The sequence below is a fragment of the Periweissella ghanensis genome, assembly GCF_918814755.1.
Lineage (GTDB): Bacteria > Bacillota > Bacilli > Lactobacillales > Lactobacillaceae > Periweissella > Periweissella ghanensis.
On the sequence record NZ_CAKKNT010000008.1, the window covers coordinates 1 to 57,671 of the forward strand.

Annotated in this window: 49 protein-coding genes and 1 CRISPR repeat array (1 of these 50 running past the window's edge); of the genes, 11 read left to right on the forward strand and 38 right to left on the reverse strand. The window is 39.3% G+C overall.

Features of this window, described 5'->3' with window-relative positions:
- Positions 1 to 141 precede the first annotated feature (141 nt).
- The 11 genes from LQZ76_RS03925 to LQZ76_RS03975 all read right to left on the reverse strand — a co-directional run bounded on the left by LQZ76_RS03925 (position 142) and on the right by LQZ76_RS03975 (position 14,475).
- On the reverse strand, positions 142 to 1,062 hold the full coding sequence (locus LQZ76_RS03925) for a manganese-dependent inorganic pyrophosphatase (protein ID WP_230098462.1): 921 nt from the start codon (positions 1,060 to 1,062) through the stop codon (positions 142 to 144).
- A 113-nt stretch (positions 1,063 to 1,175) separates the two neighbouring features.
- Positions 1,176 to 1,502 carry an immunity protein CdiI family protein gene (locus LQZ76_RS03930; RefSeq protein WP_230098463.1) on the reverse strand — a complete coding sequence of 109 codons (327 nt, stop codon included), beginning with the start codon at positions 1,500 to 1,502 and terminating at the stop codon, positions 1,176 to 1,178.
- 69 nt (positions 1,503 to 1,571) lie between these two features.
- Positions 1,572 to 2,543 (reverse strand): LysR family transcriptional regulator, encoded by a 972-nt coding sequence (locus tag LQZ76_RS03935; protein WP_230098464.1) that lies wholly within the window; start codon positions 2,541 to 2,543, stop codon positions 1,572 to 1,574.
- 162 nt (positions 2,544 to 2,705) lie between these two features.
- On the reverse strand, positions 2,706 to 5,153 hold the full coding sequence (gene parC, locus LQZ76_RS03940) for a DNA topoisomerase IV subunit A (RefSeq protein ID WP_230098465.1): 2,448 nt from the start codon (positions 5,151 to 5,153) through the stop codon (positions 2,706 to 2,708).
- 34 nt (positions 5,154 to 5,187) lie between these two features.
- A complete protein-coding gene (gene parE / locus LQZ76_RS03945; RefSeq protein ID WP_230098466.1) occupies positions 5,188 to 7,242 on the reverse strand; it encodes a DNA topoisomerase IV subunit B in 2,055 nt (684 codons plus the stop codon).
- Between the two features lie 223 nt (positions 7,243 to 7,465).
- Positions 7,466 to 8,584: an RNA polymerase sigma factor RpoD gene (gene rpoD / locus LQZ76_RS03950; RefSeq protein WP_230098467.1), complete on the reverse strand. Its 1,119-nt coding sequence runs from the start codon at positions 8,582 to 8,584 to the stop codon at positions 7,466 to 7,468.
- 20 nt (positions 8,585 to 8,604) lie between these two features.
- Entirely contained in the window at positions 8,605 to 10,434 is a 1,830-nt protein-coding gene (dnaG, locus tag LQZ76_RS03955; protein WP_230098468.1) for a DNA primase, read from the reverse strand.
- 315 nt (positions 10,435 to 10,749) lie between these two features.
- A complete protein-coding gene (gene recO, locus LQZ76_RS03960) occupies positions 10,750 to 11,565 on the reverse strand; it encodes a DNA repair protein RecO (protein WP_230098469.1) in 816 nt (271 codons plus the stop codon).
- A 26-nt stretch (positions 11,566 to 11,591) separates the two neighbouring features.
- Complete coding sequence (locus LQZ76_RS03965) at positions 11,592 to 12,041, reverse strand: acetyl-CoA carboxylase biotin carboxyl carrier protein (RefSeq protein WP_230098470.1); 450 nt, start codon at positions 12,039 to 12,041, stop codon at positions 11,592 to 11,594.
- A 3-nt stretch (positions 12,042 to 12,044) separates the two neighbouring features.
- The gene (locus LQZ76_RS03970) at positions 12,045 to 12,512 is read right to left on the reverse strand and encodes a PTS glucose transporter subunit IIA (RefSeq protein ID WP_230098471.1); all 468 of its coding nucleotides are present in this window, start codon (positions 12,510 to 12,512) and stop codon (positions 12,045 to 12,047) included.
- 1 nt (position 12,513) lies between these two features.
- Positions 12,514 to 14,475 (reverse strand): cation:proton antiporter, encoded by a 1,962-nt coding sequence (locus tag LQZ76_RS03975; RefSeq protein WP_230098472.1) that lies wholly within the window; start codon positions 14,473 to 14,475, stop codon positions 12,514 to 12,516.
- Between the two features lie 220 nt (positions 14,476 to 14,695).
- Between LQZ76_RS03975 and LQZ76_RS03980 the strand changes: the two genes are divergently transcribed.
- Together LQZ76_RS03980 and LQZ76_RS03985 are read left to right on the forward strand one after the other, a co-directional pair.
- A complete protein-coding gene (locus LQZ76_RS03980; RefSeq protein ID WP_230098473.1) occupies positions 14,696 to 15,328 on the forward strand; it encodes a hypothetical protein in 633 nt (210 codons plus the stop codon).
- A gap of 24 nt (positions 15,329 to 15,352) precedes the next feature.
- Positions 15,353 to 15,979: a hypothetical protein gene (locus tag LQZ76_RS03985; protein ID WP_230098474.1), complete on the forward strand. Its 627-nt coding sequence runs from the start codon at positions 15,353 to 15,355 to the stop codon at positions 15,977 to 15,979.
- 93 nt (positions 15,980 to 16,072) lie between these two features.
- Here the strand turns inward: LQZ76_RS03985 and topA are convergent, their stop codons facing one another.
- The 3 genes from topA to LQZ76_RS04000 all read right to left on the reverse strand — a co-directional run bounded on the left by topA (position 16,073) and on the right by LQZ76_RS04000 (position 20,331).
- Positions 16,073 to 18,244 carry a type I DNA topoisomerase gene (gene topA, locus LQZ76_RS03990; protein WP_230098475.1) on the reverse strand — a complete coding sequence of 724 codons (2,172 nt, stop codon included), beginning with the start codon at positions 18,242 to 18,244 and terminating at the stop codon, positions 16,073 to 16,075.
- A gap of 124 nt (positions 18,245 to 18,368) precedes the next feature.
- Complete coding sequence (gene dprA, locus LQZ76_RS03995; protein WP_230098476.1) at positions 18,369 to 19,238, reverse strand: DNA-processing protein DprA; 870 nt, start codon at positions 19,236 to 19,238, stop codon at positions 18,369 to 18,371.
- A 94-nt stretch (positions 19,239 to 19,332) separates the two neighbouring features.
- Positions 19,333 to 20,331 (reverse strand): YeiH family protein, encoded by a 999-nt coding sequence (locus LQZ76_RS04000; RefSeq protein ID WP_230098477.1) that lies wholly within the window; start codon positions 20,329 to 20,331, stop codon positions 19,333 to 19,335.
- 117 nt (positions 20,332 to 20,448) lie between these two features.
- Here LQZ76_RS04000 and LQZ76_RS04005 point away from each other — a divergent pair, with 117 nt between their 5' ends.
- A complete protein-coding gene (locus LQZ76_RS04005) occupies positions 20,449 to 21,267 on the forward strand; it encodes a LysR family transcriptional regulator (protein ID WP_230098478.1) in 819 nt (272 codons plus the stop codon).
- Between the two features lie 190 nt (positions 21,268 to 21,457).
- On the opposite strand, the gene LQZ76_RS04010 is transcribed toward LQZ76_RS04005, so the two are convergent.
- From LQZ76_RS04010 to lepB, 3 genes are all read right to left on the reverse strand, one after another.
- Entirely contained in the window at positions 21,458 to 22,201 is a 744-nt protein-coding gene (locus tag LQZ76_RS04010; RefSeq protein WP_230098479.1) for a transposase, read from the reverse strand.
- 153 nt (positions 22,202 to 22,354) lie between these two features.
- Positions 22,355 to 22,687, reverse strand: coding sequence for a DMT family transporter (locus LQZ76_RS04015; protein ID WP_230098480.1), 333 nt, complete (start codon positions 22,685 to 22,687; stop codon positions 22,355 to 22,357).
- A gap of 153 nt (positions 22,688 to 22,840) precedes the next feature.
- Entirely contained in the window at positions 22,841 to 23,458 is a 618-nt protein-coding gene (lepB, locus tag LQZ76_RS04020; RefSeq protein WP_230098481.1) for a signal peptidase I, read from the reverse strand.
- A gap of 383 nt (positions 23,459 to 23,841) precedes the next feature.
- Here lepB and LQZ76_RS04025 point away from each other — a divergent pair, with 383 nt between their 5' ends.
- A complete protein-coding gene (locus LQZ76_RS04025; RefSeq protein WP_230098482.1) occupies positions 23,842 to 24,105 on the forward strand; it encodes a hypothetical protein in 264 nt (87 codons plus the stop codon).
- 1 nt (position 24,106) lies between these two features.
- Here LQZ76_RS04025 and LQZ76_RS04030 read toward each other — a convergent pair whose 3' ends face one another.
- Entirely contained in the window at positions 24,107 to 25,066 is a 960-nt protein-coding gene (locus LQZ76_RS04030) for an NAD(P)H-quinone oxidoreductase (RefSeq protein WP_230098483.1), read from the reverse strand.
- 182 nt (positions 25,067 to 25,248) lie between these two features.
- Here LQZ76_RS04030 and LQZ76_RS04035 point away from each other — a divergent pair, with 182 nt between their 5' ends.
- Positions 25,249 to 26,622 (forward strand): NAD-dependent succinate-semialdehyde dehydrogenase, encoded by a 1,374-nt coding sequence (locus tag LQZ76_RS04035; protein ID WP_230098484.1) that lies wholly within the window; start codon positions 25,249 to 25,251, stop codon positions 26,620 to 26,622.
- Positions 26,623 to 26,722: 100 nt separating this feature from the next.
- Entirely contained in the window at positions 26,723 to 27,232 is a 510-nt protein-coding gene (locus LQZ76_RS04040; RefSeq protein ID WP_230098485.1) for a methylated-DNA--[protein]-cysteine S-methyltransferase, read from the forward strand.
- On the opposite strand, the gene LQZ76_RS04045 is transcribed toward LQZ76_RS04040, so the two are convergent.
- From LQZ76_RS04045 to LQZ76_RS04055, 3 genes are all read right to left on the reverse strand, one after another.
- Entirely contained in the window at positions 27,225 to 28,286 is a 1,062-nt protein-coding gene (locus LQZ76_RS04045; RefSeq protein ID WP_230098486.1) for a hypothetical protein, read from the reverse strand. The genes LQZ76_RS04040 and LQZ76_RS04045 overlap by 8 nt on opposite strands.
- Before the next feature lie 145 nt (positions 28,287 to 28,431).
- Complete coding sequence (locus LQZ76_RS04050) at positions 28,432 to 29,940, reverse strand: SEC10/PgrA surface exclusion domain-containing protein (RefSeq protein ID WP_230098487.1); 1,509 nt, start codon at positions 29,938 to 29,940, stop codon at positions 28,432 to 28,434.
- A 186-nt stretch (positions 29,941 to 30,126) separates the two neighbouring features.
- A complete protein-coding gene (locus tag LQZ76_RS04055; RefSeq protein ID WP_230098488.1) occupies positions 30,127 to 31,356 on the reverse strand; it encodes a hypothetical protein in 1,230 nt (409 codons plus the stop codon).
- Positions 31,357 to 31,460: 104 nt separating this feature from the next.
- Here LQZ76_RS04055 and LQZ76_RS04060 point away from each other — a divergent pair, with 104 nt between their 5' ends.
- Positions 31,461 to 32,174, forward strand: a complete 714-nt coding sequence (locus tag LQZ76_RS04060) for a sulfite exporter TauE/SafE family protein (protein WP_230098489.1) — start codon at positions 31,461 to 31,463, stop codon at positions 32,172 to 32,174.
- 170 nt (positions 32,175 to 32,344) lie between these two features.
- Here the strand turns inward: LQZ76_RS04060 and LQZ76_RS04065 are convergent, their stop codons facing one another.
- The 6 genes from LQZ76_RS04065 to LQZ76_RS04090 all read right to left on the reverse strand — a co-directional run bounded on the left by LQZ76_RS04065 (position 32,345) and on the right by LQZ76_RS04090 (position 39,867).
- A complete protein-coding gene (locus LQZ76_RS04065) occupies positions 32,345 to 32,857 on the reverse strand; it encodes a cysteine hydrolase family protein (RefSeq protein ID WP_230098516.1) in 513 nt (170 codons plus the stop codon).
- Between the two features lie 227 nt (positions 32,858 to 33,084).
- Positions 33,085 to 33,357, reverse strand: coding sequence for an SWEET family sugar transporter (locus tag LQZ76_RS04070; protein ID WP_230098517.1), 273 nt, complete (start codon positions 33,355 to 33,357; stop codon positions 33,085 to 33,087).
- Positions 33,358 to 33,634: 277 nt separating this feature from the next.
- Positions 33,635 to 34,588: an alpha/beta hydrolase gene (locus tag LQZ76_RS04075; protein WP_230098490.1), complete on the reverse strand. Its 954-nt coding sequence runs from the start codon at positions 34,586 to 34,588 to the stop codon at positions 33,635 to 33,637.
- A 12-nt stretch (positions 34,589 to 34,600) separates the two neighbouring features.
- On the reverse strand, positions 34,601 to 36,277 hold the full coding sequence (locus LQZ76_RS04080; RefSeq protein WP_230098491.1) for a DUF4091 domain-containing protein: 1,677 nt from the start codon (positions 36,275 to 36,277) through the stop codon (positions 34,601 to 34,603).
- 23 nt (positions 36,278 to 36,300) lie between these two features.
- Positions 36,301 to 37,578: an MFS transporter gene (locus LQZ76_RS04085; RefSeq protein ID WP_230098492.1), complete on the reverse strand. Its 1,278-nt coding sequence runs from the start codon at positions 37,576 to 37,578 to the stop codon at positions 36,301 to 36,303.
- Positions 37,579 to 37,590: 12 nt separating this feature from the next.
- Positions 37,591 to 39,867, reverse strand: a complete 2,277-nt coding sequence (locus tag LQZ76_RS04090; RefSeq protein ID WP_230098493.1) for a beta-glucosidase — start codon at positions 39,865 to 39,867, stop codon at positions 37,591 to 37,593.
- A 235-nt stretch (positions 39,868 to 40,102) separates the two neighbouring features.
- Here LQZ76_RS04090 and LQZ76_RS04095 point away from each other — a divergent pair, with 235 nt between their 5' ends.
- Positions 40,103 to 41,065, forward strand: coding sequence for a helix-turn-helix domain-containing protein (locus LQZ76_RS04095; protein WP_230098494.1), 963 nt, complete (start codon positions 40,103 to 40,105; stop codon positions 41,063 to 41,065).
- 59 nt (positions 41,066 to 41,124) lie between these two features.
- Here the strand turns inward: LQZ76_RS04095 and LQZ76_RS04100 are convergent, their stop codons facing one another.
- Positions 41,125 to 41,295, reverse strand: a complete 171-nt coding sequence (locus LQZ76_RS04100) for a hypothetical protein (protein ID WP_168721453.1) — start codon at positions 41,293 to 41,295, stop codon at positions 41,125 to 41,127.
- Between the two features lie 207 nt (positions 41,296 to 41,502).
- Between LQZ76_RS04100 and LQZ76_RS04105 the strand changes: the two genes are divergently transcribed.
- On the forward strand, positions 41,503 to 42,522 hold the full coding sequence (locus LQZ76_RS04105) for a linear amide C-N hydrolase (RefSeq protein ID WP_230098495.1): 1,020 nt from the start codon (positions 41,503 to 41,505) through the stop codon (positions 42,520 to 42,522).
- A 36-nt stretch (positions 42,523 to 42,558) separates the two neighbouring features.
- Here the strand turns inward: LQZ76_RS04105 and LQZ76_RS04110 are convergent, their stop codons facing one another.
- The 4 genes from LQZ76_RS04110 to LQZ76_RS04125 are packed head-to-tail and all read right to left on the reverse strand — an operon-like array spanning position 42,559 to position 48,030.
- Entirely contained in the window at positions 42,559 to 43,719 is a 1,161-nt protein-coding gene (locus LQZ76_RS04110; RefSeq protein WP_230098496.1) for a mannitol-1-phosphate 5-dehydrogenase, read from the reverse strand.
- Between the two features lie 13 nt (positions 43,720 to 43,732).
- Complete coding sequence (locus LQZ76_RS04115) at positions 43,733 to 44,176, reverse strand: PTS mannitol transporter subunit IIA (RefSeq protein WP_230098497.1); 444 nt, start codon at positions 44,174 to 44,176, stop codon at positions 43,733 to 43,735.
- A gap of 28 nt (positions 44,177 to 44,204) precedes the next feature.
- On the reverse strand, positions 44,205 to 46,178 hold the full coding sequence (locus LQZ76_RS04120) for a BglG family transcription antiterminator (protein ID WP_230098518.1): 1,974 nt from the start codon (positions 46,176 to 46,178) through the stop codon (positions 44,205 to 44,207).
- A 37-nt stretch (positions 46,179 to 46,215) separates the two neighbouring features.
- The gene (locus LQZ76_RS04125; RefSeq protein WP_230098498.1) at positions 46,216 to 48,030 is read right to left on the reverse strand and encodes a PTS mannitol transporter subunit IIBC; all 1,815 of its coding nucleotides are present in this window, start codon (positions 48,028 to 48,030) and stop codon (positions 46,216 to 46,218) included.
- Positions 48,031 to 48,845: 815 nt separating this feature from the next.
- Between LQZ76_RS04125 and LQZ76_RS04130 the strand changes: the two genes are divergently transcribed.
- Positions 48,846 to 49,904 (forward strand): AraC family transcriptional regulator, encoded by a 1,059-nt coding sequence (locus tag LQZ76_RS04130; protein ID WP_230098499.1) that lies wholly within the window; start codon positions 48,846 to 48,848, stop codon positions 49,902 to 49,904.
- Positions 49,905 to 50,158: 254 nt separating this feature from the next.
- Positions 50,159 to 50,545 carry a hypothetical protein gene (locus LQZ76_RS04135; RefSeq protein ID WP_230098500.1) on the forward strand — a complete coding sequence of 129 codons (387 nt, stop codon included), beginning with the start codon at positions 50,159 to 50,161 and terminating at the stop codon, positions 50,543 to 50,545.
- 55 nt (positions 50,546 to 50,600) lie between these two features.
- Here the strand turns inward: LQZ76_RS04135 and LQZ76_RS04140 are convergent, their stop codons facing one another.
- From LQZ76_RS04140 to cas9, 6 genes are all read right to left on the reverse strand, one after another.
- A complete protein-coding gene (locus tag LQZ76_RS04140; protein WP_230098501.1) occupies positions 50,601 to 51,653 on the reverse strand; it encodes an alpha/beta hydrolase in 1,053 nt (350 codons plus the stop codon).
- A 318-nt stretch (positions 51,654 to 51,971) separates the two neighbouring features.
- Positions 51,972 to 52,130 (reverse strand): hypothetical protein, encoded by a 159-nt coding sequence (locus tag LQZ76_RS04145; protein ID WP_230098502.1) that lies wholly within the window; start codon positions 52,128 to 52,130, stop codon positions 51,972 to 51,974.
- 112 nt (positions 52,131 to 52,242) lie between these two features.
- A CRISPR array of direct repeats spans positions 52,243 to 54,324; the repeat unit is 36 nt; unit sequence GATCTCGAACTGATTAATCTGACATACATCTAAAGC.
- Between the two features lie 25 nt (positions 54,325 to 54,349).
- Positions 54,350 to 54,997 carry a type II-A CRISPR-associated protein Csn2 gene (gene csn2 / locus LQZ76_RS04150; RefSeq protein ID WP_230098503.1) on the reverse strand — a complete coding sequence of 216 codons (648 nt, stop codon included), beginning with the start codon at positions 54,995 to 54,997 and terminating at the stop codon, positions 54,350 to 54,352.
- A gap of 11 nt (positions 54,998 to 55,008) precedes the next feature.
- Positions 55,009 to 55,314, reverse strand: coding sequence for a CRISPR-associated endonuclease Cas2 (gene cas2, locus LQZ76_RS04155; protein WP_230098504.1), 306 nt, complete (start codon positions 55,312 to 55,314; stop codon positions 55,009 to 55,011).
- A gap of 11 nt (positions 55,315 to 55,325) precedes the next feature.
- Positions 55,326 to 56,255: a type II CRISPR-associated endonuclease Cas1 gene (cas1, locus tag LQZ76_RS04160; protein ID WP_230098505.1), complete on the reverse strand. Its 930-nt coding sequence runs from the start codon at positions 56,253 to 56,255 to the stop codon at positions 55,326 to 55,328.
- Positions 56,256 to 56,423: 168 nt separating this feature from the next.
- On the reverse strand, positions 56,424 to 57,671 hold the end of the coding sequence (cas9, locus tag LQZ76_RS04165) for a type II CRISPR RNA-guided endonuclease Cas9 (protein ID WP_230098506.1). It continues 2,778 nt past the right edge of the window; 1,248 of the gene's 4,026 nt are visible here — the last part of the coding sequence; the start codon falls outside the window, past its right edge — the gene reads right to left on this strand; the stop codon is at positions 56,424 to 56,426.

Here is a 57,671-nt window from a genome sequence, read left to right on the forward strand (position 1 = left end):
CGCTATGAATTACAAAAAAGCGACCAGCTCGAATTTCGAGCTAGTCGCTTAACCGAATAAACGGATTTATTCAATTTTTAGGTCCATCAGTACCATTTGACTTAGAACCTATTTTCTTAGCTTTTTTATTTTAATTTATCATTAGAACGCAGCTGTCAATGGTGGCACAACTTGCTTCTTACGTGAAACAACGCCTGGCAAGGCCAAACGGTTGTTAGCTAAAGTACCATTAAAGGCGGCTTCAACTGGTGCGGTTGGTTCACCAACTACTAATAATTCTGAATCTGAAGTTAAGATGTTAGTAACAACAAACAAGAATAAGTCGTAGCCATTTTTAGCATTTTCAGCGGTCATAACTTCTTCCAAGGCTGCTTGACGTTCAAAAACTTCAGCAATGTCAACTGTGTTAACTTGACCAATCCGAACTGTCTTACCACCCATTTCAAATGACTTAGCGTCACCTTCAAGGAGTTCAAGTTCTGTCTTAGTTGATAAGTTAGTACCAGCTTTTAACATTTCAAGACCGTATGATTCAAAATCAACGTCGGCAATTTCAGCTAAAGTCTTAACGGCAATCTTATCAAATTCAGTCGTTGTTGGTGATTTCAACAACAATGTGTCAGAGATGATAGCAGAAAGCATCAAACCAGCAATTTGGGCTGGAATTTCAACTTTGTTTTCGTTGTACATCTTCAAAAGAATTGATGACGTTGCACCAAGGGCTTCGGCACGAATAAACAATGGAGCTGCTGTTTCCAAAGCAAACTTGTGGTGATCAACGATGTTAGTAATTTCAACTTCAGCTAAATCGCTAACTGATTGTTGGCTTTCGTTGTGGTCAACTAATACAACCGCTTCGACTTCTGGTTTAGCCGCAGCAATCACACGGGGTGCTGAATAATCGAAGTGACGCAATGCAAATTGCGTTTCTTCGTTAGGTGTTCCTAAAGCCACGGCTTCAGTTTCTTCACCAAGTTGGTTCAACAAGTGTGAGTAAGCAATTGCAGCTACAATCGCATCAGTATCTGGGTTTGAGTGTCCGAAAACAAGTTTCTTGGTCATAATTGACTCCTTCAATTATTAAATTATTAATCTGTTATTACCATTATAGCCAATTTTGAGCATTACTCCAACAAAAAAACTGCTAAAATCCGACAAAATTAACTAGTTAAATCTTAGGCTTGGTACATTGTTGATGGGATGAAATTAACTTGATAAGCGGTGCCCAATTCAGCTTGGACCTTAGTAGTTAATACCCGTCCCGCTTGATTGTGCGCAACTTCCGTAAATTGTTCGCCGGGAATCAACTGTTCAGTTTCCCAATCAACCCAACTACCAAAATCATTCGCCCATGTATTTAATGCCGCCTGTAAATCAGCTGTTAGTGGGACATCATACGTATCAAGATTATCACCACAGACCGCACACCATAAGGGATCGGCTCCCATATCGGCTTCAATGTTTAAAGTTTTAATTTGTGAACAGGCACAAAGTTGTTCCATAATGCGCTCCTTTTTTACAAAAGAAAGGCCCGCACACCATGGCGGTATGTGGACCTTTCATAATAATTATTAATCGTCAACGTGTTGGAGCATTTCCAAACGTTCTTCATAACCGTGACCTGCTAAGTACTCATCAAAAGCAGTTAAGAAGTTAGCAATCCGTGGAATTTCACTCTTATCAGTCCGGTAAACGAATGATAAATCAAATTTCACACTTGGTTCAAATTGCGTTGCAAAAGTCTTACCACCCAAGTTAGCTTGGTGACTAGTAATAAATGACTTAGGTAATGCTGTGTATGAACCAGTTTGCTTAGCAAAACGTAAAATTTGGTTTGGTGTTGAAAAACGTGCTACTGATTTAGGTAAATCAAGTAAGTGGTTTTTGTAGATTTCACGAATAGTTTGATCAATGTAGTAGTTTTCAGGATAAGTTACCCAGTTTTCGCCCAAAGTTTCCTTCAAACGAATCTTATCAAGATCAGCTAATTCTGGATTACTGTGAACAAACAACAAATCTTCTGTCATGATGCTCTTAGCTTGGTATGGCTTCCAGTTTTTAATTGATTCATCTGGTAAGTACATAATTGCCAAGTCAATCCGATTGTTTTCAAGCCGTTCCCAGATTTCCTTACGGCTAAGTGTAAAGAACGTCACGCGAACATCTGGATGATCCTTATAGTAGTTCATGATGAAGTCTTCTACCACACGATCTTCAATTGATGAAAGCATCCCAATCGTAATTTCACCTTGCGTAGCAGATGTTGATTGTTGAATTTCATCAGTTGCCCGGTTAAGCAATTCGTAAATTTCTTGCGTTGCATTAAGCATTGTTAACCCAGCGTCAGTCATGCGTAATTTCTTACCGATTGAATAAAACAATGGTGCCCCCACTGTCCGTTCCAACTTTTTAATTTGTTGCGTTAAAGCTGGTTGTGTGATTCCCAAAATTTGAGAAGCTTGTGTATAGTTCATCGTTTCTGACAATTGTAAAAAGTATGACAATGTCTTTGATGAAAAAATATTTTCTTGGGTTGTCTTCATAGTCCCTTACTCCTATTTATATAGTTATTATATTATATATAATACCTATACTATAAGTTAATAGCAAGTATTTTAACTTTGAATTTATAAAAGAAGCTATAAATAACTAATAAAAAAAAGAAATTAGTTATTTTTTAAATAATTTTAGCCTTACTTAAGAACCTAATTGCTAACCATCGCTAAAATTTTACTAATCATTCGAATTGGTTGCCCTTCAACATCGATATCAATCACAAAGGTCCCATTTGAATACCCTGAACTAACCGGATAGTTAGCCGGAATAATATCATGGACTAAATTACGACTAGTAATGACTTCTAATGGTGCTAATGGATCAACAATCACGCAAGCGGCGACAATTTCATGCGGCTGTGCTTTTAGTTCACGTAAAATCATACTACCACGCCGGGCTCGACTCGTGACGGCAATATCACTAACCGGCATGCGCTTAAAGGCTCCGCGTTGAGTAACAATCCCAATCTCATCAGTGGCCTTAACAATTAACGCACTAGCAATTATTTCGTTGTCCCGTAGATCCATCGCACGGACCCCAGCGGTACGAGCGCCAGTAACAGACACTTCGGTTAAATCATATTGGACGGCGTATCCAACATTTGATAGTAAACTAACTTGTACCCCAGTTGTGCCCGTTGCAACAAAATTAACAGACACAATTTTGGCGGTGGCATCTTTAAGTTTCATCGCCACGGCGGCCCGCTTGCGATAAGTCCGACTAGGTGTCAAATCAGCAAAAGTGGTTTGCTTAATCCAACCATCCGAAGTCGTTAAGATAAAGTTACCCACCGTTTCTAATGAATCAAAAATCATCACTGATAACATTTCTTCATCCGAATCAAGCCCGTTAATGGTTTGTGAAACGTGTTCACCGGTGTCTTTCCATTTCACATCGCTAATTTCATGCACTGGGCGGTAAATCAAATTACCTTTGTTAGTGAAAATGAAGACGTGTGATAATGTATTTACTTTTTCAAGGAAAATTGGTTGATCATCTTCACGCAACCCATTTTCAGTCGCATCACTGGCATTAAATGAGCGAATTGATGAACGTTTAACATACCCTGAGCGTGATACTAATAACATGACATCTTCATCAGCAATCATGACCGTTTGATCAATTTTAAGTTCTTCAACTTGTGCTTCAATTTCTGCTTTACGATCACTACCGAATTCCTTAGCAATTGCTTTCAGTTCTTTACGGAGAACTTTGTTCAATTCCTTAGGATCAGCCAAGATTAATTCATATTCCGCAATCGTGGCTGCTAATTCACTAGCTTCAGCTTCTAATTGCGTCACGTCAGTATTGGTTAAGCGGTACAATTGCAAGGTCACAATCGCTTCGGCTTGTGCATCCGTAAAGCCAAATTTAGTCATGATGTTTTCTTTAGCATTTTTACGGTTTTCACTCTGCCGAATGGCCGTCACAACTTCATCAAGAATGGAAATCATTTTGATTAATCCCGCAACGATATGTTGACGTTTTTGGGCTTTAGCTAAATCAAAACGCGTCCGTTTCGTGATGATTTCTTTTTGGAAATCTAAATAGGCTTGTAATGCCGTCAATAACCCAACCCGTTCTGGGCGTTGGTTATTAATGGCCACCATGTTGAAGTTATACGTAATTTGTAAATCGGTCTTTTTAAATAAATATGCTAAAATCCCATCGGCATTGGCATCTTTATTTAATTCAATGACAATTGAGAGTCCTTGACGGTCAGATTCATCACGCACTTCCGAAATCCCAGCGACATCTTTGTTAAGCCGGATTTCATCCATTTTCTTAACTAATTGGGCTTTGTTAACTTCATATGGAATTTCAGTCACTTCGATTTGTTGCTTACCACCACGAATCGTGGAAATCTTCGTTCGCGAACGTAAAACAATCCGGCCTTTACCAGTTTCGTAGGCTTTTTTAATCCCATCAATCCCTTGAATAATCCCACCAGTTGGGAAATCTGGACCTTTAACAAATTCCATCATGTCATCTAGCGTTGCCTGCGGGTGGGCTAATAAGTACACCAATGCATCAATTACTTCACGTAAATTGTGTGGTGGAATATCAGTTGCATACCCCGCTGAAATCCCAGTGGCCCCATTAACTAATAAATTGGGGAAGTGAGCTGGTAACACAGTTGGTTCGTATTCGGTATCATCAAAGTTCAAAACCATTTCGACGGTTTCTTTATCCAAATCACGTAATAACTCACCCGCAATTTTACTCAAACGAGCTTCCGTATACCGCATCGCCGCCGCTGGATCAGCATCAATTGAACCATTATTCCCATGCATTTCAATTAATGGTTCCCGCAATTTCCAGTCTTGTGACATCCGGACCATTGCTTCATAAATTGATGAATCTCCATGGGGGTGATAATTACCCATTACGTTACCAACCGATTTGGCTGATTTACGGTAGGCCTTATCAAAAGTATTACCATCTTTATTCATGGCATACAAAATTCGGCGTTGCACTGGTTTTAAACCATCCCGAATATCAGGCAACGCCCGTTCTTGGATGATGTATTTAGAATACCGTGCAAACCGGTCCCCAATCACATCTTCTAAGGCTAATTCTTGAATATTGTCAGCCATTGAATTCTCCTTTTATCAGTAGTTCATTTTTGTCTTAATCTTGCCAACTAGTAATCATTGGTTCGTTATCACCTAAATCAAGCTCAACTTCGGTTGGTTCAACCTCAGTTACTGCCGTAATTGGTTCATTTTCATTTAAAGTTTGGGTTGTATCTAGAATTGAGTCTTCTTCATTTAAGTTAAAGGCGACGTTTTCTTCAATCCATTTACGACGTGGTTCAACTTTATCACCCATTAAGGTCGTAACACGCTTTTCAGCTAACATGGCATCATCAATCTTAACCCGAATCAAAGTCCGCGTTTCTGGATCCATCGTAGTTTCCCACAATTGATCCGCATTCATTTCCCCCAACCCTTTAAACCGTTGTAAGGCATAGCCGCGACCAAAATCAGCTTCTTTTTGGGCTAGTTGCTCATTGGTCCAAGCATAATCAATTTTTTGTGACTTACCAGCCCCTTTAGACAACTTGTAAAGCGGTGGCAAAGCAATGTACACTCGGCCAGCTTCAATCATTGGGCGCATGTATTTATAAAAGAATGTTAAGAGCAAGGTTTGAATGTGTGCTCCATCGTCATCGGCATCGGTCATAATAATGACTTTACTGTAATTGGCATCGTCAATATTAAAATCAGCCCCGACAGAAGCCCCAATTGTGTAAATCATCGTTGAAATTTCTTCGTTTTTCAAGATGTCAGCTAACTTAGCTTTTTCGGTATTCAAGACCTTCCCACGTAATGGTAGGATGGCTTGGAATTTACGATCACGCCCTTGTTTAGCAGAACCACCGGCAGAATCCCCTTCGACAAGGAACAATTCATTTTTGGCGGCATTTTTTGATTGGGCTGGGGTTAACTTACCAGAAAGCAACCGTTCTTGCTTACCACGTTTTTTACCACTACGACTTTCATCACGGGCTTTTCGGGCTGCTTCACGGGCTTCGCGAGCTTTTAAGGCTTTGCGAATTAATGATTGTCCAAATTCACCATTTTCCATCAAGTAGAAACTTAGTTGTTCACTAACAACCGTGTCAACAATCGAACGAGCTTCAGGGGTACCAAGTTTATCCTTGGTTTGCCCTTCAAATTGCAAAATTTCTTCCGGCACACGTAATGAGATAACCGTTGCTAAACCTTCACGGACATCGGAACCTTCTAAGTTCTTATCCTTTTCTTTCAACAAGCCAATCTTACGTGCGTAATCATTAAACGCTTTCGTCCAAGCGGAACGGAATCCCGCTTCATGCGTTCCCCCATCCGGCGTGCGCACGTTATTAACAAATGACAAGGTTGTTTCCGTGTAGCCATCGTTATATTGCGCCGCAACTTCAACTTCCACATTTTGACTAATCCCGTCAAAATACATCACATCACCAAGGACTTCTTTATCTTCATTCAAGTATGAAACAAACTCTTTAATCCCATCTTGATAGAAAAATTCTTCGTGGCGTTCTTGGTTATTGCGTTCATCAGTTAACGTAATTTTGATATTTTTCAATAAGAACGCTGATTCACGTAAACGTTCCGCTAACGTATTAAAATTGTAAACCGTCGTTGAGAAAATCTTTGGATCTGGTTTAAACGTTAACGTTGTCCCTGTATGTTCCTTAGTTTTACCTAAGTTTTCAAGGGTGCCCACGGGCGTTCCACCGTTAACGAAGTCTTCTTGAAACTTTTGCCCGTCACGGACAATTGTAACCGTTAAAGCTTCACTAAGGGCGTTAACAACTGAAGAACCCACCCCATGGAGTCCTCCCGAGGTCTTATAACCCCCTTGACCGAACTTACCACCCGCGTGGAGCACCGTCAAAATAACTTCGGGGGTTGGTTTACCAGAAGCGTGCATCCCAACAGGCATTCCACGACCATGATCGACAACCGTAATTGAGTTATCGGCATGGATCGTTACATCAATTGTGTCACCGTAGCCAGCTAGGGCTTCGTCGACTGCATTATCAACAATTTCATAGACTAAGTGGTGTAATCCACGGCCGTCTGTTGAACCAATATACATCCCAGGGCGCTTACGAACTGCTTCGAGGCCCTCAAGGACGGTAATGGAATCTTCTGAGTATTCAGGTTTTTGCGCCATTTAGATTCCCTCTTTCATTTAATTAATCTTTTTAATTTTATTTTATTTATTTGTAACAGACAAGCGAACATTCCTAATTTAATCGTCTTTTACTAAATTAGCTTACACTTTTTTTATTAGTGCGTAAATATATGCCTTCTATCATAACGCTTTTATTAACTAACCCGCAAGCAAAAACCCGGCAGACTCAGGTGAATCTACCGGATTGCTTAATTGTATTCAATTAGTCCATAAAGTCCTTCAATTGCTTTGAACGTGAAGGATGGCGTAACTTCCGAAGGGCTTTAGCTTCGATTTGACGAATCCGTTCACGCGTAACCCCAAAGACCTTACCAACTTCTTCAAGTGTCCGTGTGCGACCATCTTCAAGACCAAAACGTAACCGCAGCACGTTTTCTTCACGGTCTGTCAAAGTATCAAGGACGTTTTCAAGTTGTTCTTTCAACATTTGGTACGCGGCTGAATCAGCTGGTGAAGTCGCGTCTTGGTCTTCAATAAAGTCCCCAAGATGTGAATCATCCTCTTCCCCAATTGGTGTTTCCAATGAAACTGGTTCTTGAGCAATTTTAAGGATTTCACGCACTTTTTCAGTTGGCATATCCATTTCGGCCCCAATTTCTTCAGGCGTAGGTTCACGTCCTAAATCTTGTAGTAATTGGCGTTGAATCCGAATTAATTTGTTGATTGTTTCAACCATGTGTACAGGAATCCGAATTGTCCGGGCTTGGTCAGCAATGGCACGCGTAATCGCTTGACGAATCCACCAAGTTGCATACGTTGAGAATTTGAAACCTTTACGGTAATCAAACTTTTCAACGGCCTTCATAAGTCCCATGTTACCTTCTTGGATTAAATCAAGGAATTGCATCCCCCGACCAACATACCGTTTGGCAATTGACACAACCAAACGTAAGTTAGCTTCGGCAAGTTCTTGCTTGGCAATTTCATCCCCTTGTTCGATTCGAAGTGCCAAAGCAACTTCTTCATCCCCAGTAAGCAATGATACTCGACCGATTTCTTTCAAGTACATACGCACAGGGTCATTGATTTTAATTGAACCAGGGGCAGTATCAGCAGCGGCTAATTCTTTTTTAGTTGGCGTTGCTTTAGTCTTCTTTAAGACGTGTTCTGAAGGGTTACCCTTTTCATCGACGATTGAAATACCGGCATCTTCAACCTTTTCAATCAAAACATCAAGTTGTTCTGCATTGAGTTGGTGTTTTTTAGCAATTTCATTTTCTAAAGTATCGTAATTGATTTCTTTAGTTGCTTTGTATTCTTTAATCAAAGCTTTTACATCGCTATCAAATGCTTTTTGGTCAAACTCTTTCTTTTCAGCCATATGGGCCCCCTTATTGGTTGCTATTGTTGGGCATGGTGTTGCCGTAACAAGATGATGTATTCATTAGTTAGCGTCACTAACAATTCGTTGTTCCCAAGTTGTTGTGCTTCGCTAATTTGTTGCATTTTGTGTTTAATTTGATCAGCTAGTGGTGTCACATTCATAATCTGATCAACGAGTTGCTTAACAGCTGGTAATGACGGTTGTGAAATCATGACGTCATTTTCCAAGTCCGTTAATGCCCGTGCCAGATTGTTATCATTTAGATAATCAAGGAATAACCCTAAATCATATTGATTATGGGTACTCCAGTAACCTTGTGCGAGCAAGAATAGCGTTTCGTATTCCAACTTAGTAAAATGAAAATCACTAATTGACGTTACTTCTTGCCAGACATGCCAATCATGTAACATCCACATCAGCAATGTCCGTTCCGCTCGTTCTGTTCGACTGCGCACTTTAAGTTGTGGCTCTGGTAAAATAGCAGCCTGTTGGCGAGTACGCTTACCATCCCGTGCTTGATTATCCTGTGGTGTTTGTTTAATCAAATAGCTTAGTTGTTCGTTAAGACTGGCGGCCCCAACGTTAAACTCAGTGGCTAACTGATTAACTTGCAAATCACGTTCCAATGGATTATCGACCGTTGCTAATATCTTGAGAACTTCGTCTAAGTATGCGAGCTTTTCGGCTTCATTAGCTAGATTACGACCTTGCTTTAAATAACGCATTGCAAACGTTACCGGCGTTTCTAAGCCATGGGTTAACGCATTCGTAAATTCGGTTTCCCCAAACTTACGTAGATATTCATCCGGGTCTAAGCCATCTGGTAAATTGATAATCTGAATCTTTAAAGCTGGGGCAACTTGTGTGATTAAATCAATCGCACGTTTAGTTGCTGCTTGGCCTGCATGATCACCATCATAGGCAATCAAGACTTGGTTAGCAATCCGACTAATCTTTTGGACTTGTTCAACGGTTAGTGACGTTCCCATGGACGCCACCCCATTTTGAACGCCCGCAGAAAATGCGGCAATCACATCCATGAAACCTTCAAACAAAATAATATCTTTACTGCGTTTAACCGGATTTTTGGCTAAATCAAAATTAAACAATTCCTGACTCTTGTTAAACAAGACACTTTCAGGTGAATTAATATATTTTGCTTGCTCATCATGAGCCAGTGATCGACCCGAAAAGGCAATTACCTGACCATTACTATTGCGAATTGTAAATAATACACGATTAACAAAGCGATCTCTTAATGAGCCGTCTTCATTTTCGACAAACAATTCACTTTGACGAAGTAGCTGATAATCAATCCCTCGTTCTTGGAAGAATGGTAACAGTAATGATTCTTTAGGTGCATAGCCCAAATGGAATAAATCTAAAGTCTCATCACTCAGTCCCCGTTGGTGTAAGTAATCTAATGCCTCTTGACCAGCACTCGTATTCATCAACATGTGATGGTATAACTTAGCGGCTTCCGTATATAAATCATATAACGCGGCGTGCTCACTAACTGGCTTACTAGTATTAGCACCTTCTAGATACTGTTGATCAATATCAATATGTGCAATCTTAGCAACTTCAAGAACCGCTTCTGGGAACGAAAGATTTTTCATCTCAATTAAGAATTGAAAAACATTCCCACCGCGTCCACAAGAGAAACAGTGAAAAATCTGTTTCTGTTCATTAACTGAGAATGAAGGTGTCCGTTCATCATGCCATGGACACTTGCCAAATAAGTTGCGACCTTGTTTGTGAAGTTGGACGTATTCACTAACGACATCCGTAATATTGACGGCTGTGCGGACCTGATTAATAACTTCTTCTGGTATGCGTGTAGCCAATAACCATCACCAACTTTCTTTTTAAAGCCATTAAAAGTCGTGCCCAAAAACTGGACACGACTTAATCAATTTTCAACTTCAATCATTATTATAGCAACATCCCCAAGGTTTGTCTATTATTTTTGTCAAGGGGTTGACAATTTTCGTTTAAGTTATTCAGTCGGCATGTTGTATATAGCAATTAATCTAACATTTTATTATTATGTAAACCACACCCATTAAATAAATGCCATCCACCAGCTTTTAGTCCAGTAAAAAACACCAAATGGGCCGCCAATGCTGCAAATTGCATCGCTTCTCAGTTGGTGTTTTTACTTACGTTCCATTTGGTTCATCGCGATTAGGCGTTGTTTTAGGCTGCCGACTCGCAATCAGGGCTTGTTGCCATGTATCCATTTGCTCAATAAAGCCCCGAGCCCGTACATGAATCCCCACCGTATTATCATAGATTAAATCAATCACGCGTTGTAATTCAGTCTTCGTCTCTTCACGGACATTAATTGAATTAACTTGCGTGATATCAATAAAACTAAATAACCGTAAATAATATAATGCCTTGGGTGTCATACGGAGCCGATGACGATCAGTCTCAAAATGCCGACTACACAATAAGCCATGGTATTTATCAGAAAAATCCATTTCATCTGTAAGTTCACCACACATCACACAACCATGTAATTGCAATGGGACCCCAAAATCTGGTAATAACTTCAACGCAATAATTTGACTAATCACTTGAGGATCAAAGTGATCATTTAACTTCGCAAAGGCCGCTAAAATCTGATCAAACCACCCGGTAATAATTACACGGTCTTCAAACGCTGCATCAATCAAACTCAAAATATACGTCGCATAGGCATTCACTTCAATATCTTCGTTCAGTAAGCGAAAATGCGTTGCTTGCTTAGCTGTATTTAAAAACGAAAGACCAGTTGGATTCAACCGGCCTTCGTAAATTGCATACGTATAAGGTAATGTTTCACTTGCTAAGGCATAGCTTGGCCGTTTCCCATTTTTCAAGAAAAACATCCGCTTACCCGCTTCCCGTGTTAACACCTTGGCTAAGACATCAGCTTCACGATAATTTTTGCGATACATAACGATGCCGGTAAACGTATCATTGCCACTCATGCTTAACCTCCTAAATAGTTTAAACTTTAATCAACGGTGACCGTATATAGCACTTGCCCGTATTCAACCGTCTGCTCGGGGTTAACGTTAATACTAGTAATCGTACCCGCAACTGTGCTTTTAATATCGGTCATCATCTTCATTGCTTCAATCAAAGCAACCGTTTCGCCAACTTGGACCCGTTGGCCGACTTGTTTAAATGGTGCTTGATTAGCTGCTGGTTGTAAATAAACTGTCCCAACAATGGGCGCAATAATATCTTCGGTCCGTGTCGTAGTATTAATTTGATCACTATTCACCGTTGCTTGTGAATCAGGGACCGGAACATCCCCCACCTTATCGGCATCCGCTACAACCGGGGCTGGGGTTTCATGTTTACTAAAATATAAATGGCTTTCTGCGTCATCTAAGCGCAGCTCCGTCAAGTTACTAGCATCAAATTGTCTTAGTAATTCGCTAATTGCTTTTAAATCCATTAGTTATTCTTCGCGCACTCCTTTTAAATTCAATTTACCCATTATACCACCTGTTTGATAATTTCCAGGGGTAAATTCAATAATTGTAGCTTGTTGATCTAAATTCAAAAGGGCTACTTCCTGCACAACATCTAGGTGGGCTTTAGTTACTTGCTCCCAATCAATCTTTGCTAGGGGCGTATTTGCATCCAAAACATCCCCATCATTGAACATATATTTTACTGGCGTTTGTGTCATTCCCGCAAAATTTAAGCCGATATGGATTAACCAGCGCCCAAATGCGGTTTGAATTTGAATATTATGGTCGTTTTGTTGATAGTACGTTCCGGCAATGGGACTGACTAATTGAGCGTCCGTTGGCCAAATCACCACCCCTTGACCCAACGCATTACTGCTAAATAGACTTTCGCTTGAATCTTGACTTAATTTAATCAAGCCCCTAATTGGTGCTACAATGCTTGTTGCTTCCATCTTACGCCTCCCCATCTAATAGTCCGGCTTCAAATTGGACTAATTCAGAACTTGAAACTTGTTCTGACAGTTCCTTAGCTAAGCCTTGTGAAATCTTATTATTACTCAATTGATTTTGTAAATATTGATATTCAAATTGAAATGCTTGAACATATGCATCGTTAAGTTGTGTTTGCATATCTTCAGTAATCGTCCGTTGAGCATATTGGCTCCAACGACGAATGAAAATATGATGAACCATCGCAATTTCTTCACGATTTTGTGCTGTACGCTCTTCGTCTAAGTACGTATTTGTTGCTTCCGTTAAAATTTCCTTAACCTGATCTAACAACTCATGGTGTTGGGCTTTTATTTTAGCAACGCGCTCCGCAAAATCTGGCATACTTTGAATATGCTTAATTCTACGTTTTGTAAACCAAACCCGTTGTGCCACTGCCCATAAACCATGAAATAAATGGCCATGCTTATATTTAACTAATAAGCGTTTCGTGATTTTATTGGCCTCAGGTGGTAAAATGCCAGCTTGCACTGCCGCATCAATCGCATCAGCATTCGCTTCATTCATTCCCTCAATCAAGCGTAATAATTCCTTTTGATTACCAGTAAAGAAACCATTTTGCGAGCGTAAATTATCGCGAACCATCGTTTGAATCCGACTATCATAATTTTCATCATTTAATCGATCTAATGCGTAATTAATCATACTAGCACGCGTTTGCTTTAGTTCATCTTGTGTAAATGCGCTTGATTTAGCTGGTAACACTAAAGGAAATGCCAGTGCTGGTACTAATAAACTAATCACAATCACTGCTGCGGCAATGAAAATGATTTCGGTGCGAAATGGAAACGCCTTTTGTCCAAGAGTTAATGGTAATGAAAAAGCCATCGCTAAAGTCATTGTTCCATGTACACCGCCCAAACTAAAGAGCCATGATTCACGGCCATGCCAATTATGACCAGCAAAATTAAGTCGCACAAACATAAAGCGGACAAAGAGCATCATCGCATAAATCAAAACGGCAATAAATAAGCACAACGGCATTAATGCCACCGATGTTTGTGTCATCGAAATAACGACATTTGGTAACAATAATCCTAAAATAACAAACACGAAGCCATTTAAGGTATCACTTAAAATCGTCCACACTTCTTTGTTAACGACTTGCAAACGCGTTGATGTCAAGCGTAGACGCGCTTGTTGGTATGCATGGAGCATCCCCGTCGCCACAACCGCTAAAATACCCGATACACCCACATGTTCAGCTAATAAATACACCGCAAATGGTGTCAAAATACTCAATGGGACTAATAATGTTGCTTCGCCAAGATTATGCGTTAACAAATTGAGGCGTAACCACAGTAATAAAGCCCCGAGCACAACCCCCACTAATAAGCCACCAAAAAAGACATAGGCGAAATTCAAGACACCATTCCCAAACGAAAAGTGATTGGTAGCTAAAACCGTTAGGGCAATATCAAAAATCACAATCCCCGAAGCATCATTAAACAATGATTCAAATTCTAAGCTTTGCATCACATCAGTTGGCACTTGGCGTGAGATAGTAACTGACTTTACCGCCACCGCATCAGTCGGCGTAACAATCGCACTTAAAGTAATCGCCAAGGGTAACGTAAAGAGGCCAAATTGCCAATTAAGCACAAAGCCAATCGCGACAATCGTAATAATTGCTAAAACGACCGCGACAGCAAACGTTGATTTAGTTTGCTTGACGAGTTCACTTAACTTCGTATTTTGACTATCGTTAAATAGCAGTGGTGCAATGATGATTAACAAAAATAGCTCGGGCTGCATTTGAAAATGGGCCAGCGGTGGAATCAGGCTCAAAAGCATCCCCGCTGCAATTTGAATAAATGCCAGTGGAATCCACGTAATCAGGCGTCCAATCACATTTGCAATCAACCCGGTAACCATGATCATGGTTATCATTAAAAATATTTCCATCATATTCTCCTTATGTTGTTTAGGAATATTATAACAGAGTGCGAGCAACTTCGATAAAAGCTTAAGTTTAGTGCAACGAGAACGCATGTTCGCCGCTCGTGAAAAAGGTCATTTTTACACCTTAATTGCACCTTTCTATTTATGTATCCGCTTACAAAAGTGTTAAAATTAGTTAATAGTTCTCATACTATTAATTAATCTAATTAAGAGAGGTCTAACTATGCTTCAATTTGAAAAAAGTTTCAATACTACTGTCGATTTGGCGGGTGAGTTTTATCCTGAAAATGCCAAAAAACGTATGGGGACGAAACCTAATTATCTACGAGATTCAGCTGTCACTATTTTGTCGTTTGGGACAATTGTTAAAGGGATCGATGCCACAATACCACACGTTAGTATCCAGCCTAATGAATTAACAATCTACCACGTAAATGATCAAACACCTAAGACCATTGCCCTCAATCCTGAACACGTGACTTTACACGTTGGGATTTTACGGTCAACTGGTAATGCTTTGTCCCAAGGCGGTACCTTTAACATGGGTGGGCTTGGTAGTCGCTTGCAAAATACGTATGCTACCTATCTAGAAATTCAGACACCAGACCAAACCATTAGCTTACGGGTTAGTTCCCTCCGCTTATACCTTGCAATTGCTCACGGGGCCTTAGCAAATTGTGGTTGGGATATTATTGATGATTTAAACTTATTTGCCCACGTCCAAAAATACCCTGCTGGAAACTATCGCGAATTTGAGAATTTCCTCAATGATCCTCAAAATGGTTTCACTAAATATGCCGTGGCCGCTAGGTATCCAGAAGTTGCCAATTACGATGGCACGGCAATCGTTAAATAACTAAATTTACTCAAGGAGCGCCCTATGTCATCACGATTTGAAAAAAGTTTTAAAGTTACTGTGGACTTAGCGGGTGAATTTTATCCCGAAAATGCCAATAAACGGATTGGTTCTAAGGCCCACTATATTCTAGACCAAGCCATTACGACGTTAACAATTGGTATCATCACCAAAGGGCTTGATATCCCCGAACCACACATCTCGCTAGCAGCTGATAAATTAACTTTTTACCGGGTGTATAATCAAACGACTAACAGCTTAGCCCTTGATCCCAACCACATCACAATCCACGTCGGGATCTTACGAGCCTTTGGGAACGCTTTGACCCAAGGGGGTGATTTAAATGCTGGTACCTTGTTAAACACGTATGCCACGTATCTGGAAATTCAAACCCCTGAGCATACGTTTAAATACCGCGTTAGTTCGTTACGGCTCTACTTAGCAATTGCTCGAGGTGCGATGGCTGATTGGGGTTGGCAAGTAATTGATGATCTCAAATTATTCCCGAAAGCTCAAAATTATTCCTTGGAAAATTACCGCGATTTTGAACAATTTTTAAATGATCCTGAAAAAGGCTTCACTGCTTATACCCAAGCAGCCGATTATCCAGACGTCATTAATTACGATGGTTCACAAATTTTACCCAATTAGGTAACCAAAATAAATACCCCGGCCGAATTTCAACATTCAGTCGGGGTATTTTAGTATCCTGCTATATCGCAAAGTGCTTATTAGCGTGCACGTTTATTTTTGTACGTCTTCTTCATAATCGCCGTTTGGACAAATAACTTGCTTACCACCCTTAACCTTCTTTTCAACTAAGAAGTGGCCGTCATTTGGACAGTTTCGGTTCAATGGTTTATCCCATGAAGTGAAATCACAATCAGGATAACGGGAACAACCATAGAAAATCCGATTGCGGCGTGACTTGCGTTCAATAACTTGTCCTTCATGACATACCGGACAAACCATACCGATTTCCTTAACGACCGCCTTAGTGTTACGACAGTCTGGGAAGCGGGAACAAGCATAGAATTTACCGAAGCGGCCAAGTTTAACAACCATCGGCGCGCCACAGATATCACAATCAAAACCAGCCATTTCATCTTTCATGGTGATTTTTTCAAGGTTTTCTTCGGCTTTATGAACTTCTTCTTCAAAAGGACCAAAGAAATCACTAATGACTTTCACCCATTGCTCTTTACCAACTTCAACATTATCAAGTTGTTCTTCAATATTAGCTGTAAACTTAATATCGATAATATCAGGGAAGAAGTCTTTGATGACATCTTCAACAATCATCCCCAATTCGGTTGGTTCAAACCGGCGAGCTTCTAACTTAACGTAATTCCGTTTTTGGATGGTATCCAACGTTGGTGCATACGTTGAGGGGCGGCCAACCCCATTTTCTTCAAGTGCCTTAATTAGCACTGCTTCAGAGAACCGCGCAGGTGGCTGTGTGAAGTGTTGAGCCGGATCAATTTTACTTAATTGCACCGCATCCCCAACTTCAAGGTCCGGTAAGACATTATCCTTTTCCTTGGCTGAGGCATAGGCTTTAGTAAATCCCGCAAATTTAGTCTTTGAACCATTTGACCGGAACGTTACCCCGTTTTGGGCAATCGTGACCGTCATCGTATCCAAAATTTCCGGGGTCATTTGACTAGCCACAAACCGTGACCAGATTAATGAATACAATTTAAATTGGTCATTCGTTAACTTATCTTTAACGGCTTCTGGGGTCCGTAAAACAGAAGTTGGCCGAATACCTTCGTGGGCATCTTGCGCCCCTTCTTGTAATTTTACTGACCGGGGATGTGTGGCAGCATATTCTTCACCATATTCATCATGAATAAATTGGGCTGCTTCAGCTTTTGCCCCCGCTGAAATCCGTGTTGAGTCCGTCCGCATATACGTAATTAATCCAACGGTTCCTTCTTTACCACCCAAATTAATTCCTTCATACAATTGTTGGGCCGCCATCATGGTTTTACGCGTTCGGAAATTCAATTGCGTATTGGCCGTTTGTTGCATCGTTGAAGTCGTAAATGGTGGTTGTGGTTGACGTTTGCGTTCCTTTTTAACGACATCAAGGACATCAAAGTCACCTTGTTGATCAAGTTGCTTCAAAATTGCTTGGACCGCATCATTATCAGGTACGGCCGTTTTCTTTCCATTTAAACCATAGAAAGTTGCTTTAAATTTCGTGCGATTTTTCTTAAATTCACTATCAAGGGTCCAGTATTCTTCTGGTTCAAACGCTTCAATTTCACGTTCCCGCTTGATAATTAAGTCTAACGCAATTGATTGCACCCGTCCGGCTGAAAGACCTTTTTTTACTTTCTTCCAAAGGACTGGTGAGATTGAATAACCAACCAAGCGGTCAAGAACCCGGCGGGCTTGTTGGGCATCAACTAGATCCATATTAATCGCCCGAGGTGTTTTAAAGGCATCTTTAACAGCGTCTTTGGTGATTTCGTTAAAGACAACCCGGTTTTTGTCTTCAGGACTTAAGCCAAGTAAGTAACTTAAGTGCCAAGCAATTGCTTCCCCTTCACGGTCCGGGTCACTTGCGAGAAAGACTTGTTTGGCAGCTTTAGCTTCTTTACGGAGACCTTTAATAACATCCCCTTTACCGCGAATTGAGATATATTTAGGTTCAAAGTTATTTTCGGTATCAACCCCCATCTGGGATTTTGGTAAATCACGGACGTGGCCTAAGGAAGCCACGACTTTATATGTGCTACCGAGATATTTTTCAATCGTCTTGGCTTTTGAAGGTGATTCCACAATTACCAAGTTTTTTTTGCGTTTAACAGGTTTTTTAGTTGTTTTTGGTTTCGTTGCTGCTTTTGTGGCAGGTTTTGTCCCCTCTTTTGGGGCAGCTTTAGTCGCTGTTTTAGTCGTAGTCGCCATGAATGCTCCTAATAATTTATTTTATATTTCGACTTTGTAAATAAATTGGTCATTTAGCACGATAACACAAAAAACTAAAAATTGTCAAAAATAATCCGTACTTATTACAAAATAACCTGTTAATTTACCGATTATTAAGCCGAATTTCATTTAAAATGTCTTCGCCAGCTAATACACACCCTGCGCCAATAGCGATCAATTGATTGCACCCCACCGACATTGGCGCATTAATTGGCCCGGGGACTGCTAAGACATTCCGATTTTCCTGTAACGCTAAGTTAGCCGTAATCAAACTTCCTGAATTTTCCGCGGCTTCAATCACCACCGTTGTCTGGCATAAACCAGCAATAATCCGATTTCGGGCTGGAAAATGGTGTTTACGTGGTCCGGTACCAATTGGATACTCACTTAGCACTAATCCTTGCCGAGCCACTTGCACTTGTAAATCCTGTGAACTGCGTGGATAGGCCAAATCCAAACTCGTGCCAATCACTGCAATCGGCACAGCCCGGTGATTAAGACATTGCTGATGGACAACATAATCAACACCCATAGCTAACCCACTCACAACGCCCACCCCCGCGGTTTGTAGTGGTTTAATGATATCACTTATGACTTGCCGCCCATAATTAGTTATTTTACGGGCCCCCACAAGGGCAACTAACGGTAATTCTAAGGCTCGGAGATCACCATCGTAATACAAAATCACAGGTGGTTGATAAATTTCACGCAGTAAGACTGGATAACTAGCATCACACAATGCCAAATACGAGTATTGCTGTTGCATTTGTTGGTATTGGGCCGGAGTGCCATAATATGTCCGACCACGCTCGGCTTGCTTAGGTGGTAACGTTAGTAATTGGCAAATAAAGGCCCAACTAAGTGGTAATGGTACTTGGGGATGTTGCATTAACCACGTAGCTAAGTAGGTTAACTGTTTTGGCCCCAAACCCGGCGTCAAACTCAACTGTAATAGAAAATCCCGTAATTTCATTGCGATAACTCCTTTAGTTTTAATTGCTAATTAGAGTACGAAAAAAGAGCAATTTTCGCATTGAAAATTGCCCTTTAATATAGAAAGAATTTATTTAAAATAGTACTTTAATTAAAATTACCGCTAAGACAACTTGGAAGACTCCAGTTACAAAACCGTAACTCAAGAAGCGCACCCCTGAATCCTTGATTGTCTTGAATTTCAAATTCAAACCAATCCCAGCTAAGTTGACAATCCCAAAGAAGCTAGCGATTTCTTTTGCACTACCCGTTACAACATGTGGTAATGGTAAAAAACTGTTGAGTAATAAGAAAATGACAAAGGCGATGATAAACCAAGGCACATTGAATTTTTTAGCACTTGCAACTTGACCATCTGCTACCGCTTGGTTTTTTTGTGCCATGCGGGCAAACACCAAAACAATTACCGTTAACATGATAATGCGTAACATTTTGAAAATGGTTGCATACGTTACGACTGTTGGGTTAATTAAGGCCGCCGTCCCAACAACTTGGCCAACTGATTGCACCGTGCCACCAACTAACGCCCCTAATAAAACGTTATTGTGACCAACTAAGTGTGGTCCAAGTAATGGTAAGACAAGTAATAATAAGACCCCTGTCAAACTAACTGTCGCCACTGATGTCCGACGCTGATCGTCATCTGCACCAATTACTGGGGCAACAGCAGCAATCGCACTTGATCCACACACCGCATTCCCAGCTCCCATAAGCATTGCTGATTCTTTGGAAACTTTAAACAACCGGCCACCCATGAATAAGACGACGGCAATTGTTAAGACCATTTGAATCAAAATAAAGGCAATCCCGTTAATTCCAAGATTTTCAATGGTTTTAAACGTGACGGTTAACCCAAGTAACGCAATCCCAATTTCAATCGGATATTTTTCGGCCCATTTCATCCCCGGGGCAAACCGCTTATTAGTAAAGACTGTGTTTCCAAGGATAATCCCTAAAATCATGGCAATTGATTCGGCCCCTAATTGAGGCAAAAAAGTCGCTAAAAACTTTGAAACGACTGATAATATAAGTGTAACAATAATACCTAAAATCATTGTGCGTTTAATTTTCATATAATTAAACCCTCTTTCTAAAAAACTTACAATATATAGTGTAAAATGCAAAGGATGATTTGTAAAATTTATTTATTTAATACAATCAATCAGGATTCTTAATACGAAGGATTTACTATGTTTAGACTTTTAACGACCTTTATTACGGTCTATGAGACCAAAAATTTCTCAAACGCTGCCCGTCAACTTTTTATTTCCCAACCAACTGTCAGTAATCATATTCAACAGCTTGAAAACCACTTTGATACGCAGCTCTTTATTCGTAACGGGCATAGTGAAGTTGTACCCACCGAAATTGCCCGACGCATCTATGATAAAGCGCTTAAAATCATGGCCGATTGGGAGGCAGTTGAGCAAGATGTCCGCACACACAGCGAGCCAAAAATCCCGTTTAAAATCGCGGTTTCGCATACAACCGGTGCCATTTACTTACCTAAAATATTACCCTTCATTTTAGCGCAGAATGCCAATTTTGATATTGAAATTCAAATGCACAATTCCGACCAAGTCCTAGAACTATTGAGCCAACATCAAATTGATATGGGGCTAATTGAAAAGCCCATTGTTAACAATAACGTCGCTAGTCATATTATGATGCATGATCAATTAGTCTTGGCTGGTGACTTGGGAAATAATTTATGGTTAGTCCGCGAAGCTGGTTCTGGCGTTTATCATTTCACGCAACAATACTTCAAGGCCAACCATTTACGGCCTGAAAAACAAGTTACGATTGCCAACAATGATATTATTGTGGCTCTCCTTGCAGCCGGTATTGGTAAGTCAATTGTTTCAATTAATGCCTTGCCAAAGAATATTCCCTATCAAGAACTTGATGAAACCTTCAATCGTAACTTCTATTTATTGACTAGTCGTGATCGTAAACATCCTTTAATTATGAATACGATTAATCAAATCGTTAGTGAATTTAGCTTGTGAACTACTCGTCCATGAATGAACGAGCTTCAATTTTTAATTGAAAACGTTTAGGCAATGCACTCTGACGAGTGGTTTCAGCATAGGAAATCGTTGGATATATCGCACTTGTTTTGCACGCTCAAAGTGATACGCACATATCCGTCCTCAAAGCCTTTCAAGACGACTAGGTTCTGTCTCGCCTATCTTAAAACTAGTTTATTGCAACCAGACTACTTGGCTTAATTGCTGGGTAGTCTTTTAATTTGATGTGTTTTTCTGGAGATAAGCCCCATGCCAAAATATTTTTAGCGGCATTTAAATCTCGTGAAATCATATTACCAGTGTATTTAGATACCCATTCACGGACTGTAACAGAATGCTTTTCTTCAAATTCAGTACCATATTCGACTTGTGATGTTTTGTAACTATCAACGCGAATCAACGTTTTACCAGTTTTATTAGCTCGCATTTCAATTAATTCCATGAGCCGATACGGTTTGATTTTTGCGAGTTTCCGGTTTAACCCCGTATTGGTTCGCTTTACCGCCCGCATTTCTTTACTATCTAGTTGTTCAACAACAACTAAATCGGTAGCTTGGAACAGCGCCCGTGCTAATTTTTTATAAGCTTCATCCAAGATGTTGGTCCGTTTAATATTTAAATATTTAATCTGCTGATTTAGCTTAATCAACTGTTGACTAGTGAGCTTCAACCAAATCATCTTATCGCGCTTGGATTTTAAAGTATTAATTTGGGTTTCTAAATAATCTGCTTGGTCTGCAATCGCAGTGGCAAGATAATGCGTTTGATCCGCTGAAGTATGAAAAATTTTATTATCTTTCATATTCCAATCAACGCCGATTTTGCTATTAGGTTGCTTACGCGTAACTTGTTCACGAATCACTAATTGTAATTCGTAGTGTCCATTGCCTTTTAGCTTTAATTTAGAAATCACAATCGTTTTATTAACAAGGTTTTTAATATTTTCAACAACTTGTAGTACCCCAAAATCTTGTATCTTAATACCGTGTCTTTCGCCCTTAAAGCAATAAATACCAAAAATTCGAAATCATCTCATGATGACTTCGAATTTTTTTGTGTTATTTAATTAACCGTGACTAGGCGCATATAAATTAAGTAAAATAACGCCACAAACGATCAAGGCCAATGCGACATAGACCTGCCACATAAAATGCGTATGATAGACAACGCGGTCTAATACCGTTAAAATCACAATGCCGACGGCTGACCAAATTGCATAGGCCACCCCTGTTGGAATCACTGTTAATGATTGTCCAAGCGAATAAAAACTGATGCAATAAAAGACGATAATTCCAAGTAATAATAACGGATTAAAGCCCGCATTCGTGGCATTAACCCGCAATAACGATGTTGCAATCAATTCCGAAACAATCGCCACTCCCAATGAAACATAGACCATAATAATACCTCATTATAAATTTATCTTTTAACGATAGCATATTTTAAATGGCTTAGATGCAATAATCTGTAAAGTTCTAGTATCATTTACTAAGCCAGTATACATAAAAAAGAAGTCTGCAAGGTTACCCCTACAGACTTCTTTTTATGGTTATTAGTTAGCTTTATAACTGTTAATAATTTCGTGGTGGGCTTGCCATGGGAATGCTTTAACCACCCCTAAGATTTGACTCTTTGGTACCAAGCCCCAATAACGACTATCATTTGATACGGAACGGTGATCACCCATTACATAGTAATAGCCTTGCGGAATGACGTTATTAGCATTAGCTTTAAAAGTCCATTTGTGAACTTCGGCTAATGACGTTAGCGTAAAGCCGGGGAATGATTGCCCTAACATATTAAGCGTCCCCGCATTTTGTTGATCTTTACTAATATAACTTTGTGAGAATTGCTTGTTGTTGATGAATAATTTACCATCGGCACTATAACGAATTGAATCACCTGGTAAACCAATAACCCGCTTAACATAATCAATGTTTTGACCGTTGGCTTGGGGATCAACTTCTTTAGCATCAAAAACAATTACCGTATCATGTTTGATTTGCGCTTTGTGCAATAATACCAATGATTGCCGGTTTTGTAAGTTTGGTTGCATTGATGTGCCATCAACTTTAACCACTGATAAAAAGTTATCTTTAACAAAGAAGGCGATGGCGACCCCTATAACAATTGGGATAACCCATTCAAATACCTTTTTTAATCCTTTCATCAATAAACTCCTTTATGACGATTTATTATACGCTTAGTAGCATTGTGCTTGTAAACGCGGTAGTACCTATATCATACCATATCCCATTCATAATACACGTAATCCACTTCAATATCTGGCGCTTACTTGCTAAAAATTAGGTATTTTATAAAAACCTTAGCAGCTTTTTACAACAAAAAAGACCTACTCATGGCAGGCCTAAGGAATGAAAACTTCAGTTAATTCTATGGAGTTATCAAAAACATACTTATTGACATCCTTATATTAGCACCTTATGAAAGCGGTTTCAATATATTTTTTTATAAAATGATAATTTCTACAAAATAAATTGACAACCTTCCCTTAACTTTTGTATGCTTTGAAGGATATCGGGGGACAATGTTATGTTTAATTTGGAAGACATCATCTTCTTTTGCGCACTCGGTTTAGGGATTTTCATTGGGCCACTACTCAACACAACGACAACGACTCGTAAATTATTTCCCTATCGTGGCGAAATTCTAGGCGTTATTGGCTGTATTTATTGGTTTGCAGCGCTATTTTTAACCGGTTTTAGTGACTATTTAGGCTACCCATCCGCAATTTTAGCAATGGCCGCTTCGATTATTAGTAATGAGCTGTATGGTGATCGCCGTTTTAAAAAATAAATCAATGCGTTAACACAATTTTACCTATATTCTGATTAGCCGCCATGTACTCAAGGGCGGCTTTTGTGTTAGCAAAATCAAAGGTACTATCAATAACTGGTTTCAAGTGACCATCCGCAAATAACAACGTGGTATCAGCCGTAAACGCTTGAACTAACTGGGCTTTGTAAGCATCACTACGCGGTGATAATAACGTCCCAATTAAGCTTAAACGTTTATCCGCAATTTGTCGTAAATCAAACTGCTCCACTTGACTACCACTCAAAGTACTAATTAAAATATATCTGCCATCAATGGCGGCACACTGTAAATTCTGATGAAAATACGCGGCGCCAATAAAATCTAAAATTACATCGGCTCCATGAGTATCAAATGCTAACACTGCGGCGGCAAAGTCAGTTGTTTGATAATCAATTACCAAATCAGCTCCGGCAGCATAACAAGCGGTGTGTTTCCGTGCACTAGCCGTCGCAATCACTTTGGCATGTTTTAAACTTTTAGCTAACTGAATAGCAGCTAACCCAACTCCACTAGAACCAGCGTGGATTAAAACCGTTTCACCTTCTTGCAAATTAGCTAACCAAATTAAAGCTTGGTAACCCGTTAAATAATTTTCGGCAATCGCGGCAGCTTCAACATAATTCATCGATGCTGGCATGATTAAAGCTTGATCGGCCGGCAGACAAACTTGTTGGGCATACCCGCCAGTCTGTACAATCCCATATACCCGGGTTCCAGGGATAAAGCGTGGGTCAGTGCTATGATTTTCTAAAACAATACCTGCAACCTCAACTCCTAAAATTAAATCATTGGCCCCCGTATTCAAACGGTGTAAATCTAAGCGATTGACCCCACTGGCGGCAATCTCAATTAATAAGTCGCCTGGTTTGGGCGTCGGCTGTGGTACTTGGATAATTCCATTACCATCCATCTTCAAACTACCTTTTGTTATTGCTTGCATAAACGGACTCCTTTGTTTAAAAAGACATTATCGCCAATAAGTTAGCACAATTATACGAAGAAACACATCAATATTCCTAAATTTGAGGATATCTTTACCATTCGCGGTGGCCTAACCCGTTTCGCTTTATCTTACATAAAGAAAGTGAAATAATGGACGTATATTAAAGGGGGAATAATATTATGAGTTATCAAGCAATCAATCCATTCGATGGAACAGTCATTAAAGAATTTCCATACGCTTCCACCCAAGAAGTTGAAGCAGCTTTAACCAATGGTCACGAATTCTACGTTGCCAGTAAATCACAAGCACCAACTGAACGTGAAAAACTATTAGCCGCGCTAGCTGATGAATTTGAAACTAATAGCGAATATTATGCTAAACTCCTCTCAACTAATATGGGAAAATTAATTAGTCAAGCTCGAAATGAAGTTAAGAGCAACGTCTTAATTGCCCGATACTATGCTAACCATGGAGCTGAATTCATTAAACCCAAGGATTTCCCTAGTGTTGATGTCAGTACGTCTTATGTTGAATATCAAGCGACAGGAATTGTTCTAGCCGTTGAACCATGGAACTTCCCATACACGCAAGTTATGCGCGTTGTGGCGCCAAACTTTGTCTTAGGGAATGCCGTTATTTTAAAACACGCCGGCATTGTCCCTGAATGTGCTCTTGCTTTTGAAGAAGCATGCCAAAAAGCTGGTTGGCCAACAGGCGCATTCAAAAACCTGTTCCTTGATTATGATCAAGTTGAAGATATCATTGCTGACCCCCGCGTCCAAGGAGTCGCTTTAACTGGTTCTGATGGTGCTGGGCGGACTGTTGCTGCCAATGCCGGTAAATACTTAAAACAATCAAGTATGGAACTAGGTGGTACCGATGTGTTTGTCGTATTAGCTGATGCTGAAATCAAGCGGGCCGTTAAAGAAGCTGCTCAAGCGCGGTTAACCAATGCCGGCCAAGTTTGTACCGCGGCTAAACGTTATCTAGTTGCCGCTGATATCTACGACGACTTCTTAGAACAACTGAAAGCGGAATTTGCAACTTACAAATTAGGTGATCCACTTGATGAAACAACTACCTTGGCACCCCTTTCTTCTAAGGACGCCCAAAAGAAACTCTACGAACAAACCCAACAAGTCATTGCGGGCGGGGCCAAAGTCTTGTATGGTGAATTAACCGACATCACGAAACCAGGTGCGGGGTTTGAACCAATGATTTTAACGGGGATGACCACTGATAACCCAATGTATGATACGGAACTATTTGGTCCGGTGGCACAAATTTATAAAGTTGCCGATGATGATGAAATCATTGCGTTAGCCAATAACTCACAACATGGGCTTGGTGGTGCGATTTATGCCACTGATATTGATCACGCTCGACGTTTAGCTAGTCAAATTGAAACTGGTCAAGTGTCAATCAACCGCCGGATGGCCTCACATAGTGAAGTCCCATTTGGGGGCATTAAAGAATCTGGCTATGGTCGTGAATTAAGCCATTACGGAATTGAAGTCTTTGCTAACATCAAAGCAATCACTTATAACGACTAATCATTGCTAACTACAACTATTTGTAAATTAAAAATCGGCTGAAGTACGCTTCAGCCGATTTTTCAATATCTAACAATTTTACTAATAAGGTGGTATCCAGATGCAACAACTATATTTTCAAACCATAATTTGGCAGCAAATTCCCTTCACCCTGATTGCAAATGATCATGCGCTAGTTTATATCAGCACCCAAAAAGATTTCCAAACGGAATTAACCACCCGTTATGGCTCAGTTCAATTAGCAGCAAAAGCCACGCCGATTATTAGTTTGGCAATTACGGAATTGAACAATTACTTTAAGCAGCCTAGCACCCCTTTCACCGTGCCACTGGAACCACTGGTCGCAACCTCATTTCAAAAACTAGTCTGGCAAGGCTTAACCACCATTCCAGTAGGAACAACCCTCTCATATCAACAACTTGCTCAACAGCTCAAACGCCCTTCAAGTACCCGAGCCGTAGCTAGTGCGGTAGCCAAAAACCCGTTCTTAATTATGGTACCTTGTCATCGGATTATTCGTAACGATGGCCAACTTGGTCAATATCGTAGTGGTTCCACGCTCAAGGCACAGTTACTGGCTCTTGAAACGTCTCAGACGAACCTTACTTAGCCATAATTTGATCAAGTTGGGCCATGTCAAGATACACGAAATAAATATCTTCGGGCATCATTTCTTCGGGGTCGGCTTTCACTACAACGAAGGCTTCAACAAATTGACTTGCTGCCAGTTGCTCAAGTTGTAAATGATCCCATAAAATGGCTTGTAAACTAGTTCGCGTTCCAAATAATGCTACCCGACTATCGGGTGCCATTAACCGTTTCAATTGGCTTAAATCAACTTTATTATCCGACGTACGGCTTGGCCACCCTGGTTGCTGTTTTGCTAATTGTATTTGTAATTCAGCCGCCGCTTGCGTGTAACCAAGATTGATTAAAGCGTAATCACAATTCTGTTGATCAGGAAAAATAGCTACAGCCTGATCATTATGTTTAATATGCTTTACGGGGATGCTCGTACTAAATTGGTAAAGATTACTAAAAAATTGGGTAATTTCATCATTTGTATCATACATAATGAAGAGACTCGTTTTTCCACCCAGAATTAATTGTGGTGCCCCGGAACCACAGTTTTCAGCGTATAACCGCACATCTTCCTGTAAACTATAAAACCGTACAAGTTCATCGATTACTGGTAATGGCACATAATTGGCCTGACCATTAAGGGCATCAGTAGCATCATTTATGTACGTATCATACCAATCATGCAAGACTGTAATTAAATCTTCAATCTCAGGTATCGCGTCAATTTGCTTAATACAATCAATAAAAAGGGCTTGGATTCCTGGATCATATTCATCGAGTTCATTAAAGAATTCGCAAATAGTTTCAAACAATGGTTCCACCGGAAATTCCTGTGCTAATTTTTTACTAATTTTGGTAATTAACGGAATCCCAGTACTTATATCCAATTCAGCATATTGTTCAAAGAACGTTGTAAATAACATTGGCGCTTGTGTCTTAGCGCTCGGTCCACTTACAAAATTGCGTAAGTATTGTTTAATGACCAATAACGACAAATTCATCTTAATGACATATTTACGTTGCATTGTCCGATCTTCTAAATATGCGGTATCAAATTGGCGATTAATGCGTTGATCAATCATCGATTATTCAATCCTCGTTCATTCTATTTGAAATTAGTTACTAACTTCAAATATGCTTATCTATCATCATACCATTATTCACTAAAATCAAAAAGACCATTAAAAAAGCAAAGGTTATGACCTTTGCTTTTTAGTTAATTACTTTTTAGAATGAACCTTGTGTTTCGTTATTAGTAAGGGCATGCGAAGTTGTAATATGGAAGGCTCCAAATTTATCAGTGGCTAACCCAAGGTATGCCGTTTTACGGGATACAAGCTTTCCAGTGTCATCTAAATCTAAGAGATTTTTTTCATGGCCATAGTTATTGGCCCCACCATCATTGTACATCATGCGGACAATATCAAAAGCTAAACCAAGTTTAGCAGTGGCCATGTTTGAGCCATACTTAGCAATAAGGTAAGGTACCTTGCCATCCAACGTATATGACATACATTCACCGTCGATATTGTACGTAGTAGCACGACTTGCCGTCGCCTTACCAAATTGGGCATTGGCTTTATTAAGCGCCGTTATATCATGTGGTTCCATTGCCTTTTCCTCATAGAGATAACCATCCCAGTTATCAGCGCTATAATTAGCGGCTACGGTAGCGGCTTGCGCTTGACTATCAGTAGTAACAGTTAATGGTATTTGACCGATTTGGGCGCGCACGGTATTAACCATGCCAGCAGCAAAGTTAGCCAAATCAAGTGCTTGGCTTGCCGTTAATTTGGTTGGATCAATTGACGTATTGACATCGGCTTGACTAGGCTTAAAGTAAAATGATTCCGGTACGTTCGTCACCCCATCACTAAAATTCCCCATCAAATCAAATACCGGGCTTTGGTCAAATGACGTATTTAAAAATTGAACTTTACCACCACTAACAATATCATTAAATTTTGAAATTGAAATTGACGTGCCACTTGGTTGAGTATAGGTCAAACTTGGTAATTGTGCAGTTAAGTTTAAACCAGCATTATGCAACACTTTGATGGCATTATTAACATCCCACTGCGTTGATTGGGGGTTAACTAAGACCCATTTCCCATAGCTGATTTCATTTTGCAGCACTTTAAATGAATATGGTGTGTATTTTTGCGCTTGATAACCAGTTGAGTAACCTAGTTGGGTCCGCAATGGCGTTAACGATACTAAGTTAAGCCCTGCATTGTGCAATTGCCAAATGATATTGTTGACATCATTTTGGGTTGCCTTAGGATTATTGTAAATTGCTCGTCCTTGGGTCAATACATTTTGTAAATTGGCATAGGATGCTTTAGTGAAGTTCGCAGGTCCATATGAACTTGACCACCCCATTTGTTGTTGTAAACCACTCTTGTTGACGCCAACTTGACGTTGCATATTATTAATCGCACGTTGAAGCGTGTTTGCGCTTTGGTTAACTTGCCATTGATTGGCATTCCATTGACGATTAACTTGTTGAGCCGACTGCAAAGCACTTTGGAGTTGATTGAACGTGGTTGCCGTCCAATATTGACTATGGAATTGTTGCGCTTTACTAATCAAGCTATTCAACAACCATTTATTGGAAGTTGCCGCATAGACTTTATTGGATGCATCGTGTTCATTGGTTACAAAAATACTACCAGTCCCAATTGACAACACCGTTGCGGACATAATTGTTGCTTGTAAAATTCTTTTTTTTATCATTTTATCTTACAGCCTCGTAACTTTATAGAATTATAGGTTTATATTATACTATTTTGCACCCTATATGTATATTGATGTGATATTTAGTAAAATCATACTAGTGTTTAACTATCCTTATACAGCATAACAATTTGACATTAACTAAAAATAAAAGTGGGGCTGTAATAAACAACCCCACTTTTATTTTTACACTTTATCTGCCTGCTCCGTTTTTTCGGCTTTTTCATTGCGTAACGTTTTAACGGCATTCGCAATCCCTGCATCATTATTAAATTTATTGAAGTCCCCGGCGACTTCGTCAATAATGGCGGTTAAATAACGATCAAGAATGCGTAAGCCACTCTTGAAGACATACACATTTTCACCATGTAAAATCCGCGAACGCATGTTATAAAGTTCATTTACGTTTTCTTCAATGGTTGATAAGTCTTCTAATTCCGCATGCGTTTGATGATTTTCTAGCAGCATTACAATCCCATGGACTAGTTGATTACCAATCCCCTCGCGAACTTCGCGGGGGGGTTGTTCAAGCATCGCTTCCATCCCAGCAATCAACAAGGTTACCTTCTGTTGATTATCGGTATCTAAATAAGCCGCAGCTTGTTTACCAAGGGCCGTCCGCAAATTAACCTCACTTTTAGTCAATGGAATCCGATTAGTAATTTTTTTGCTAATTAATTTAATGGATTTTAATAAGCCGTCAGTTTGCGTAATAATTTTGATAAAGTCTTTGTAACTCAACGTCATTTGTTGGGGCTGGTCGACGCGGTGATAGCCATCATCATGTCCAATAGCTAGGGCATACAAATGTTGAATTTCAGTAATTGTATTGACCTGAAATAAATAACTACTCTGGCGAATATTACCCGTTTTAATTGTTAGATAATTTAAGATAATTTGGGCGGCACTTTTAGCAATCGTAATTGCTTCTTTAAGATAAAAGGCCGACACTTGAATTTTAATAACCGGTAATTGGAGTGATTCATCAAAGAATTCTTTTTCCGTCTTTTGAATATTGAATTCTTCACACAAAGTATTAAAATTTTCACGCCATTCTGCATTTGTAATAAATTCAAGTGCTCCCACTTTCAAACGTTTAGTGATTTCAATTCCACTAATTGGTAAGTAAACATCATAAATACTGTACTTACGATTTAAAATCCACCCCTCTAGCACCGTGGCCATATCGGCGGGAGTCTCGATGCCAGTATAATGATCTTCCCATGAATTAAGAATAAACCGTGCTAAAGCATCTTCATTAAAAAAATCATCGGTTTCATTTTCCTTTAAATGGCGAATGCTTAACAAAACAGCTTGCAACAATTCTCTGTTATAGTGTCTAACACCACGTGTACTTTGCTTATTTGAGTCATCAATTAGCGCATACAAAGTCTGATATAATTCTGTCTCTTCCATGTAGTTCCCCCCCCAACATCTATTTTACTACTATGAGTTTAATATTTATTTGCTATAATCTCAAAAGATAACTACTAAAATTCAAATATCAATTAGGAGATCTTATGTTAACCCTCCACGTGTACTTTATTTTTCTCTTGGGTGCTTTTGTTCGCGCCTTTTTTGGATTTGGTGAAGCTTTAATCACCACGCCCCTCTTATTAGTCGTTACCTACAATATTCATAACGGAATTGCCATTATTGGTATTATGGGTTTGTTGCTTGCCTTGCCTGGGGCGATTCGTAATTTTAAAGCCATTGATTTTTCGTTACTGGTGAAACTTTTCACAGGTGCTGCGATTGGGGTGCCATTAGGTTTATTATTCCTAAAATATGGCAGTCTAAGTACCCTAAAATTTTTCACGGGAACTTTTTTAATTGGCTACGCGATTGTAAATTTGATTGGGTTACGTCCAACTACGAAGCCGTTTAATTTCCCCAAAATTTTAGTCGGCTTTATTTCTGGTTTCTTAGGCGGAGCGATTAATACTCATGGAGCCCCCGTCGCCATTTATGGTAATCTAGCTAAATGGTCTTTTAGTTACACCCGAGCCAACTTACAAACCTATTTTGCCGTGGTCGGTTTTTTCATTGTCATCGGTCAAGGCGTGAGTGGCTTTTGGAATTGGACGGTATTAACAACTTTAGCCTGGTTAACTCCCGGATTTATTCTCATTATAATTTTGGTTGAGGGGCTATTAACTAAACTCAAACCAACACAATTCAATAAATTTCTATATGCGTTTTTACTTTTATCCGGTGTCCTTTTATTTGTATAATTCCTAAAAAAACAGGTTTGAATTCAGCTGAATTCAAACCTGTTTTTGGTTAATTTGATATATACAAAAAGCTATTTTTATAGATTTTATTTCGTTACATATTTTTTGAAAAATGTCCTTTTAAATCCATTGTTGCATATAACAACAATAAACATTTGGTCCCTTAAATATTAATCAAAAAATTCAACAAAACGTCCGTCCCAGATTTTTTCATAAAATTTAACCGTCGTTGGCGCACTCATAAATTCATTATCATATGTAGTTGTCAAATTATGTTTCATCAAAACATCATAGCCGAGACCATGGGCCATTTTGATTGTTGTATCAATACAGTATTCGGTTTGTGCCCCACAAATTTCAATTTCATCAACGTCATGAGCTATTAAAATATCTTGTAAATTGGTCTTGTAAAAAGCATTGGCATGGGTTTTTTGAACATAATAGTCAGCGTTACTTGTATCAATCGTTGATAAAATCTCCCAAGCGTTACTTTGGGCTAATAAATTTTCATCATTATGTTGAACAAAAATAATCGGCTTACCAAGTTCCCAATATTTCTCAATACGTGTATTAACAGCGTTAACTAATGACGTTAAATTGTTAATTTCTTGTGGCTGGCTTGGATCAAAACAGACCCCATTTTGTAAATCAATAATGATTAATGCATCTGCTAACATGCTAATTCTCCTATAAATTGTTAAATCATTCACTAATTAAATCAGTATAAATATACGCTTATTTGACTTTAAATACTAGTCTTAATTTTATTGTATTTTATCACTTTTTGGGCAAAAAAATAACAATTCGTAAGGTTACGAATTGCTATTAACGTTTAAATTAACGTTGCATTTTTTATTATGATCACCTGACATTGATTGTAATTGGAAGCAATTTCCGTTTACGTTCTAGTCTAGTGGATGTACACCGTAATTACCGTAAAAATTCCAAAGAAGATTCCGGGAATGTTGGAAATAATTACCGGCCAGTCTTTTTTTGTTTTTAGCCAACCATAGCTAGTCCACAAACTAGCATTAATGGCTGCTACCAATGGTTGAACTGGCGATACTGGATGACCAGTAAAATTAGCAATAATTTGTGGAATATATGATACATACATGGCAATACACATAATTGTTGCCAATCGACTGATTAATTTTAAAAAGCGCTGTCGATCGATATCCATTGTATTTTCTGCTTGGGCTTCGGTTATATTGTTAGCATTATTCATGTTCTTAAAACTCCTTTATCAACAAACCAAATGATTTCATTTGATTTAACGCGTCATTCGTTTCTCATCACTCACATATGCCTAAATTGTTCTCGATAATAAAAAATGTAATTAAACCTCCTAAATTATTAGGTTATTTAATTATTGTGTTATTGTAACATAAATTAAACTTGAACACAAAAAGCACGAAACCTTAGTCATAGCTGACTCTGATTTCGTGCTTTAAATTGTACTATTTATTACTTACTAACCATGCTTCTCGATTAGCATAGATTGTGGGTAAATATGGGGCCACCCCGAACGATTCAAAAGCATGCGGTAACCCTTGGTAAACATGTAGTTCACAATTGACACCCGCGTGCTGCAGATTATCAGCAAACTGTTGATCTTCTTCAGCAAAGATATCACAATCCCCCACTTCAATGTATGTTGGTGGGAAAATTGTATAGTCTTGTGTGTGCATCGGTACAACGGAACTTGGTAACTGCACATCCCCCAAGTGGTCTTTTAATAAGCTTCGCCAGCCGAGGGCATTCATTTGGGGTGTCCAAGTTACCAAACCCGTCAAGGCCGGTTGTTCCGTAATCGTGGCATCATCTAACATTGGATAGATTAACATTAACTGGGCTAACGGCCAATGGTTAGCAGCCGCCAAGGGAACCATACCCGTAGCTAGACAACCACCGGCACTAACGCCGACTAATTGAATTTTATGAATATCAATCCCGATTTCGGCTTGATGTTCAATGACCCATGCCAAACCGGCCAATGTATCCGTTACCAAATCGTCAACTGTATGATTAGCTGGTGCCAAGCGATAATCCAATGATAAGAGCGGCGAGTTTGCTAAACTAGCATAATCTCGGGCCGCTTGATCATCCGCATTTACCGTGCCACTAATTAATCCGCCGCCATGAATATACAAAACTAATGGTTGTAAATCATGGTTGCGTCCGTGAGGCCAATAAAGCCGCGAGACTAATTGATGCCCATCACGAGCTTGGTACATCACATCTTGAACATCAAATTGACGTTGCGGTACTGGATAACGCTTAATTTTCGGTCCAAGTTGTTGGAGTAAATGATCACGTTGAGCAATGGTTGGCTGGTCTTGGGCGTCAAGTAACGGTAATAATTTTAAAATTTCAGGTTTCCCCGCTAATAAATCCGGATTTAAACTTGGCATGCTTTCCTCACTTTAATGCGCTAATAAAATATTACGGAACTTGGCAAATGCGTCATCATCACTACTAAAAATCCCATCCGCAGTGGTCCGTTCATCAACCATCCAACTTGCAATATCATGATTATTAAATAAACTAGCTAACGCAACTTGCCGGGTCGCACTATCAACGCGCGCTAATAATGCATAATCTTCATACGCCCGTGCTAAGGCCAGTAAGCGTAACGAACTGCCTAAACGCCCATTTTCTAATGGATACGCTAAGCCCATATCACCGACTGGAAAGAAATTAGGATTGTAATTGATATCATGTTGCGCATCACTTGCCCAGCAATTAAATGCCCATCGTAACATGCCGCCAACCTTAAGTTCACTAGCTAAAGCCCCTAATAAGCGGGTTTCACCTAACGGGCTAGCTAAAAAACTATTGGGCCGATTAGGCATGTTGCACACATAATATTCTTGTTGGGGATGTTCCGTTCCATCCATAGTTTGCGTAGTTGCATATAATGACGTCACTGGATAATCGACTACATCACGTAAAGCTTCCAAAACTTCAAGATTATTAAAAGCCACTTTTAGCGGTAATCGAACTTCCGCACCAACTTGGGCTTGTAAAATGGCACATGAAGCTTTGAACCGCTCTAAATCAGCGGCTTTCGGTTCATCGGCCATGATGCGAACCTTATGCCAGAGCCCGTGCTCAATAAAATATTGCAGTACTTGGCCGACATAAGCCCTAATATCTGCGTCATCATCCAAGAAACCATAAACACTTGCATTTTCATCATAATAGCGAATGACAATTTTTTCCGGATAATCGCTCTTTGGCACTGCCGTATAGAATGGCAAATCCCAGAGACCAAGCAAACCAAACATATCGTATTCAGTATCAATACCGTGACGAGCAAAGGTATCAAGATATCGTTGCACGGTTGTAAAATCTGTTACGACTTTTCCATCAACTTTACGAACATCAACCGTATTGGTTTCATAGAGATCTGCTGGCTTAGATTTAATGAATGAAGCTCCCCAACCTTTCCATGGATCATCACTAACAATTAAGGTCACCGCATCTTGGCCAATTTCAGCAAGCATGGCTGCCATTTGATCAATTAATTGAAAATGGGCTTCACTCCATAAACCAACTTTAAACTGCTTGGCCAGATTGGCCGGTTGTTGCCAAATATCAACATGTAAATTAGCTTGATCGGCTTTGATGGGATTAGCAACCACATGAATCACCAATTGGCGATCATCAACGAGCGTTTCCGCTTGTCCGGGTAAACCAGAATACACTTGGATATTGACACTTCGTTCACCGACTTCAAGGCCCGTGGTCGGAATGGTAATTAAGACCGGGGCATCCAACGGTCCTGGATAACTCAAAAATTCATCTTCAACAATTTTATCGGCATATGCAACGGCATGGTTATCTTGATAATAGTCAACTAAATTTACATTAACATCTAATTGGCTTTCAACCCGAACCCGATAAACCGGCGTCGATAAATCAGGGCCAAAGCGATAATTAGTACCAATATTAATCCATTTCGTATGATCATCATGGAGCATTACTTGAAACGCTGCCACACTATTTTGCATGACCGTTAATTCAGTAATTGCGGCATTACTAGCACTATGATTGAGACTACTTGCTTTATAACTTTCACTGACAATATTAATTTCCAACCAACTATACCCCCAATTTTTAATTATGCAACTGGTGCATGGTGCACATCATCAGTCGCTTGTTTGCTTGCTGCAAAGCGTGGATCTTCTGGAATTGAATATAGCATTACGATTCCTAAAGCACAAATAATTGCTAGCCCGATAAAGAATGCATACCAACCGCCAATCTTTAATAAGAATGGTGCTAATAATGGAATCAAAACCCCTTGTAAGTTGTTAGCTGATGTCATTAACCCATAATCCTTACCCGCATCATCTTTATTAGGTAAAACGCGTAAAACAAGTGAGGCATCGGCTGAGTTAAAGAGACCAAAACCAGTTGCAAGGAAAATCCCACCGACAATAATTACTGGAATCCCAGTAGCGGTCATGTAAAGCATTAAACCAATAATCATTGAAATGGCTCCAGCTAAAATTAATGGGCGTTGCCGTTTAATTTTATCACTTAAGAATCCACCTGCTAAACTCATCCCCGCGGCAAAAACTAAGCCCGCAATATTTACAATCGCTACTACTTGACCCGCATGGTTTCCTGAAAAACCAAATTTACGTGCTAACATAATTGGTAAATACGTTCCGGCTCCGTAACCCATCAAAATAAAAATTTTGAGGAAAAAGGCTTTTGTGTAATTAGGGTATTTACGTGGACTTGGGAAAATACTGCCTAACATGTGCCCAAAGCTTTGTTTAGGACCTTGAGGTTTCTTAATGGCAGGTGTGTCTTTAATCATTAAAGAAGTAATAATTGGACCTGCTAAACCAAATAATGTCAAAATAATCCAAAGTAAAATCGGAAACTTAACATTTAAAGCCCCGGCCAATACATTCCCAATCAACACTCCTAATGGTTGCGCTAAACCAATCAATCCTGAAAAACTAGCTCGTTTTTCTTCAGGAACTTGATCAGGAACCAAACTTGAAAATGAAGCCCCAGCAATGTTATAGAAGAATTGGACAATCATCCAACCAGCAATTAAAACACCAATGCTCTTACTAAAGCCCATCATGAGCATTCCAACAGCACCGACAACAGCACCAATAATTAACCATACGCGCCGTTTACCCAACATTAAGTGCGTATGATCACCCAACGCTCCCCCAAGTGGTGGTGCAATAATCGCAAAGAAGGTCCCAATTCCAACCGCAAATCCATACGTATTGGTGTAGTTTTTTGGATCCAAATTGATAACTTTAACACTTAGCAATACTAAGGCGGGCGTTAACAAAGCAACTGATAGCATCGTGAACCCAATTAATATTGCCGCTACTAAACGTTTGTAACTCGTTTTTTCATTAGTCATTTTAAATTCCCCCTACTTAGGTGTAATTTGTTGATTGGCTTGATCAATCCACGCTTGGATGGTGTGCTCATTAATTGCCCCAGCACTAAAACTCGCCAAAGCGCGAATTGGTAAATCGTTTAACATTGCTAAAACGGTCGCTTGATCAAAGCCAGCCGAACTCCCCTCATCACTCGTTGGATCCATTCCAAAGGCCTTGGCTAGCCCATTAATAATTTGCATGCCAATGGCTTTAGTTGCTTCGTTGGCCAATAATTGGCCAATCGTTGTATGAATATTAACTGGCAAGGCTGGTGCAGCGACCACTGGTAAATCTACTGTTGCTCGTAGACGTAAATCCGTTGCACTCGCAGCCATAATAACCGTTTGCGGCCCACCAGTGTATTGCCAAGCATGCGCATCAATATCATAATGGGCTAACTCAGTAAACGGAATTTCAACTTGCACCGTGGTCTGTTCACCTGGTTGTAGCGCAACTTTAGCAAACTGTTTTAATTCTTTTGGTGGACAACTAACTTGATTGCTATCATCACTAACATAGAACTGCACACTTTCTTTACCAGCCACATGCCCCGTATTTTGAACAGTTGCCGTTATCTGCAGGCAATCGTTAGTTGGGGTCACGGTTAAATCATGATAGGCAAACGTTGTATAACTTAACCCGTGGCCAAAAGCAAATAACGGTGGAATTGCTTTGGCATCATAGTACCGATAGCCAACATATAAACCTTCACCGTAGTAAACATCATTGATACTGCCCGGAAAGTTAAGATAACTTGGCGTATCACTAAGTTTTTGTGGGAAAGTTTCGGCAAGTTTACCACTGGGATTAATTTTTCCAGTCAAAATATCGGGGATGACTTGCCCAATTGCTTGACCTGGTAAGTAAGCTTCAATAATGGCCGCCACGTCATCAACCCAGGGCATCGTTACTGGGGCGCCGTTATTTAATACCACAATCACATGGTCATTAACGGCACTCACCGCACTAATTAGTCGATTTTGTTGTGATGGTAAGTCAAGGTCTTTACGGTCAAAACCTTCTGACTCATATTTATCTGGTAATCCAGCAAAAACTACTACTTTACGATGGACCTTGGCCGCAGCTACCGCCTCAGCAATTAATTGTTCATCTGGCGTATCATCCATGTGGTAACCAGTTAAAAACTGGGACTTAGCTTCATTAAAGGTGGTCGCTAAGGTTGGCTTAATTAAGGTTAAATATTTCGCATTAATATGTGAACTGCCCCCGCCTTGAAACCGTGGTTGATCAAGCATCGCCCCAATAAAGGCCACTGATTCATCTTTATCAATTGGTAAAACTGCATCTTCATTTTTTAATAAAACACTCGTTTCACTGGCAATTTCATAAGCGGCTTGCGCTTGTTGAGCCAAATCAATTGGTACTGGCGTTTTTGGTTGTAATTCGGCTTTTTCTACCAAACGTAAAATTGGGACAATGGCCGCATCTAATTGGGCTTCCGTCAAAGTACCTTCAGCTAAGGCGCGCTTAACAATCGCTGGTGTTACCGCTTGATTCCCTGGCATTTCAATATTTAAACCAGCTTTGAGACTGGCAATAATATCATCAACTGCGGTCCAATCAGAAATGACCGCTCCTTGATAACCCCAGTCTTTGTGTAAAATATCTAATAACACGTGACTATTTGACGCATACTCACCATTAACGCGATTATAAGCCGTCATTACGGTCCATGGTTTGGCAGTCGTAATGGCCTTTTTAAAGCCGGCTAAGTAGATTTCATGCATTGTGCGTTCATCTACGTGAACATTGACATTCATCCGACGGGTTTCTTGATTATTTAATGCAAAGTGTTTAATCGAAGCCCCCACGTGATGGGCTTGTAAGCCATTGATGTAGGCCGTTGCTAATTCACCGACTAAATATGGATCTTCAGCATAATATTCAAAATTCCGGCCGCCTAATGGCGAACGCTTAATATTAACCGCCGGCCCTAAGACCACATTGACATGGTGAGCTGCGGCTTCGCGACCAATTACATCCCCCGTTTTACTAAGTAACTCGCGATTCCATGTACTTGCAAGGGCACTCCCCGTTGGTAACGCCGTTGCTGGGGCACTCCCATTAAAGCCTAAATTATCTCCTGTTTGGCCATCTTCATTAACTTGCAAGCGTAAGCCATGTGGTCCATCAGACATTAAAATACTTTTAACATCTGCGGCTGGAACCCCCACCGTGTGCCATGTATCAAGCCCAGTAATAATACGAATCTTATCGTCAATCGTTAGTTTTTTTAAATCTGCCATATTGTTCCCCCTTTTCAATTGTAAGCGCTTACTATACGGTAAAAATATTATATAATCAGTTTATACTAATCAATTGTACAAAAGATGACATTTTTAACTTAAATAAACCATAATAATTCTTAGGGGGAATTATCTTTTGCAACAAACTATTTTAACTAAAGTTATAATCCTAAGTTCCGTCCTCAAATTTACATATCAATTTACAACGATACTTCCTGGCAATATTAGGATTCACTTGTCAGCTGAACAACTTAAAGTGCTTACTGCGCCATTGCATGCAGATCAATTTATCGGTATCGCGCTGATTAGTGATCAAGCCTTAACGTTTTGTGTCCATGGTCACGTATTTTTAACGTTGAAAGTACCTTTCTCAAAACAAGAAATCACCCCAACTCGGCGGCAAGATACGCTGCATTTCTATCGTAATCTCATTGAGGAATGCTATCAAAAAGAATTCTCTCAACTAACAGTGATTGATATCTCATCTCGTACTGGAATTAATGCCTTATCGGCCGTCCAATTACCATTTAACGCCGCCTCAAGTCGTGCCCTTTATAGTACGTTAACGACTAGTATCCGTAAACGCGATAAACCGGCATGTCTACGCATTATTAGATTAATTACGGAATCTAATCGTGATTTTAATAACCAACAATTAGCTGATTTACCAGTTAACACGACACTCAATAATTTTCTAACCGTTTCGTTAATTACCATCCTTACGCAAGTGGCTATTTTAGCTGATGTCGATGCCACTGCCATGTATCGTTTAAGTGATTCCTATCTCGAGGTACTAGCGAAAACTAATATTTATCGGTATGATTTCATAACAGAATTTCTGGCTGATATCTTTAATTTACCAAATACCACCTCAACGCACCAGATTAGCCTTCTAAAACACTACGTGCAAAAACATATCTTCACTAAATTAACGGTGATTGAATTAGCTTCCGCACTAGATATTTCAACCGTTCAATTACGGCGCATTATGAAAGAGCATTTAAATATCACGCCCCTGGAATATATTAATGAGCAAAAAATTGCCATGGGCCGGTATCTATTACTAACCCGCCCCGACTTACAAATTCTCGAAATTGCCGATATGCTATGCTTTTACGATTCTAGCCATTTTATCAAAGAGTTTTTACATTTTAGTGGGATGGCCCCGAAACAATTCCAACAAATCATCAATGCGTAACATTAATAACCACAAAAAAAGACTCGAATTTAATTCGAGTCTTTTCAATATTACATTGCTTAGTGCATGTCACGTGAATGACGTGGTCCGCCGGCTGAAGTGTTTTCAAAAGCAGCCCGGTTATAGTCAGCAAGTGATTTTTTGTCTAAGCGTGTGAAGAAAAACCAGTTGGGAATAGCATTGGTAAAGGCGACAAAAATAGTTGAGAGAAAGCGTAAAAATACATTCATATTCAGAGCCTCATTTCCTAATTAAATACTAACTTTATGTTGTATGAATAATACACCTTACACCATATAAATACAATCTTTTTTCTCCTTTTTTGTAAGTTTTTCTTATGCTAGCCTTAATGTTCTTCATAAGCTTTTAAATTGAATTTATTAATTAAACTCCTATAATTGGATATATAATATGTGTTATCTATAGGAGGAAGCTTTATGTGTACTGCAATTAAATTAACCGCCACCAATGGTGATATCTTTTTCGGTCGTACGATGGATTTAGCGTTACCAATGTTTGGTGAAGATGCTGGCATGGTTCTACCTGGTAAAATTATCAATATTCCGGCCAACGTTGAAGTACCTAGTCAATTCCGCAATTGGCAAGCTAAGTACGCAATGGTGGGGATGGCCGCTGACCAATCTGCATTCATCTATGATGGCATCAACGAACACGGTTTAGCTGGTGATACCCAAGTATTAATGGAATGTACTTGGAAAGACGAAGCTGACTTTGAAGGGACGGATTTAACCCCTGTCCTAGGTGAAGAATTTGTTGGTTACATTTTAACTAACTACCAATCCGTTGCTGATATTAAAGCCAATATTAGCCAATTAGCGCTAATTAAATACGCCCTCGATTACCAAGGCCAATCAATTAACTACCCACTTCACTATGTCTTCACTGACCCAACTGGGGCGGGGGTTGTCCTAGAAGCCGTTCACAATGGTGAATTTAAGGTCTATGACTTCGCCGATGTGATGACAAACAGTCCTGAATACGATTACCACTTAAACAATATCCGTAACTATATCGGGATGACAAACATCGATCACCCCGATGACCGTCAAATCAACGATAAAACCTTACACCCGATTGAAGGTGGTACTGGTTACGGACTCTTTGGGATTCCTGGTGATTACACTTCACCATCACGGTTTGTTCGGAGCTTCATCTACTCAAACTTAATGGATAAATTTGATACCCAAGATGGAATTGCCCAATTATACGCTGCTTTCCGTCCAGTTATCATTCCACGTGGTCTTGAACACAAAACACCAACTACCCAATTATCTGACTTCACACGTTACTGGGCTGGTTACGATTTAACTAACAAGACCCTTTACGTGCAATCAGGCCGTGCGCTTGCCTTTACTAGCAAGACCCTTGACCCTACACTTGATCACATCACTTACGAAGAAATTGATTTAACTAATCACGTTCACAGTTTAAACTAAAAAAATACCAGCTGCGGCTGGTATTTTTTTTACATATTAATTTTTAACTTTTAAGTTAGCTTTAATGGCTGCTGTCAATTTTGCAATCAAGGCAGCATCCGTAACGCCAGTTACATCTTTAATCACGTCAACTAATGGTGTTGTGGCCAACTTAGCTTGTAATTCAACAGCTTGTTGATCATTTTCATCTTGGTACGTGAAGATTTTACCAACTGTCGCGATTAACGTATCACATGGTAAGTCACGTTCGCTCAATTCACGAATTGGGCGAATAAAGCGTTCATCATAGCCGAGCTTTCGAATTGGGGTCCGACCAACGCGGGTAATCTTATCAATAATGTATGGGTTAGCAAAACGTTCGCAAATCGTATTATGATAGGCAACTAAATCGGCTTCAGTAAAATCAAACTTAGCTAACAACAATGCTCGAATTTCAGCTTGAACATCGCGTAAAGTGGCCATAATAGTTTCATCTGTAAGGGCTTCGGTAATGGTGGTGTAACCAGCAGCTGCCCCATTATAGGCAACCGTTGCATGCCCCGTGTTAACTGAAAATAACTTACGTTCGATAAATGGTTCCAAATCACTGGCGTAGTGGACCCCATCAATTTTAAGAGCTGCATTCTTCATTTGACTTTCATCAACCACCCATTCACAGAATGGTTCAACAATGACATGTAATGGATCAACATTCGATTGGTTAGGGACAATTCGATCAACTGCGGCATTGGGGAAACCAACATATTGGTCAACATACGCCAAATCAGCTTCATCCAAGTGTTCTTTAACCTTACTTAAGAAGAATTGACTACCACCAATCATGTTTTCACACGCAATGACATCTAATGGTGTGGTGCTGTTAGCCACATGCCGAGCATGAATTCCTTGTGCTAATAATTCAGCGATAAATGGTAAGATATTGGGGCCAATGGCCGTCGTAACCACATCAGCATCGGCAATCGCTGCAATGACTGCTTCAGGGTTCTTGGCATTGTTGATACCACGAACATTGTCAACATGAATTGCTTCATGGGCATCAGATGCTAATTCGATATCATATTCTTTTTGGGCATTAAGGGCATCGATGATAGTTTCGTTCACATCAACAAAGGAAATTGCAAAATCATTTTGGTGTAAAATTTCACCAATAAAACCACGCCCAATATTACCAGCTCCAAAGTGTACAGCTTGTTTCATGTTTATTTTCTCCTTAAGCTTCAACAGCTTCTAATAAGTTAACGATTTCATCAACTGAAGTGGCATCGGCCAATTTGACCACATTGTCAACATCGGCACAAAAGATTGAGATTTTTTGAATTAACTCCAAGTGTTCATTCCCAACACCGGCAATTCCAAAAAGAATTGTCGCAATTTTCTCGGTATCATCAGCGGATCCAAAACTAACGCCACGGGGGACTTGCACAATCGTAATCCCGGTCTTTTTAACATCACGTTTAGCTTCATCCGTACCGTGGGGGATTGCAATGAAATTCCCCATGTAAACTGATAACTCCTCATTACGCTTAATCATTGCTGGCACATAGTCGGCGGTTACATAACCCCCTTCAACTAATAAGTTGCCACAATACCGAATCGCATCTTCTTTGTTATCAAAGTATTGATTCAATTTAACGAGCTCTTTTTGAATTTGCATTTGCACATCTCCTGTTCTATTATTTTGCTCACATGTTGCCTGCTAAAGCACCATAATTTTGTAACGTTTCATTTATAATCTTGTTTAACAATTCATAGACAATTTCGTAGTTCCCTGAACGATAAATAGCAGTGTAGAGTGAGTACTCAACAATTGAACTGGTTATCCGCCCAAGAATACTATTGGTAATTTCATTAACATTTTTAGGGGCCATTAAGACTAAAATTCGATTAATGGTCATCGGAACTTTATCACTACCTAAGACATCAATTGGTTGTTTTAAATCAACAATCGCAAAATATGGTTTGGCAATATCAGCTGACACTCCGTGGACCAATGCAATATTGGTATCTGGAATCCCAAAGGGCGTTTCTGTAAACCGTTTAACTAAGACATCAACGACATCTGCCTTACGGTCTATCCAAGCAATATTATTAATAATTGACTGAATGGTCCCCGTAAAATCAGTTGGATTAACTAATTCCTGCACATTGAAATCAGTGATAATTTGTTGTGATTGTTGCAAAAAGTCTTGAATGTTTAAATAACCTTGTTGTGGGTTATTTTGTTCATGGCGCCGATCCATTTTAGCGCGAACTTTACGAATTGCTTGGGCAATTTCACTAAAGTTACTAGCTTGAAAATCAGGATCAACTTTAATGTAATCACCACTAATGCGTTTTGTTGTAAAGACCAAATCATAATTTGCCGCCATTTGTTCATCAAAGTTACTCTGTTGAAGAATCTGAATTGATTCGATAAATGGGAACTGAGTCTGTAAGGTCCGTGCAAAGAATTCGGCCGATATCCGCCCCCGATCGGTGATTAAAGCTGCCCGCATTGGCAACACCACACTTGAACGTTCTAAAGTACTCGTAAAGTGTAAGGTTATAAAAGCGACCTCATCTAGTGGAAATTGTTTATTAAAAACTTTAGTTAACGCCTTATCAACAATTGCAAAGATCCGCGGGTGTTCGGCTTGAATGGATTGAATGAAGGTTGATTTCTCATCTTCAAACAATTGCGGCACGATGAAAATACTCCGTAAGTGAGCGTTTAATAGACTAAATAACGTATTATCCCGACCAAATTCAATATTCACTGCTGCTGACACTTCCGTGATCAATTGGCGAACTTTGTTAATGAAATCCGTATCATATTTTTCATCAAACAGTAAATTATCATTTTGTTGAAAATATAGGGAATCGGTGATTGATGCCAAGTATAGAATTTCTGGCAACTTAAATTGGTTTGCGGGTAAATGTTTAACAATACGCGTCACAAACTCTAAGGCTTCCTTACTTGGATGATTATCAATATCGGTTGGCATTGGCTTGCCCGATTCAATGCGAATCAGACTAGTAATAAAGAATAAGCGAATTAATGCCTGAGTTCGATCAGAAATATTGTGTAAATCTTCCGCATCAAAAGCAGCATTTATTAACGCAAATCGTTCGTAAGGTAATCGATTGACAAGCTTATTATCACTAAATGAAGCTGGCGTCATTTTAAGCGTTTCAATGGTTGTTAACCCTTTTTTCAAGGCAGAAACCATTAAAGAACGCTTTGTAAATTCACTGCCAATTATATGCAGCCCCTTTTCACGTGATAATTGAGCGCCGTTGCGACTAACATTTTGTTCAATAATTTTGAAATCCGCCGTTGCTGTTGGTTGTGATATTCCAAAAATCGTCATAATTTGTGTTAATGATGCTTGATCCATCAATAGTAAGATTAACTCAGCAACGTTCCGACTACTTTGCGTCCATTCAATTAATTTTTCAGCAGTTTTAAATGCTGCTAAATCCCCTTGTAATTGATACCCATTTTCTTTCTTTATTAGAAAGGCCCCATATTTAGGTAATGTCGTCTGTAAATTTTGTAAATCACGATAAAGTGTGCGACGACTCATTTTAGTGACATCTAATAAGTTTTTGACCGTTTGCGGACCACTTTGCAAAAGAACTTCAACTATTTTTTCTTCTCGTTCGGTTAGCCACATTTCTGCCACAAATCAATCCCCCCTAGTTATTATTTTTTTATTTTTTTTGCATACGTTTTACCATCTTGTCGTATTGCGTAGTAGTGATTAAGCTTGAAACAGCGACATTTTGCGCCCGTGGGGCATATTTAGCCACATTGTCAGCAAAATCTAGGGTCGTTACAACCATAATATTCGGTGCATTGTAACTACCTAATGCTTCAAATTGCACATCTGAAATTGGAATATGAATGTCATTTTTGTCAAAGATAGCTTGTAAGACCGCTTTACCCATCGTTGCTGAACCAATGTGGTTATCATCACGAGCAAAGACGACTTCATCAATAACATTTAAATCAACATCGCAATCAACTTCTTGTTTAGTTGCTTCTGTTGGCTTAGCAACTGGTGTCACTGTAGTACCGTGGTTCGCTTCATTTAACATGTTGACGATTTCATCATATTTAGGTGAATTCAAGAAGTTCGCTACTGCCACCCGAATTGAGCTTGGTGCTTTTGTAGCAGCTCGATCAGCTAATTCTTCTTGTGTTACGACTAAGGTGTCAGCACCATCGGTTAAATTACTAATTGCACGGTTAGTAACATCAATGCCTAACCCCGCTTTTTTAACTTTGTCACGTAAAATTGATGCTCCCATTGCGGATGAACCCATCCCAGCATCACATGCAAAGATAATGTGCTTAATATCCCCAATGTTACCAGTAATTGTCGTAGAAATAGTCGGTGCGGCTTGACCCTTGGCAACCGCTTTGGCATCAGCCATGTGAGCTTGGGCTTCAACTAATTGAGTATCATCAACTAATGATTTATCGCGTTTTAAAATTACGGCAGCTACTAAGAAACTAACGGCGGCGGCTACTAAAACTCCGGCCCAAACACTAAGCACATTGGTCAAACCAGCTGGAGCAGCGACTCCAGTAATTGAGATAATTGAACCAGGTGATGCGGGTGCTACCAATCCACTACCTAAGATGTTGTTAGTAAGTGTTCCTGATACCCCACCGGCAATAACGGCGAAGAATAAGGCAGGTTTCATCATAACGTATGGGAAGTAAATTTCGTGAATCCCACCGATAAATTGAATTAAGATTGCTCCAGGAGCAGTTGCTTTGGCACTTCCTTTACCAAAGAGCATAAAGGCAATTAAAATTCCTAAACCAGGACCTGGGTTAGCTTCAAGTAAGAAGAGTAATGATTTCCCAGCGGTCTTAGCTTGTTCAAGTCCAAGTGGCGTTAAGATTCCTTGGTTAATCGCATTGTTCAAGAAAAGAATTTTAGCTGGTTCAATAAAGACGTTGGCTAATGGAATCAAGTGAGTTGCAATTAAGAAGTCAACCCCTTTGGCCATAACTTGCGTTAATAAACTAACGAGTGGTCCGATTAACTTGTATGAGAATAAGGCTAAGAAGAAACCCACAAAACCGGCTGAGAAATTATTAACGAGCATTTCAAATCCCGCCTTGATATGTGGTTGGACATATTCATCAAATTTCTTCATCAACCATGCGCCAAGTGGACCAATAATCATCGCACCTAAGATCATTGGAATTCCTTGGGTATCTTGGGCAATTTGGATTGCTCCAAAAGCCCCGATTGCTCCAACAATTCCGCCCCGGTGTTCGTAAATATTTTTACCACCGGTATAGGCAATCATTAATGGAATGAGATAAGCGAGCATTGGCCCAACCAGATGGGCAAACCCTTTATTGGGGAAGAACCCAGCTGGAATAAAGAATGCGGTAAGCACCCCCCAGGCAATTAGTGCCGGAATATTGGGCATCACCATACTTGATAAGGCAGTACCTAGTCGTTGTACTTTAACCTTCAACGATGTTTTTTGTTTTACTTGCATAACAATTAATCCTTTCCAAAAAACTAATATAATTTAATTTATGAATTAATTGTAACCGCTTACATTATAACGCGTAATATAAATAATGGCACGAAAGTTTGTGACATCTTTTTAAACTTCACAAACAAGAACATTAATAGAACAACTTTAATTATTACCCACTTCACAATCTCGCTTGTGAAATATTTTTTATATCGTAATAATAATTTTTCGAGACATATATTATGTGTTACCTAACTATGTACACAAAAAAAGAGATTCCAACAGAATCTCTTTTAACAAGGAGTGTGTTTTATGACGATACCTAGTCAGCTATCCTAGCTAAGCCATAAAAACGTTTACTAAATAATGTCGCGGATAGATTGCGCGCTCATCAGCTTTATCACGCCTCACAAAGTCCTTATACGGGTGTACGGATTACAATCAAAGGTACTCGCATGATCATCAACAACCAATGATTGATGGATTACTGATTAAGTATTCAACTAATGGCCTTAACTCTTAGATTTTTATGGTCCAGAGATAGTTACATTTATTCACGGTCACCACCCAATACTTACAATAGACTTTCATTTGTTCTTAGCGTGAGGAAATCTATGCTTGCGTTCTTGTTCTTAGTATCATGCAAGTTTGAGGTGGCCGCAACTTGAAGGGTCGTGCTTTTAACAGTTAAGTGACCTTAATTTAGTTATAATACTTTTGTAAGCGCTTATCCAAGCGACAAATGTATTATATAATTACGGTGTAAAAGGAAATTGTATAAAAGAACCCGCTATTATAAAAAAAGAACATTAATTGTGAAGGAAACCATAAAAATGCAACACACGGTACTAAATAAATTAATTATCTTAAGTTCCGCCTTAAATTTTAAATATGAATTTTCAAGTAATTCACCTAAGTACTTAAAACAATACCTTGATCAAGCAACGTTACAAGGGGTTCAAACATTGCTTACCGATCCAGCGTTTACTGGAGTCGCATTAATTTTGAAAAACCAGTTGTTGATCGTTTGCCGCCAGGATACTTTCTTAACGTTAAAAATCGAATTATTACCTGATGACACGGCTCAGGATGGGATTAACACCCGCCAAATTTACTTTTATCGCGGCTTAATTGAAGACTGTTACCAACTTACTATGGCCAATTTTAAAATTATTAACTGTCGCCCTCAAAAATCAACCAACCTTGATACGATTCAACTCCCCTTTAATGCCAATTCAAGTCGTGCCCTATATAGTACCTTAATTACTAGTATGCAAAAAAATGATAAAGCGACGTGCTTACAACTGATTGCCTTAATGGTTAATTCTAATCGCCAAATCAGTAACCAACAAGCTGCGGCTTTACCAATTGCAGAAGTAACTAGTAAAAATTTATGTATTGCAATTTTAGCTATCTTAACCCAATTGGCCGTTTTGGCCGAATTTTCAGCTACCAAGGTGTATGAAATCAGTGAACAATATATCGTTAAGCTAACGACTTTAGACGTCCCGATTATGGATTACATTAGTAACTTTCTGGATGACATTCTCGTTATTCCTGAAGTTATTATGCGCAATGACATCTGTATGTTTAAACATATCGTCCAAACCAATATCTACCATAAAATTAGCATTACTGATATTGCTGAACAAATGGATATGTCACCTGTGCAGTTACGCCGCTTAGTTAAAACAGATCTAGATACTACCCCACTTGACTATATGAATGAACAAAAAATTGCGATGAGCCGCTATCTTTTGGTCCTTCACCCAACCTTACAAATTCTAGAACTAGCCGAAATGTTATGTTATTACGATTCAAGCCACTTTATCAAAGAATTCATGCGCTATACTGGGGTCACCCCGAAGCAATTTCGCCAGATTATCATGTAATTACTAGCATCGCCACTCTAAACCTTGAAAGTTAACCAGACTTTCAAGGTTTTTTGCTGCCTTCATAAAATTTAATTAAACAAAATTCTTAAATTTGTTGATTTTAACTTAATATAACTATCTTTTTTATTGATTTTCATAATCTTTTTAAGATATATTATATAATATTATTTATTTTTTAAAAAATACCTGATATAATATCTTTTAGTTTCTTTAAATAATATTTAATATATATAGCAAGGAGATTTAGATTTATGAAACGACGTAATATTGCCATTCTTAGCACATTAGGTGCCATTACTATCTTTATTGGGGGAACTTCTGTTGGTGCAGCTGCCTTCTCACAAAGTACTGAAGATGCCCAAGTAACAACTAACAACATTAACCGGATGATGGAATACAATGATAAATTGTACTCCGCCTACAAAAATGTTAAACAAGAGCTCTCAAATACAAAAGACGCCCTTGCTAGCTTAACTACTAACAACAACGAAGTTAAGGCGCAACTTGACCAAGCCCAACAAGCCACTCACAACCTACGTGACAAAACTGATAACCAAGCAATTCCACACTTTGCCTCACACCAACCAGATGCAAGTGACGTACCAGCAGCTGCTGATTCTTCAAGCGCTAACAAGTAATCGTTTACTAAAAAACAAGCCCAACCTTCAATTTTGAAAGTTGGGCTTGTTTTTTTTATTTATTTTTAAGCCAGTTCACTATTTCTTGGGCCGCGCGTTGTGCTTGCGGCAAGACACCAAATTGATCAATAAAAGCATGTTTTAATTGATCAAAAATGATGTACTGATCTCCCAAATCGCGTTGGTCCAATTGAGCCCATAATGCTTGGGCTTGAATCACCAGTGCATCAACTTCAGCAGAAATTAATAACGTGCTGGGGAGGACATCAACATTTGCTAACGGATTGAATTGCGCATTATCAAGCACAGCCTCTGTTTGTATCAAGTGTTGCTGCAGTTGTAATAACTGTTGCATGCTCGAAATCATCCCTTGCATAACATCCGGTTGCGTAGTCGCAAGACGAAATGCATTTACTTCGACAGGATATCGTTCGGGTTGGAGCGTTAATTGAGGATACAATAACACAGTTGCTGTAACAATATTTTGGAGCAAGGTTGCTAATTGGGCCGCTAAATAACCACCACTGCTATCCCCACCGAGGACAATTTGCTGATACTGATTTGCACCCGTAATTGTTGTAATTTCATGTTGTAACCAAGCTAACATCTCACTTAGCTTGGTTTCTGGTAACAATGGATAATCAATATTCACCACGAGCCACGTTGGTCCTAATTCTTGGGCGACATATTTGGTAAAATTCGCCGTTACTGCTCGTTTACCACCAATCAGGGCCCCACCATGTAGATAGAATAGGATATTAACTGGCTCTAAGGCGCTACTAACGTGATAGGACGTCATTACTAATTGGCCACTCGTGCGTTCAACTTCATCAATTAATTGTGAGGTCACATCTTGATTTTGTGAGCCCATTGTCAAACGAATATACTGCGCTAATTTTGCTAAATCACCAGTCGCATAAGCAACTTGCATGCCTTGTTGTTCAGCAATTGGTAATGGTTGGCGCGGTGGAATTAAGTCATACCAACTATCAATGGTGCCATTATCATCAGGCGTTGCAATATGCACACTCCCGTCCATCGCCGTTCGTGTCTCCAAAGCATGTAACCGATCAAAATACGCCGTTAATGTGGGTGAATATTCCGTCATCTGAAATCCTCCTATAGAACCAGGTTAAATTTAGCAACCGCTAGCATGGTCCTACCGCAATTAAGCATTAACATTATCTAAATACACCTCTATATTATGCGAAACTTCAGTTAATTGCCAGTAACTAATTTTGTTTAATTAATAATTAGACAGCTTAAAATCCGATACCAGTATCACCAACTCACCCCCTGCTGACGTGGTTTTGACTTTAGGGATATTGTACTGTGTGTACTATTACATTTTGAACTATTTTTAAACAAAAAATCGTTAGACCAGCATAATTACTGATCTAACGATTTTCGAGTTTAATTTTTCTACTTACTTACGTTTACGAATCACACCGTGCCAAAATTCTGTCAGTGACATGTTGGATTGCTTGTAATTACGATACAGAGCCCCTAAGTTTTCGGCCCAACCACCATTGACAATATAAGCACCGACTGCTAAGACAACTAGTGTCGCGATAACTTTTAACATATTTGATTCTCCTACTTATTAATAGTCATATAATAATTTTTGTTCTTCATCAAAAAAATATGCTTCCATACATCTAAAGCGAACGTCATCAACATCATTCACAAATGCGAACGATCTCGAACTGATTAATCTGACATACATCTAAAGCGACACGCAGAAAGGCAAGGTTGAAGCGCTTGATCTCGAACTGATTAATCTGACATACATCTAAAGCAACTAAGGTCTTTTTTCGTGGAGAAAAAATGATCTCGAGCTGATTAATCTGACATACATCTAAAGCCTAGACTACTTCTTACCACGAATCAAAACGGATCTCGAACTGATTAATCTGACATACATCTAAAGCATTACTAACCTCCTTGAACATGGTGTTGACGATCTCGAACTGATTAATCTGACATACATCTAAAGCTCAACTGGCAACGATAAAGTAACCTTCTTTGATCTCGAACTGATTAATCTGACATACATCTAAAGCGTACTACTACTAATTCAGCCATTCAGGCCAGATCTCGAACTGATTAATCTGACATACATCTAAAGCTCAACTGGCAACGATAAAGTAACCTTCTTTGATCTCGAACTGATTAATCTGACATACATCTAAAGCGAACCAATCAAAAAGCTACTCGGTAAGTTAGATCTCGAACTGATTAATCTGACATACATCTAAAGCACGTGAATACATTCAGGCGCTATCACTTTGGATCTCGAACTGATTAATCTGACATACATCTAAAGCATAAGCACCAATCACTTGAGCGTGACTATTGATCTCGAACTGATTAATCTGACATACATCTAAAGCCTTATCCTTAAAGTTTTCTATCGCGTCCACGATCTCGAACTGATTAATCTGACATACATCTAAAGCAACGCGTCAGTGCTGCTGAGGTGCTTAAAAGATCTCGAACTGATTAATCTGACATACATCTAAAGCGCATCAATTGAGTTGTTTCGAACTGACCAGGATCTCGAACTGATTAATCTGACATACATCTAAAGCTATCCGTACATGAAAGACGGTCAACAACGTGATCTCGAACTGATTAATCTGACATACATCTAAAGCGCTGCTAATTCAATTGATGATATCAAAAAGGATCTCGAACTGATTAATCTGACATACATCTAAAGCCAATTCAACCGTCCTAAATATGGCTTTGGAGATCTCGAACTGATTAATCTGACATACATCTAAAGCAGCAGCTTCGTATACATTCATATTGTTTTCGATCTCGAACTGATTAATCTGACATACATCTAAAGCAGCTAGACGAACTGTTTTACTGGCCCGTTCGATCTCGAACTGATTAATCTGACATACATCTAAAGCAACGTTGACAAGATTTCTAAACCAGCTCGTGATCTCGAACTGATTAATCTGACATACATCTAAAGCTCAAACCGTTTGGCACAGGACCACACATTGGATCTCGAACTGATTAATCTGACATACATCTAAAGCCAAACTGGTGCAGCATCAATTGGTAATGCAGATCTCGAACTGATTAATCTGACATACATCTAAAGCAATTGATTTACATGTGCAATTTAACGGACGGATCTCGAACTGATTAATCTGACATACATCTAAAGCATATTGTAAGCACTAATATATAATTTAGTCGATCTCGAACTGATTAATCTGACATACATCTAAAGCTTAGCGGCACTCATCATCTTTGAACCAGCAGATCTCGAACTGATTAATCTGACATACATCTAAAGCTATCGCTCATCATCAATTGGCTCTGCTTCAGATCTCGAACTGATTAATCTGACATACATCTAAAGCAATGATGAATTCAAGCAAATTTTAAGTGCAGATCTCGAACTGATTAATCTGACATACATCTAAAGCACAGTACATGGTATAGCCATTCAGCAATTAGATCTCGAACTGATTAATCTGACATACATCTAAAGCATCTGTGTTAATGCGTTTAATTCTATCCACGATCTCGAACTGATTAATCTGACATACATCTAAAGCTGCTAACAAATTAAGCATGAAGCCAAATTGGATCTCGAACTGATTAATCTGACATACATCTAAAGCGCTCAGATTGATATTTTCACGTTCAGCAAGGATCTCGAACTGATTAATCTGACATACATCTAAAGCCCGTGCTAATAATAGGTGTTAGCCCACTAAGATCTCGAACTGATTAATCTGACATACATCTAAAGCGGACCACATGTTCGTAACAAAAAGCCTAGAACATCACATAATCCTCATCAATGACATGAAATGCCTCTGTATCAAGGTATGCCGGTCGAACCCCTGTTTGCCGCAGTTCGAGAAAATTTAACTTTAATTCATTAATAGTAGTAATTAAGTCAAGTTGATCAGACTCACTTAAATACCGCCCGATATCGCAAACCACAAAGAGGCGATCATCCCCTAATTGACTTGCTGTTTCAATAATATATCTCATTATACCATTAGCTGAATGTGTTGTCGGCGGTAAAAGGACTAATTTACAATATTTAAATAGTTCGCCAATTGCCCATTCATCACTAATTTCAAATGGCAAATTACTCTCATCGATTTGCTCAATGACGATATCTTTTATTTGTTCATTTAGCCGAAATAACTCATTTTGACTCTCATCACTACAGTAATGTTGCAGCACTTGTCCAATTTTAGGAGCAAAAATTTTGCCATAATCATGTGGATTAACTAAATCACCTAACATTACGACAGTATTTTTAATTTTTTGCGGCTTATTATCCATTGAGTAGTACCCTTCAATGGTTTCATCGCCTTGGAGTAATTGTTGTAATTGCCAATATAGGTCAATATTTTCAATTACTAATCGGTTAAAGCCATTAACTAGTGGAATTGCCTCACATCCTGGCACCGTAATTAACCTCATATTACCACCACGCGATCAGGTTTATTACGAATATCTTCTGATGGTGCCCCGATTAGAAAATGCATACTGCTGAATTGGGCTTCAGTCACCACCAGTGTCTGAATCAATCCCGTATTGGGTAGCTTTTTAATTAGGCGTTCTTCCAATAACTCAGCGGCTTTGCGATTAAGCGTAATCCGCGTGTAAATCGATTCTTGCATCATAATAAAACCCTCGTTAATTAGAGCCTTGCGGAAAATTCGATAAGCCCGTCGCATTTGTGCCGTTTCAACTGGTAAATCAAACATTACTATTAAACGCATCACCCGATACCTCATATTTCTAACTTCCATTCTGGTAAGGTTGGTTGGTCATCCCCGCGATAATTTAAAAACTGTAAACTATCCCGTAAGACTTCACTGATTACTCCCGTTACTAAGGTTTCATGCCCTTTAAACCGAACATTAAAATTCAAGACATCAACTAATTCCAAGCGGCGCTCCGGCGAAAAATCTAATTCTGCACGCTTAATAAAGCGCCATGTCACACGGTCAATAATTGGCCGCAATGGTTCCATCATATCTGAAGCTAGATTCAAAGCATTTTCATAACTCTGATGATGAATGCCAAATTCTGTTAAGTAACCGGCGGCCTGAATTTCTCGGGCTGTAGCGGCTAAAATAATTTGATAGCCATAGTTTAAATGGGCGTTAATCGGATTACTATCATCGCGCCGTGAGAAACCTTTGCCGAATAGACGGGTGAAATATAGCCGTGCAACAACTGCTTCACGATTACTCGAATCACCGACTAGCACTTGTAAGATATGCGGCGTTAAGGCATCATCCTTGTCTAACCCTAATTCAGCCAAGACTTGTTGTTGTCCGAGCATTTTTAAGGTTATTAACCGTTGCCACAACTGTTCCTTGCGTGCTTGTGACCAATTAACTTGCTGTTCGAGATTCCGAACACGCTTATTATGACTGTAATAGCCGGCAATTTCACCTACCGGCAGATAATTCTCGTCACAGAAAATTATTCGGACATCATTTTTGATTAATTTTTGAACCACAAAGGACGTTAACACCGCTTGCGTACTTTCAATCAATAAAATATTAATGTCACTTAGTGGAATCTGATAGGTTTCATTAACGGTCTTAACAAGGACTTGACCAGCGGCAAATGAAACTTTTGAATGTTTGGTGATAATTAATGTGCGCCATCCCATTGCATTTTCTCCTAATTGATGTATTATATTATTCATAGGGATTGATCCCCCTAGCAAGATTAATTTTCGAACTGATTAATCTGACATACAGAATTAAAGTAACGCAAGGCTGCGGCCAAGCTTCCTAGAATGTTTACATTCGGTCTTAAGACCACTTACATAAAAAACAACCCCCGCAATTTAGTTTGCGGGGGTTGTTTTTGCTTAGATTAACTCTCGTAAACAAATTCGTTTTTCATAAAGTCCAGTTGGTGATTGATAGATAAATTCAGCATCATCTAATAATTTAATTCCACCATTCCCATTATCTTGCGTTTGTAAATTCGGCCAATCCTTTTCTTTTTTGAAATATTTTTTAATAGCCTTTCTAAAACCAGCATTATTTTGTAACACGTACATTAAATCAATTAAAAAGTCTTGTTGTACATTCACTTCTAAATCAATAAATTGTTCTCGTAATCCTTGAAGCCGTTGTAAATGTTCTGCATATATTGGCATCCGCTTTTGCACATGTTCATTAGTCATTGCATCAAACAATGTCAATAATTCCGTGCGTTCCACTCCCTCACTATTCAGGATATGCTTAACCTCATTGGCAAGACTTATTGGTAGCCACAAACTTTCAGCACTATGTCTAAACTCAGAAGTCGTTAAATAAACCAATTCACCATGATCAATCACTAATTGATCTAACTTGACGACTGGCATTAAAATCCGCGCGAAGTCTTTAACTTGCTTAATATCGCGAATATAGCGTTCAACCGTCATTTGACCAGATTCGATTAATTTATGGACACTCATGGGAATCTTAACTAAGACGTTTTTGGCATCTTTCTTACCTTCAACCCGGACCAGTGTCATATAGGCTGAATTTGAAGCAGAAAAACCACCATAGTATGCGGTCGCTTTATTACCTTTAACCGGAATTAAACTTCCCCGAGCTTTTACATCATTTTGGGGATTAGGGAATTGCGTTTCTTTGTACAACTGACCACTCCCAATCCGCGTTGGCCGAGTGAGTAAGATTTTCTTATATGCTAACACTTGACGTAAATAAGCTACGTCGGTGACATTATCAAACACAATCTCGCCATCCCCGTTAATACGTTTCTTAGCATCGTCTGAGAACATTGCATCAATCACAAAACCATAGGGCTTAATTTGACGGTGTGTATCGGCCGCTTGTTGGCGTAAGCGTGCTAAATATTGCTTAGCATACAAATTAAATTCATTCCCAGCATTATCACTTACCTTACCAGCTTGCATAATGCCGCGACGTTGCATGAATAACCCGACTGTCATCATCAATAATGAATCAAAAGCATGATGATAATCATTTACATCCCGATTCTTCATAATGCCGAGGCGCTTACGCATATCGCTCGTCATTTCTGCCCGTACCGCTTGGACCGTTGTCGTATAACTTGGGAACAGTTGCTTAGCTAAGACCGC

Coding starts and splice junctions, on each gene's coding strand:
- LQZ76_RS03985 (WP_230098474.1), top strand. CDS start 15,353: ATGTCATCACGATTTGAAAAAAGTTTTAAAGTTACTGTGGACTTAGCG.
- LQZ76_RS04030 (WP_230098483.1), bottom strand. CDS start 25,066: ATGCAAGCAATAACAAAAGGTAGTTTGAAGATGGATGGTAATGGAATT.
- LQZ76_RS03980 (WP_230098473.1), top strand. CDS start 14,696: ATGCTTCAATTTGAAAAAAGTTTCAATACTACTGTCGATTTGGCGGGT.
- LQZ76_RS04070 (WP_230098517.1), bottom strand. CDS start 33,357: ATGGATATCGATCGACAGCGCTTTTTAAAATTAATCAGTCGATTGGCA.
- LQZ76_RS03925 (WP_230098462.1), bottom strand. CDS start 1,062: ATGACCAAGAAACTTGTTTTCGGACACTCAAACCCAGATACTGATGCG.
- cas2 (WP_230098504.1), bottom strand. CDS start 55,314: ATGCGTTTAATAGTAATGTTTGATTTACCAGTTGAAACGGCACAAATG.
- LQZ76_RS04005 (WP_230098478.1), top strand. CDS start 20,449: ATGTTTAGACTTTTAACGACCTTTATTACGGTCTATGAGACCAAAAAT.
- dprA (WP_230098476.1), bottom strand. CDS start 19,238: ATGAAATTACGGGATTTTCTATTACAGTTGAGTTTGACGCCGGGTTTG.
- LQZ76_RS04110 (WP_230098496.1), bottom strand. CDS start 43,719: ATGAAACAAGCTGTACACTTTGGAGCTGGTAATATTGGGCGTGGTTTT.
- LQZ76_RS04045 (WP_230098486.1), bottom strand. CDS start 28,286: ATGATTGATCAACGCATTAATCGCCAATTTGATACCGCATATTTAGAA.
- LQZ76_RS04135 (WP_230098500.1), top strand. CDS start 50,159: ATGAAACGACGTAATATTGCCATTCTTAGCACATTAGGTGCCATTACT.
- LQZ76_RS04050 (WP_230098487.1), bottom strand. CDS start 29,940: ATGATAAAAAAAAGAATTTTACAAGCAACAATTATGTCCGCAACGGTG.
- LQZ76_RS04015 (WP_230098480.1), bottom strand. CDS start 22,687: ATGGTCTATGTTTCATTGGGAGTGGCGATTGTTTCGGAATTGATTGCA.
- recO (WP_230098469.1), bottom strand. CDS start 11,565: ATGAGTGGCAATGATACGTTTACCGGCATCGTTATGTATCGCAAAAAT.
- rpoD (WP_230098467.1), bottom strand. CDS start 8,584: ATGGCTGAAAAGAAAGAGTTTGACCAAAAAGCATTTGATAGCGATGTA.
- LQZ76_RS03935 (WP_230098464.1), bottom strand. CDS start 2,543: ATGAAGACAACCCAAGAAAATATTTTTTCATCAAAGACATTGTCATAC.
- LQZ76_RS04075 (WP_230098490.1), bottom strand. CDS start 34,588: ATGCCAAGTTTAAATCCGGATTTATTAGCGGGGAAACCTGAAATTTTA.
- LQZ76_RS03970 (WP_230098471.1), bottom strand. CDS start 12,512: ATGGAAGCAACAAGCATTGTAGCACCAATTAGGGGCTTGATTAAATTA.
- LQZ76_RS04145 (WP_230098502.1), bottom strand. CDS start 52,130: ATGTTAAAAGTTATCGCGACACTAGTTGTCTTAGCAGTCGGTGCTTAT.
- LQZ76_RS04125 (WP_230098498.1), bottom strand. CDS start 48,030: ATGCAAGTAAAACAAAAAACATCGTTGAAGGTTAAAGTACAACGACTA.
- LQZ76_RS04100 (WP_168721453.1), bottom strand. CDS start 41,295: ATGAATGTATTTTTACGCTTTCTCTCAACTATTTTTGTCGCCTTTACC.
- LQZ76_RS04055 (WP_230098488.1), bottom strand. CDS start 31,356: ATGGAAGAGACAGAATTATATCAGACTTTGTATGCGCTAATTGATGAC.
- LQZ76_RS03975 (WP_230098472.1), bottom strand. CDS start 14,475: ATGGAAATATTTTTAATGATAACCATGATCATGGTTACCGGGTTGATT.
- parE (WP_230098466.1), bottom strand. CDS start 7,242: ATGGCGCAAAAACCTGAATACTCAGAAGATTCCATTACCGTCCTTGAG.
- lepB (WP_230098481.1), bottom strand. CDS start 23,458: ATGAAAGGATTAAAAAAGGTATTTGAATGGGTTATCCCAATTGTTATA.
- topA (WP_230098475.1), bottom strand. CDS start 18,244: ATGGCGACTACGACTAAAACAGCGACTAAAGCTGCCCCAAAAGAGGGG.
- LQZ76_RS04085 (WP_230098492.1), bottom strand. CDS start 37,578: ATGACTAATGAAAAAACGAGTTACAAACGTTTAGTAGCGGCAATATTA.
- LQZ76_RS04025 (WP_230098482.1), top strand. CDS start 23,842: ATGTTTAATTTGGAAGACATCATCTTCTTTTGCGCACTCGGTTTAGGG.
- LQZ76_RS04105 (WP_230098495.1), top strand. CDS start 41,503: ATGTGTACTGCAATTAAATTAACCGCCACCAATGGTGATATCTTTTTC.
- LQZ76_RS04000 (WP_230098477.1), bottom strand. CDS start 20,331: ATGAAAATTAAACGCACAATGATTTTAGGTATTATTGTTACACTTATA.
- cas1 (WP_230098505.1), bottom strand. CDS start 56,255: ATGAATAATATAATACATCAATTAGGAGAAAATGCAATGGGATGGCGC.
- LQZ76_RS04040 (WP_230098485.1), top strand. CDS start 26,723: ATGCAACAACTATATTTTCAAACCATAATTTGGCAGCAAATTCCCTTC.
- parC (WP_230098465.1), bottom strand. CDS start 5,153: ATGGCTGACAATATTCAAGAATTAGCCTTAGAAGATGTGATTGGGGAC.
- LQZ76_RS04120 (WP_230098518.1), bottom strand. CDS start 46,178: ATGTGGCTAACCGAACGAGAAGAAAAAATAGTTGAAGTTCTTTTGCAA.
- LQZ76_RS04130 (WP_230098499.1), top strand. CDS start 48,846: ATGCAACACACGGTACTAAATAAATTAATTATCTTAAGTTCCGCCTTA.
- LQZ76_RS04090 (WP_230098493.1), bottom strand. CDS start 39,867: ATGGCAGATTTAAAAAAACTAACGATTGACGATAAGATTCGTATTATT.
- LQZ76_RS04035 (WP_230098484.1), top strand. CDS start 25,249: ATGAGTTATCAAGCAATCAATCCATTCGATGGAACAGTCATTAAAGAA.
- LQZ76_RS03930 (WP_230098463.1), bottom strand. CDS start 1,502: ATGGAACAACTTTGTGCCTGTTCACAAATTAAAACTTTAAACATTGAA.
- LQZ76_RS03965 (WP_230098470.1), bottom strand. CDS start 12,041: ATGGATTTAAAAGCAATTAGCGAATTACTAAGACAATTTGATGCTAGT.
- LQZ76_RS04140 (WP_230098501.1), bottom strand. CDS start 51,653: ATGACGGAATATTCACCCACATTAACGGCGTATTTTGATCGGTTACAT.
- LQZ76_RS04115 (WP_230098497.1), bottom strand. CDS start 44,176: ATGCAAATTCAAAAAGAGCTCGTTAAATTGAATCAATACTTTGATAAC.
- LQZ76_RS04060 (WP_230098489.1), top strand. CDS start 31,461: ATGTTAACCCTCCACGTGTACTTTATTTTTCTCTTGGGTGCTTTTGTT.